This is a genomic window from Nocardioides sp. NPDC047086, from assembly GCF_040643685.1.
In the GTDB taxonomy this organism is placed as follows: domain Bacteria; phylum Actinomycetota; class Actinomycetes; order Propionibacteriales; family Nocardioidaceae; genus Nocardioides.
In genome coordinates this window covers 57,672-114,003 of sequence record NZ_JBEYUV010000014.1, presented here as the reverse complement: position 1 = coordinate 114,003, position 56,332 = coordinate 57,672, and the positions used below count along the sequence as shown (strand labels likewise).

At 70.3% G+C, this 56,332-nt stretch carries 56 protein-coding genes (1 of these 56 running past the window's edge); 43 read left to right on the top strand and 13 right to left on the bottom strand.

What is annotated here, in order from left to right; genetic code table 11:
* Positions 1 to 153: 153 nt before the first annotated feature.
* Together ABZ796_RS12795 and pknB are read right to left on the bottom strand one after the other, a co-directional pair.
* Positions 154 to 1,053 carry a deoxyribonuclease IV gene (locus ABZ796_RS12795; protein WP_357337287.1) on the bottom strand — a complete coding sequence of 300 codons (900 nt, stop codon included), beginning with the start codon at positions 1,051 to 1,053 and terminating at the stop codon, positions 154 to 156.
* Between the two features lie 2 nt (positions 1,054 to 1,055).
* Positions 1,056 to 3,191 (bottom strand): Stk1 family PASTA domain-containing Ser/Thr kinase, encoded by a 2,136-nt coding sequence (gene pknB, locus ABZ796_RS12790; RefSeq protein ID WP_357337286.1) that lies wholly within the window; start codon positions 3,189 to 3,191, stop codon positions 1,056 to 1,058.
* A 113-nt stretch (positions 3,192 to 3,304) separates the two neighbouring features.
* Here pknB and ABZ796_RS12785 point away from each other — a divergent pair, with 113 nt between their 5' ends.
* The 3 genes from ABZ796_RS12785 to ABZ796_RS12775 are packed head-to-tail and all read left to right on the top strand — an operon-like array spanning position 3,305 to position 4,556.
* Positions 3,305 to 3,676 (top strand): Rv2175c family DNA-binding protein, encoded by a 372-nt coding sequence (locus ABZ796_RS12785; protein ID WP_357337285.1) that lies wholly within the window; start codon positions 3,305 to 3,307, stop codon positions 3,674 to 3,676.
* Between the two features lie 32 nt (positions 3,677 to 3,708).
* Positions 3,709 to 4,137, top strand: a complete 429-nt coding sequence (locus ABZ796_RS12780; protein WP_357337284.1) for a ribonuclease domain-containing protein — start codon at positions 3,709 to 3,711, stop codon at positions 4,135 to 4,137.
* Positions 4,134 to 4,556, top strand: coding sequence for a barstar family protein (locus ABZ796_RS12775; protein ID WP_357337283.1), 423 nt, complete (start codon positions 4,134 to 4,136; stop codon positions 4,554 to 4,556). The genes ABZ796_RS12780 and ABZ796_RS12775 overlap by 4 nt, the downstream gene beginning before the upstream one ends.
* On the opposite strand, the gene ABZ796_RS12770 is transcribed toward ABZ796_RS12775, so the two are convergent.
* Positions 4,557 to 6,131, bottom strand: coding sequence for a molybdopterin-dependent oxidoreductase (locus ABZ796_RS12770; protein ID WP_357337282.1), 1,575 nt, complete (start codon positions 6,129 to 6,131; stop codon positions 4,557 to 4,559).
* 101 nt (positions 6,132 to 6,232) lie between these two features.
* On the opposite strand from ABZ796_RS12770, the gene sigK reads away from it, so the two are divergent.
* A complete protein-coding gene (gene sigK / locus ABZ796_RS12765; protein WP_357337280.1) occupies positions 6,233 to 6,835 on the top strand; it encodes an ECF RNA polymerase sigma factor SigK in 603 nt (200 codons plus the stop codon).
* On the top strand, positions 6,825 to 7,502 hold the full coding sequence (locus tag ABZ796_RS12760) for an anti-sigma factor (protein WP_357337278.1): 678 nt from the start codon (positions 6,825 to 6,827) through the stop codon (positions 7,500 to 7,502). The genes sigK and ABZ796_RS12760 overlap by 11 nt, the downstream gene beginning before the upstream one ends.
* A gap of 10 nt (positions 7,503 to 7,512) precedes the next feature.
* Here the strand turns inward: ABZ796_RS12760 and ABZ796_RS12755 are convergent, their stop codons facing one another.
* Positions 7,513 to 8,598: a polyprenyl synthetase family protein gene (locus ABZ796_RS12755; protein ID WP_357337276.1), complete on the bottom strand. Its 1,086-nt coding sequence runs from the start codon at positions 8,596 to 8,598 to the stop codon at positions 7,513 to 7,515.
* A gap of 34 nt (positions 8,599 to 8,632) precedes the next feature.
* Here ABZ796_RS12755 and metF point away from each other — a divergent pair, with 34 nt between their 5' ends.
* A complete protein-coding gene (gene metF, locus ABZ796_RS12750; protein ID WP_357337275.1) occupies positions 8,633 to 9,523 on the top strand; it encodes a methylenetetrahydrofolate reductase [NAD(P)H] in 891 nt (296 codons plus the stop codon).
* Between the two features lie 7 nt (positions 9,524 to 9,530).
* On the opposite strand, the gene ABZ796_RS12745 is transcribed toward metF, so the two are convergent.
* The gene (locus ABZ796_RS12745) at positions 9,531 to 10,856 is read right to left on the bottom strand and encodes an NAD(P)/FAD-dependent oxidoreductase (RefSeq protein ID WP_357337273.1); all 1,326 of its coding nucleotides are present in this window, start codon (positions 10,854 to 10,856) and stop codon (positions 9,531 to 9,533) included.
* Positions 10,853 to 11,488: a DUF4126 domain-containing protein gene (locus ABZ796_RS12740; RefSeq protein ID WP_357337271.1), complete on the bottom strand. Its 636-nt coding sequence runs from the start codon at positions 11,486 to 11,488 to the stop codon at positions 10,853 to 10,855. The genes ABZ796_RS12745 and ABZ796_RS12740 overlap by 4 nt, the downstream gene beginning before the upstream one ends.
* Positions 11,489 to 11,631: 143 nt before the next feature.
* Between ABZ796_RS12740 and ABZ796_RS12735 the strand changes: the two genes are divergently transcribed.
* The 5 genes from ABZ796_RS12735 (at position 11,632) to ABZ796_RS12715 (ending at position 15,390) form a co-directional block, all read left to right on the top strand.
* Positions 11,632 to 12,225: a hypothetical protein gene (locus ABZ796_RS12735; protein ID WP_357337269.1), complete on the top strand. Its 594-nt coding sequence runs from the start codon at positions 11,632 to 11,634 to the stop codon at positions 12,223 to 12,225.
* A 190-nt stretch (positions 12,226 to 12,415) separates the two neighbouring features.
* A complete protein-coding gene (locus ABZ796_RS12730; protein ID WP_357337268.1) occupies positions 12,416 to 12,853 on the top strand; it encodes an SAV_6107 family HEPN domain-containing protein in 438 nt (145 codons plus the stop codon).
* A 37-nt stretch (positions 12,854 to 12,890) separates the two neighbouring features.
* On the top strand, positions 12,891 to 13,619 hold the full coding sequence (locus tag ABZ796_RS12725; RefSeq protein WP_357337267.1) for a methyltransferase domain-containing protein: 729 nt from the start codon (positions 12,891 to 12,893) through the stop codon (positions 13,617 to 13,619).
* 51 nt (positions 13,620 to 13,670) lie between these two features.
* On the top strand, positions 13,671 to 14,876 hold the full coding sequence (gene dinB / locus ABZ796_RS12720) for a DNA polymerase IV (protein WP_357337266.1): 1,206 nt from the start codon (positions 13,671 to 13,673) through the stop codon (positions 14,874 to 14,876).
* A gap of 145 nt (positions 14,877 to 15,021) precedes the next feature.
* Complete coding sequence (locus tag ABZ796_RS12715) at positions 15,022 to 15,390, top strand: DUF3040 domain-containing protein (RefSeq protein ID WP_357337265.1); 369 nt, start codon at positions 15,022 to 15,024, stop codon at positions 15,388 to 15,390.
* 27 nt (positions 15,391 to 15,417) lie between these two features.
* Here the strand turns inward: ABZ796_RS12715 and ABZ796_RS12710 are convergent, their stop codons facing one another.
* From ABZ796_RS12710 to ABZ796_RS12700, 3 genes are read right to left on the bottom strand one after another with little or no spacing between them, the layout of a single operon-like run.
* Positions 15,418 to 17,706, bottom strand: coding sequence for a DUF3488 and transglutaminase-like domain-containing protein (locus tag ABZ796_RS12710; RefSeq protein WP_357337264.1), 2,289 nt, complete (start codon positions 17,704 to 17,706; stop codon positions 15,418 to 15,420).
* Complete coding sequence (locus ABZ796_RS12705) at positions 17,706 to 19,016, bottom strand: DUF58 domain-containing protein (protein WP_357337263.1); 1,311 nt, start codon at positions 19,014 to 19,016, stop codon at positions 17,706 to 17,708. The genes ABZ796_RS12710 and ABZ796_RS12705 overlap by 1 nt, the downstream gene beginning before the upstream one ends.
* Positions 19,017 to 19,044: 28 nt before the next feature.
* Positions 19,045 to 19,998, bottom strand: coding sequence for a MoxR family ATPase (locus ABZ796_RS12700; protein ID WP_357337302.1), 954 nt, complete (start codon positions 19,996 to 19,998; stop codon positions 19,045 to 19,047).
* Between the two features lie 299 nt (positions 19,999 to 20,297).
* On the opposite strand from ABZ796_RS12700, the gene mraZ reads away from it, so the two are divergent.
* The 22 genes from mraZ to ABZ796_RS12590 all read left to right on the top strand — a co-directional run bounded on the left by mraZ (position 20,298) and on the right by ABZ796_RS12590 (position 43,172).
* Positions 20,298 to 20,711 (top strand): division/cell wall cluster transcriptional repressor MraZ, encoded by a 414-nt coding sequence (gene mraZ / locus ABZ796_RS12695; RefSeq protein ID WP_231380332.1) that lies wholly within the window; start codon positions 20,298 to 20,300, stop codon positions 20,709 to 20,711.
* A gap of 251 nt (positions 20,712 to 20,962) precedes the next feature.
* Complete coding sequence (gene rsmH, locus ABZ796_RS12690) at positions 20,963 to 21,958, top strand: 16S rRNA (cytosine(1402)-N(4))-methyltransferase RsmH (RefSeq protein WP_357337262.1); 996 nt, start codon at positions 20,963 to 20,965, stop codon at positions 21,956 to 21,958.
* Positions 21,955 to 22,542, top strand: coding sequence for a hypothetical protein (locus ABZ796_RS12685; RefSeq protein ID WP_357337261.1), 588 nt, complete (start codon positions 21,955 to 21,957; stop codon positions 22,540 to 22,542). The genes rsmH and ABZ796_RS12685 overlap by 4 nt, the downstream gene beginning before the upstream one ends.
* Before the next feature lie 9 nt (positions 22,543 to 22,551).
* Positions 22,552 to 24,375, top strand: coding sequence for a penicillin-binding protein 2 (locus ABZ796_RS12680; RefSeq protein ID WP_357337260.1), 1,824 nt, complete (start codon positions 22,552 to 22,554; stop codon positions 24,373 to 24,375).
* A 69-nt stretch (positions 24,376 to 24,444) separates the two neighbouring features.
* Positions 24,445 to 24,867, top strand: coding sequence for a MarR family transcriptional regulator (locus ABZ796_RS12675; protein ID WP_357337258.1), 423 nt, complete (start codon positions 24,445 to 24,447; stop codon positions 24,865 to 24,867).
* A 55-nt stretch (positions 24,868 to 24,922) separates the two neighbouring features.
* The gene (locus ABZ796_RS12670; protein ID WP_357337256.1) at positions 24,923 to 26,638 is read left to right on the top strand and encodes an MFS transporter; all 1,716 of its coding nucleotides are present in this window, start codon (positions 24,923 to 24,925) and stop codon (positions 26,636 to 26,638) included.
* Positions 26,639 to 26,777: 139 nt separating this feature from the next.
* Complete coding sequence (locus tag ABZ796_RS12665) at positions 26,778 to 28,238, top strand: UDP-N-acetylmuramoyl-L-alanyl-D-glutamate--2,6-diaminopimelate ligase (RefSeq protein ID WP_357337301.1); 1,461 nt, start codon at positions 26,778 to 26,780, stop codon at positions 28,236 to 28,238.
* Positions 28,239 to 28,376: 138 nt separating this feature from the next.
* On the top strand, positions 28,377 to 29,495 hold the full coding sequence (gene mraY, locus ABZ796_RS12660; RefSeq protein ID WP_357337254.1) for a phospho-N-acetylmuramoyl-pentapeptide-transferase: 1,119 nt from the start codon (positions 28,377 to 28,379) through the stop codon (positions 29,493 to 29,495).
* Complete coding sequence (gene murD, locus ABZ796_RS12655) at positions 29,495 to 30,958, top strand: UDP-N-acetylmuramoyl-L-alanine--D-glutamate ligase (protein WP_357337253.1); 1,464 nt, start codon at positions 29,495 to 29,497, stop codon at positions 30,956 to 30,958. Before mraY ends, murD begins: the two co-directional genes overlap by 1 nt.
* Positions 30,959 to 31,111: 153 nt before the next feature.
* The gene (gene ftsW / locus ABZ796_RS12650) at positions 31,112 to 32,404 is read left to right on the top strand and encodes a putative lipid II flippase FtsW (protein WP_357337252.1); all 1,293 of its coding nucleotides are present in this window, start codon (positions 31,112 to 31,114) and stop codon (positions 32,402 to 32,404) included.
* A 13-nt stretch (positions 32,405 to 32,417) separates the two neighbouring features.
* The gene (gene murG, locus ABZ796_RS12645; protein WP_357337251.1) at positions 32,418 to 33,497 is read left to right on the top strand and encodes an undecaprenyldiphospho-muramoylpentapeptide beta-N-acetylglucosaminyltransferase; all 1,080 of its coding nucleotides are present in this window, start codon (positions 32,418 to 32,420) and stop codon (positions 33,495 to 33,497) included.
* A 79-nt stretch (positions 33,498 to 33,576) separates the two neighbouring features.
* The gene (gene murC, locus ABZ796_RS12640) at positions 33,577 to 34,995 is read left to right on the top strand and encodes a UDP-N-acetylmuramate--L-alanine ligase (RefSeq protein WP_357337250.1); all 1,419 of its coding nucleotides are present in this window, start codon (positions 33,577 to 33,579) and stop codon (positions 34,993 to 34,995) included.
* A gap of 17 nt (positions 34,996 to 35,012) precedes the next feature.
* Entirely contained in the window at positions 35,013 to 35,951 is a 939-nt protein-coding gene (locus ABZ796_RS12635) for an FtsQ-type POTRA domain-containing protein (protein ID WP_357337249.1), read from the top strand.
* Between the two features lie 224 nt (positions 35,952 to 36,175).
* Positions 36,176 to 37,423, top strand: coding sequence for a cell division protein FtsZ (gene ftsZ / locus ABZ796_RS12630; RefSeq protein WP_357337248.1), 1,248 nt, complete (start codon positions 36,176 to 36,178; stop codon positions 37,421 to 37,423).
* Between the two features lie 40 nt (positions 37,424 to 37,463).
* Positions 37,464 to 38,174 (top strand): peptidoglycan editing factor PgeF, encoded by a 711-nt coding sequence (gene pgeF / locus ABZ796_RS12625; RefSeq protein WP_357337247.1) that lies wholly within the window; start codon positions 37,464 to 37,466, stop codon positions 38,172 to 38,174.
* Positions 38,174 to 38,878 carry a YggS family pyridoxal phosphate-dependent enzyme gene (locus ABZ796_RS12620; RefSeq protein WP_357337246.1) on the top strand — a complete coding sequence of 235 codons (705 nt, stop codon included), beginning with the start codon at positions 38,174 to 38,176 and terminating at the stop codon, positions 38,876 to 38,878. Before pgeF ends, ABZ796_RS12620 begins: the two co-directional genes overlap by 1 nt.
* 36 nt (positions 38,879 to 38,914) lie before the next feature.
* Positions 38,915 to 39,400 carry a cell division protein SepF gene (gene sepF / locus ABZ796_RS12615; protein WP_357337245.1) on the top strand — a complete coding sequence of 162 codons (486 nt, stop codon included), beginning with the start codon at positions 38,915 to 38,917 and terminating at the stop codon, positions 39,398 to 39,400.
* Positions 39,401 to 39,552: 152 nt separating this feature from the next.
* Positions 39,553 to 40,320, top strand: coding sequence for a DivIVA domain-containing protein (locus ABZ796_RS12610; RefSeq protein ID WP_357337244.1), 768 nt, complete (start codon positions 39,553 to 39,555; stop codon positions 40,318 to 40,320).
* Positions 40,321 to 40,779: 459 nt separating this feature from the next.
* Positions 40,780 to 41,208 carry a TraR/DksA family transcriptional regulator gene (locus tag ABZ796_RS12605; RefSeq protein ID WP_091047579.1) on the top strand — a complete coding sequence of 143 codons (429 nt, stop codon included), beginning with the start codon at positions 40,780 to 40,782 and terminating at the stop codon, positions 41,206 to 41,208.
* A 29-nt stretch (positions 41,209 to 41,237) separates the two neighbouring features.
* Positions 41,238 to 41,789, top strand: coding sequence for a signal peptidase II (gene lspA, locus ABZ796_RS12600; protein ID WP_357337243.1), 552 nt, complete (start codon positions 41,238 to 41,240; stop codon positions 41,787 to 41,789).
* The gene (locus ABZ796_RS12595; protein WP_357337242.1) at positions 41,786 to 42,727 is read left to right on the top strand and encodes an RluA family pseudouridine synthase; all 942 of its coding nucleotides are present in this window, start codon (positions 41,786 to 41,788) and stop codon (positions 42,725 to 42,727) included. The genes lspA and ABZ796_RS12595 overlap by 4 nt, the downstream gene beginning before the upstream one ends.
* Positions 42,705 to 43,172: a GNAT family N-acetyltransferase gene (locus ABZ796_RS12590; protein ID WP_357337241.1), complete on the top strand. Its 468-nt coding sequence runs from the start codon at positions 42,705 to 42,707 to the stop codon at positions 43,170 to 43,172. The genes ABZ796_RS12595 and ABZ796_RS12590 overlap by 23 nt, the downstream gene beginning before the upstream one ends.
* 41 nt (positions 43,173 to 43,213) lie before the next feature.
* On the opposite strand, the gene mmuM is transcribed toward ABZ796_RS12590, so the two are convergent.
* Complete coding sequence (mmuM, locus tag ABZ796_RS12585) at positions 43,214 to 44,098, bottom strand: homocysteine S-methyltransferase (RefSeq protein WP_357337240.1); 885 nt, start codon at positions 44,096 to 44,098, stop codon at positions 43,214 to 43,216.
* 138 nt (positions 44,099 to 44,236) lie between these two features.
* On the opposite strand from mmuM, the gene dnaE reads away from it, so the two are divergent.
* The gene (gene dnaE / locus ABZ796_RS12580; RefSeq protein ID WP_357337300.1) at positions 44,237 to 47,821 is read left to right on the top strand and encodes a DNA polymerase III subunit alpha; all 3,585 of its coding nucleotides are present in this window, start codon (positions 44,237 to 44,239) and stop codon (positions 47,819 to 47,821) included.
* Complete coding sequence (locus ABZ796_RS12575) at positions 47,806 to 48,435, top strand: hypothetical protein (protein WP_357337239.1); 630 nt, start codon at positions 47,806 to 47,808, stop codon at positions 48,433 to 48,435. The genes dnaE and ABZ796_RS12575 overlap by 16 nt, the downstream gene beginning before the upstream one ends.
* A 12-nt stretch (positions 48,436 to 48,447) precedes the next feature.
* Here the strand turns inward: ABZ796_RS12575 and ybaK are convergent, their stop codons facing one another.
* The 3 genes from ybaK to ABZ796_RS12560 form a co-directional block, all read right to left on the bottom strand.
* Positions 48,448 to 48,948 carry a Cys-tRNA(Pro) deacylase gene (ybaK, locus tag ABZ796_RS12570; protein ID WP_357337238.1) on the bottom strand — a complete coding sequence of 167 codons (501 nt, stop codon included), beginning with the start codon at positions 48,946 to 48,948 and terminating at the stop codon, positions 48,448 to 48,450.
* On the bottom strand, positions 48,948 to 49,616 hold the full coding sequence (locus ABZ796_RS12565; RefSeq protein ID WP_357337237.1) for an LON peptidase substrate-binding domain-containing protein: 669 nt from the start codon (positions 49,614 to 49,616) through the stop codon (positions 48,948 to 48,950). Before ABZ796_RS12565 ends, ybaK begins: the two co-directional genes overlap by 1 nt.
* Before the next feature lie 78 nt (positions 49,617 to 49,694).
* Positions 49,695 to 50,462 (bottom strand): hypothetical protein, encoded by a 768-nt coding sequence (locus ABZ796_RS12560; RefSeq protein ID WP_357337236.1) that lies wholly within the window; start codon positions 50,460 to 50,462, stop codon positions 49,695 to 49,697.
* Positions 50,463 to 50,588: 126 nt separating this feature from the next.
* On the opposite strand from ABZ796_RS12560, the gene hisD reads away from it, so the two are divergent.
* The 8 genes from hisD to ABZ796_RS12520 form a co-directional block, all read left to right on the top strand.
* A complete protein-coding gene (gene hisD / locus ABZ796_RS12555) occupies positions 50,589 to 51,884 on the top strand; it encodes a histidinol dehydrogenase (protein ID WP_357337235.1) in 1,296 nt (431 codons plus the stop codon).
* The gene (locus ABZ796_RS12550; RefSeq protein WP_357337234.1) at positions 51,884 to 52,981 is read left to right on the top strand and encodes a histidinol-phosphate transaminase; all 1,098 of its coding nucleotides are present in this window, start codon (positions 51,884 to 51,886) and stop codon (positions 52,979 to 52,981) included. Before hisD ends, ABZ796_RS12550 begins: the two co-directional genes overlap by 1 nt.
* Positions 52,978 to 53,592, top strand: a complete 615-nt coding sequence (gene hisB, locus ABZ796_RS12545) for an imidazoleglycerol-phosphate dehydratase HisB (RefSeq protein ID WP_357337233.1) — start codon at positions 52,978 to 52,980, stop codon at positions 53,590 to 53,592. Before ABZ796_RS12550 ends, hisB begins: the two co-directional genes overlap by 4 nt.
* Complete coding sequence (hisH, locus tag ABZ796_RS12540) at positions 53,589 to 54,233, top strand: imidazole glycerol phosphate synthase subunit HisH (RefSeq protein ID WP_357337232.1); 645 nt, start codon at positions 53,589 to 53,591, stop codon at positions 54,231 to 54,233. The genes hisB and hisH overlap by 4 nt, the downstream gene beginning before the upstream one ends.
* Position 54,234: 1 nt before the next feature.
* Positions 54,235 to 54,567: a hypothetical protein gene (locus ABZ796_RS12535; protein WP_357337231.1), complete on the top strand. Its 333-nt coding sequence runs from the start codon at positions 54,235 to 54,237 to the stop codon at positions 54,565 to 54,567.
* Positions 54,568 to 54,576: 9 nt separating this feature from the next.
* Positions 54,577 to 55,011, top strand: a complete 435-nt coding sequence (locus tag ABZ796_RS12530) for a DUF1801 domain-containing protein (RefSeq protein WP_357337230.1) — start codon at positions 54,577 to 54,579, stop codon at positions 55,009 to 55,011.
* A 71-nt stretch (positions 55,012 to 55,082) separates the two neighbouring features.
* Positions 55,083 to 55,547: an SRPBCC family protein gene (locus ABZ796_RS12525; protein WP_357337229.1), complete on the top strand. Its 465-nt coding sequence runs from the start codon at positions 55,083 to 55,085 to the stop codon at positions 55,545 to 55,547.
* Between the two features lie 280 nt (positions 55,548 to 55,827).
* Positions 55,828 to 56,332: the 5' portion of a VOC family protein gene (locus ABZ796_RS12520; RefSeq protein WP_357337228.1), read on the top strand. Its footprint extends 215 nt past the window's final position; only the first 505 of its 720 coding nucleotides appear in the window; the start codon lies at positions 55,828 to 55,830; the stop codon falls past the right edge of the window.

Here is a 56,332-nt window from a genome sequence, read left to right as displayed (position 1 = left end):
TCAGCCTCGGCTGCTTGGTCGGGCTCCGTGGCGACCTCGAGGCCACACATCGGACAGGCCGGCTCATCGGACAGCCGGTGTCCACACTGTGCGCAGCTGGTCATGCCACCCCCATGGCGTCGAAGATCACTCCCGTGCGTGCCCAAGCCTAGGTCACACGCCTTGACGTCGGGCCGATGCCCGAAGATCGCGGAGCAGCGAGATATCGGGGTTGTCCGCGTCGCGAGACCCGGGAGTCTCCAGGATGAAGGGGACTCCGTCGGTCGCCGGATGCGCGAAGAGCTCCTCGAAAGCGGCGGTGCCGATGTGGCCCCGACCGATCTGCTCATGACGGTCCAGGTGCTTGCCGCGTACGTCCTTGGAGTCGTTGGCGTGGATCAGCCGGAGCCGTCCGGGGCCGCCGATCTCGACGATCCGGTCGACACAAGCGGTGGCACCGCCCGGCTCGTCCAGCGGGGCGCCGGCGGCGAAGACATGGCAGGTGTCCAGGCAGATCCCGGCCTTGGGGTGGAAGTCGACGGCCCCCAGGTAGGCCGGCAGGTCCTCCACCCCCGCGCACAGTGAGCGTCCCTGACCTGCGGTCGGCTCCAGCAGCAGCCAGGGAGCGTTCTCGGCGGAGATCTCCTCGAGCACCGGCAGCAGGGCCTCGCGCACCTGCTTCATCGCGGCGGCGTACCTCTCGCTCGCGTCCCCGTCGGGGGAGACGAAGGAGCCGGTGTGGACGACGACGCCTTCGGCGCCGATGTCCGCGGCACGGCGGAGGTTGTGGGCGACCACGGCCGCGGACCTCTCGTAGGTGGCCGGGGTGGGTGAGCCGAGGTTGACCAGGTAGGGGGCGTGGATGAAGGCGCGCATCCCGCGTCGTTCGAGCTCGGCCCGGAACGCCTTGTCCTCAGCGGGCTTCCCCGCCGAGAGCGCCCAGCCGCGCGGGTTGCCGACGAAGACCTGCAGGGTCTCACCGCCGACCGCGTCGGTGTTGGCGAGGGCGCCCGCGACGAGGCCCTTGCCGACCTGGACGTGGGTGCCGATCGGGTTGCGGTCTGTGGGAGTCAAGGTCAGTTCAGCCAGATCGTGATCTCGGAGCCGTACGGCGCCTCGCCCTCGGCGGGCTCCTGACGGGTCACGTAGCCGAAGCCGAGGTTGATGCCACCCTCCTGCTCCTCCTTGACCTTGAAGCCGGCGGCCTCCAAGGTCTGCCTGGCGGTGGCCTTGTCGTTGCCGACGACGTTGGGGACCGGAGCGGTGTCGGGGCCCTTGGAGACGACGAGCGTCACGGTCTCGCCACGGGGAAGGGTGCCGGAGTTGGGGCTCTGGCTGAGCACGGTGCCCGGCTGGATCTCCTGGCTCTCCTCCTCCTCGATCTCGACCTCGAGGCCGTCGGCTTCGAGGGACTTCTTGGCGCGGTCGGCGCTACGGCCGGTCCAGTCGACGATGGCGACGGGGGCCGGGCCCTTGCTGATCACGAGGACGATGGCCTTGCCGGGTCGCACCAGGGTGCCGGCGCGGGGCTGGGAGTTGATGACGTGTCCCTCGGGGACGTCGTCGTTGAACTTCTTGATCGGATCGCCGAGGTTGAGCCCGAGGTCCTGGATCTCGTCCTGGGCGTCGTCGGCGAGCATGCCCTTGACCTTGGGCACGGAGTATTCCTCGATGCCCCGGCTCACGCTGATCTCGACCGTCGAACCGGGCAGCGCCTTGTGGTCGCGGCCGGGGTCGGAGTCGATCACGACGCCCTTCTCGATGGTGTCGGAGAACTCGGTGTTCGCCGAGACCTCGAAGCCGGCCTTCTGCAGCTGTGTGGTCGCCGCGGCCTTGCTCAGACCGGCCACCGAGGGCACGCGCTCGTAGCGGCCGTCGATGAACCACCACATGCCGGTCGCCACCAGGGCCACGGCCACCACGGCGGCACCGATCGCGATCGGGCCCTTCCAGGTTGCCGGCATGCTCCAGCGCTGCTTCGGCTGCGTGGGCGTGGGGGCGATGCGTACGTTCTCCTCGGGCTCGCTCAGCGAGAGCCGGGCCCCTGCGGGCAGGCCGACGCCCGGAGGCGGCCCCGGCGGGCCCGGAGGACGACCCTGCGGAGGAGCTGAGGGCCCGGAGGACCCGGACGGCCCGGACGGCCCCAGGCCGAGCGCGGGCAGGACGGCGGTCGACTCGGCGGCGGACTCGTCGTGGCTCCGTGCCGGAGCCTCGGGGCCGTTGCCGGCCCTGTCGGGCGCGCCCGCCGTGGGGAGCGCCAGGTCGGCGGTGAGGTCGGGGTCGTCGAAGATGCCCGCGGACAGGGTGGCCATGACCCGGTTGACCATGCGCAGCAGCACGCCGGCGTCGGCCGGGCGCAGCTCGGGATCACGGGCGGTCGCGCGGGCGACCAGGGCATCGACGTACCGGGGGATGCCGGGCGCTGCCTTGGAGGGCGGCGGGACGTCCTCGTGGACGTGCTTGTAGGCGACCTCCACCGGGGAGGGCCCGCTGTGGGGCTTGCGGCCGGTGAGCAGCTCGTAGAGCACGACGCCGGCGGCGTAGACATCGGTGCGCGGCCCGGACCTGGACTCGGTGACCAGCTCGGGCGCGAGGTAGGAGACGGTGCCGACCAGGTTGCCGGTCGTGGCGTCGTTGGAGTTGTTGTTCATCACCCGGGCCAGGCCGAAGTCGGCGACCTTGACCCGCTGCGAGATCGAGGCGGCACCGGTGGTGATGAGCACGTTCTCGGGCTTGATGTCGCGGTGCACGATCCCGATCGCATGGGCCGCGGTCATCGCGCTCAGGATCGGCTCGATGTAGGCCAGCGCCTTCGCCGCGCCCAGCGGAGCCTGCGAGGCGATGGTGTCGCGCAGGGTGTGTCCCTCGATGTACTCCATCGCGAGGAAGGCGACGCCGTCGTCCTCGTCCTGGTCGTAGACGGCGACCACGTTGGGGTGGGAGAGCTTCGCGGCCGACCTGCCCTCGCGGACGAACCGCTCGGCGAAGTTGCCCTCCTCGTCGAGGTCCTGGTGCATGACCTTGACGGCGACGATGCGGTCCAGCCGCATGTCGTGGGCGACGTAGACCGTCGCCATGCCGCCCTTCGCGACCTTCTCGACGATCCGGTAACGCATCCCCAAGACCTGGCCCAGAAGGGGGTCGGATGCGGTAGCCGAGCCTCCGCCGTGGCGTCCGATGGCGCCGTCACGGGGGTCCGCCTCACTAGCCACGCGATACTCCTGTCTCCGGTTGGAGAAGTATTCCGGACCGGGCAATGGTACGGACCAGCGGGTCCCCCTCACGACTTTCCGGACCGGCTACCCCGGCCGGTAATGTGATTGTTATGAGCGAGATGCGGCTGGCGGAGCAGGATCTGGGTGTCCTGGTTGAAGAGTGGATCGACTGGGCCACGGCCGCGTCGCTGCTCGGAGTGACCGTGGGGAAGGTCCGCACGATGATCCGCGAGCACGAGCTCGCGGCGGCGGTGCCCCCGGGGGTGAAGGGCCAGCACATCCCGGCCCTGTTCATCCAGGACGGCCTGCCGGTCAAGGGGCTGGGTGGGCTGCTGCACGTGCTCCACGACGGGCGCTACGACGACCGCGAGATCATCGCCTGGCTCTTCCTCGACGACGATCTTCCCGGCCGCCCGATCGACGCACTTCGGGAGAACCGCGGGTCGGAGGTCAAGCGCCGGGCCCAGGCCATGGCACTCTAGGTCACTCGGTCCGTACGTCTCGGAGGAACCTCGTGAGGTCGAAGTCTGTCCTGGTCGGCCTGCTGCTCGCCGTCCTGATGGCGCTGGTCGCCGGCTGCGCAGGAAGCTCGGCCGGTGACCCCGGATCGGGCGGTGGTGGCAAGAGCGGCACCGACCCCGAGAGCGGGCTCGCCTGGATCGCCGAGTCCGACCTGCCGCCCGAAGGGGTGGAGACGCTCGATCTGATCGACGCCGGGGGTCCGTTCCCCTACCCGGGCAAGGACGGCAGCACCTTCGGCAACCGCGAGGGGATCCTTCCCGACGAGGCGTCGGGCTACTACGCGGAGTACACCGTGCCGACGCCGGGCTCCGACGACCGCGGCGCGCGGCGTATCGTCACAGGCGAGGGTGGGGAGTTCTACTTCACCGAGGACCACTACGAGTCGTTCTCACGGATCGACCGGGGGGTGATGGGTAGATGAGTGGACTGGCAGGACTTCTGGCCGGGAAGGTCGATCCCGGCGTCTACCGGTGGCACACCGAGCTGGCTGCGGCCGACCTCGCCGAGTCGGTGACCGGCGCCGGCTGGTCGCTCGCGCAGATCGCCGAGGTGGCCGAGACCAAGGACGAGGTGCTCGGCGCCATCGGCGCCGCGCTGGGGTTCCCGGCCCACTTCGGCCGCAACCTGGACGCGTTGTGGGACTCGCTGCGCGACCTCTCCGCGCCCACGGTGCTGCTGTGGGAGACGTGGGGGATCGCTGCGTACGCGGATCCTGCGGGGTTCGACAAGATCATCCGGGTGCTCCAGGACCGGGCCGCGGAGATCTCCGAGGACCGGCCGGCGTTCGCCGTGCTGCTGCGCGGGGACGGTCCCGACACGGACCTGGACGACCTGGACTGATCACCCGACGTTGACGGTGCGGGTGGGGTAGCCCGTGGCTCCGTCGGGAGCGGGTGGCACCTCGTTGCCGGTCTGCGGAGTGCCGGTGCGGTCGTACGCCCTCGCCTGGATCCGGTGCTCGCCCTCGGTCGCGTCCCAGCGGTAGGTCCACTGCCGCCAGGTGTCGATGCTGTCCTCGGCGGCGAGCGTGGCGGGCTGCCAGGGGCCGTCGTCGATGCGTACCTCGACCTTGCTCACGCCGCGGTGCTGGGCCCAGGCGACACCGGCGACCGTCACCTCGCCGGGCATCGTGTCCTCGCCCGGGAGGTCGATGCGGGACTCGGTCTTGATCGGGCCCTCTGCGGACCAGCCGCGGTCGGTCCAGTAGGCGCGGAAGTCGGCGAAGCGGGTGACCTCCAGCTCGGTGAGCCACTTGGTCGCCGAGACGTAGCCGTAGAGGCCGGGGACGACCATGCGTACCGGGAAGCCGTGGTCCTGGGTCAGCGGCTCGTCGTCCTGGGCGATCGCGAGCAGGGCGTCGCGACCGTCGGTGAGCGCTTCGAGCGGGGTGCCGATCGTGATGCCGTCGGCGCCGGTGGACTTCACCGCGTCGGCGTCGGGGGAGAGGCCGGCGCGCTTGAGGACGTCGCGGATGCGTACGCCGGTCCAGGTCGCGTTGCCGATCAGGTCGCCGCCGACCTCGTTGGAGACGCAGCAGATCGTGACGCGGCGCTCGTAGAGCGGCATCGCGAGCAGGTCGGCATAGGTCAGCTCGACCGGCTCGTCGACCAGACCGTGGATCTTGAGCCGGTAGTCGGCGACGTCGACGCGTGGGGTGAGCAGGGCGATGTCGATGCGGTAGAAGTCGTCGACCGGGGTCAGGTGGGGCGTCAGCCCGTCGATCCGGAGCTCCGCGCCCGCCGGAAGGGGCGCGGCGGGGGAGACCGCTGCGGGGATGGGCACCCTGGCCGCCGGGTGCCGGCGTCCGGTGACCACCTTGGCGCCGACCCCGCCGGCCGCACCCACCGCGGTCACGGCAGCCGCGGCGACCAGGAAGCGGCGACGGTCGAAGCCGTCGGGCGCCACCGCCTCGGTGGGGTCGTCATGGGCGTTGCGCAGCGGGCGGGTCAGGAGGAGCAGCGCCACGATGCCGACCGCCAGGCCGATCACCAGCGCGATGATCCCGATCTCCGGGCTCGTGGTCCCGCTGTCGGCACGGTCGGCCCGGAGGGCGGCGATGTCGACGGCCCCGAGGAGCACCAGCATGCCCGCGCCGAGGACGGGGCGGCGTACGGCCAGGGCGCCCGCGACCCCGAGCAGGACCAGCGTGACCAGCCCGACGCAGGTGAGCAGGATGGGCTTGTCGGCGGTGCCGAAGGTGGCGACCGCCGCCTCCTTGAGCCAGCGCGGGGTGAGGTCGATGACCCGGTCGCCGAGGGCGAGCAGGGGAGAGGCTCCGCCCGCGAGGGCGGCCACGAGCTCGGCGACGCCGAGGCCGAGCACGCCGGCGGCGATGCCCGCGACGGGGCCGTACGGGAGACGTGGCGCCGAAGCGGAGCCCGAAGCCTTCTGCTCGGCGAGGATGCGGGATGTCATGCTGTGGGTTCGTGGCCGATCGTTGGTCGGATGGGACCAATCCTCCCACTCTTCGGCTGCGAACCCGAGATGAGATCACTCAGGTGTCGGAAGGGGTGCGCATGCGGCGAGCGCTGCGGGTCGTGGGCGAGGAGTCGTCCCCGGACCCCGAGGACGACCTGGACCCGGCGGCGGTGCTCGCCGCGGTCGCGGGTGGTGACCTCGACGCCTTCGGTCGGCTCTACGACGACCTCGCTCCGCTCGTCTTCGGCGTCGCCCGGCGGGTCGTGCGCGACCCCTCGCGTGCGGAGGAGGTGACCCAGGAGGTGTTCGCCGAGCTGTGGCGCCAGGCTGCCCGGTTCGACCCGTCGCGCGGCTCTCTGCGGACCTGGGTGCTGACGATCGCCCACCGTCGCGCGGTCGACACCGTTCGCTCCGCGCAGGCCTCGCGGGCACGTGAGGAGCACGTCGCCCGGCGTGAGCCGGTCGACGTCGCCGGCCCGGAGGACGCTGTCGTCACGGCGGCGGAGCACGAGGGCGTACGCCGCTGCCTGGACTCCCTCACGCCGCTGCAGTCCCAGGCCGTGCGGCTGGCCTACTACCAGGGCTTCACCTATCCCGAGGTCGCCGAGCTGCTCGGTCGGCCGCTGCCGACGGTGAAGACGCGGATGCGCGACGGGCTGATCCGGTTGCGGGACTGTCTGGAGGGTCACGATGGCGCCTGAAGTGCACGGCCTGGTGGGGGCCTACCTCCTCAACGCGCTCGAGCCGGGGGAGCGGGCGGAGTTCCAGGCCCATCTTGGGGTCTGCCCCGAGTGTCGCGAGGAGGTCGACTCCCTACGGGCGGCGACCACGTCCCTCGCCGAAGAGGTCGCCGCGACACCGCCGGCATCGCTGCGCGGGCGGGTGGTGCGTACGGCCTCGGAGACTCCACAGCTCCCGCCCGTGGTCTCGGCGGGCCGGCGCCGTCGGCGCTGGCTCGCCGGCGTGGTCGCCGCGGCGGCCGCCCTGGTCATGGGTGTCGGCGTGACGGTCGGTGTGGTCGTACGCGACGACGACCCGCCCGCGACGACCGCCGCCGAGGTGATGTCGGCCCCGGACGCGCGGATGCACAAGGAGGACACCTCCGGCGGCGAGCTCATGGTCGCGATGTCCCACGAGATGCGCATGGTCGCCGTCGACACCGCCCACCTCGAACGCCCCGCCGGCATGACCTACCAGGTCTGGTGGCACACCGACACCGGCATGGAGTCCGCCGGCGTTCTCGACGAGGAGATGGCCGTCGCGGTGCCCGTCGAGGACGGCGACCTGATGGTCACCATGGAGCCCATGGGCGGTTCCGACGTACCGTCCGAGAAGGTCCTCTTCCAGATGCCCGCCGAGCGTCTCTGACGCCTCGGGGTCAGACGGTGCGCTGGGTGGCTGCGGTGGCGAGGGCGCGGAGGATCTCGGCGGCGTTCGCGTCGAGCACGCCTGCGGACTTGGCCTCGTCGAGGGCGGTGAGGCCCTGGTCGGCGAGCTCGGTGATGGTCTTCTCGACCTGCTGCTCGGCTCCGGAGGAGGCGATGATCGTACGCAGCTCGGCGACCTGGTCCTCGGTGAGCGGGCGGCCGAGGGAGCGGTCCAGGAGATCGGCGTCGGCGGGCGGCGAGGCGGCCAGGGCGAGGGCGACGAGGACGGTGCGCTTGCCCTCGACGAGGTCGTCGCCGGCGGGCTTGCCGGTGACCGAGGGGTCGCCGAAGACACCGAGGAGGTCGTCGCGCAGCTGGAAGGCCTCGCCGACGGGGAGGCCGTAGGCCGACAGCGCCTCGATCTGCTCCCGGGAGGCCCCGGCGAGGGCGGCGCCGACGTGGAGGGGACGCTCGACGGAGTACTTGGCCGCCTTGTAGCGCACCACCTTCATCGCCGCCTCGACGTCCGCCGCGCCGCGCGCTTGGACGGTGATGTCGAGGAACTGCCCGGCGATCACCTCGCTGCGGGTGTGGTCGAACACCGACAGGGCGGCGGCGGTCTCGGCACCCCCGAACCCAGAGGTACGCAGCAGCTCGTCCGACCAGGTCAGCAGCAGGTCTCCGAGGAGCACCGCCGCGGCATCGCCATAGGCACGGGACCGGCCCGGCCAGCCGGCGGCGGCGTGGTCGGCCTCGAACGCACGGTGCGCGGCCGGCGCACCGCGCCGGGTGTCGGAGTCGTCGATGACGTCGTCGTGGACGAGCGCCGAGGCCTGGAGCAGCTCGAGCGCCGCAGCTGCCCGTACGAGTGACTCCTCCTCGGCCGGCGAGGGGGAGGGGCGGACCGCGTGGAAGCCCCAGAAGCAGAACGCGGCTCGCAGCCGCTTGCCTCCGGACATCGACTCGCGGGCCCGGCGCAGCAGCGGTTCGACCTCGTCACCGAGCGGAGCCAGCCGCTGGGACTGCGTCTCGAGAAAGGTGTCCAGCGCTCCCTGGACCCGACTGCGGAATTCATCGGCGCCCCACGTTTCATTCACTCTCCGAGCCTAGGGCACTCACTACCATGGCCCGATGGTGACTGGACGTGGACGCTCTCTCGCGGAGCTGATCAACCAAGGCGAACGCTCGTTCTCCTTCGAGTTCTTCCCGCCGAAGGACGAGGCCGGTGAGGAGCAGCTGTGGAACGCCGTGCGCGCGCTCGAGCCCTACCGTCCGACCTTCGTGAGCGTCACCTACGGTGCCGGCGGCTCCACCCGTGACAAGACCGTCGCCATCACCGGCCGGATCGCCGCGGAGACCGAGCTGCTGCCGGTCGCTCACCTGACCTGCGTCGGCCACACCCGCGACGAGGTCGCCGCGATCCTGGACGCCTACGCCGCGAAGGGAGTCGCCCACGTGATGGCGCTGCGTGGCGACCCCGCCGAGGGCCCGCGCGCCGAGTGGACCCCGACCCCGGGCGGTCTCGACTACGCCATCGACGTGGTGCAGCTGGCCCGTGAGCGCGGCGACTTCCGCATCGGCGTCGCTGCCTTCCCGGAGGGCCACCCGAGTGCGGAGTCGCTCGAGGCCGACGCCGACGTGCTGGCCGCCAAGGCACGGGCCGGTGCGGAGTTCGCGGTCACCCAGATGTTCTTCCGTGCGGCCGACTACTTCGGTCTCGTCGACCGGGTCCGCGCCCGCGGCGTCGACATCCCGATCCTGCCCGGGATCATGCCGATCCTGAACCTCGCCGCCATCCGCCGGCAGAGCGAGCTGATCGGCGCCGAGGTCCCCGAGGAGATCGTGGAGCGGCTCAGCGCTGCCGGCCCCGAGCCCGCCGACATCCGAGCCGAGGGCATCGCGGTGGCCGCCGAGCTGTGCCAGGAGCTCCTCGACGGCGGCGCCCCCGGGCTGCACTTCTACACGCTGAACCGCTCCAGGGCGACGCTGGAGATCTTCGCCGAGCTCAACGTCACCGTCTAGGTCGCGCTCACTTCTCCGCAGGTCCGATCGACTGCGCGACCAGCGCGGAGGACAGCCCGGCGAACGGCAGCCCCGATCCCGGTGTGGCGTGGGCGCCGGCGGCGTAGACGTTCGGGAGCGGGGTGCGCGGCCCGAGGCGCTGGAACACTGTGCCGCGCCCGGCCCACTTCACGCCCAGCGGCGACCCGCGCCAGCGGCGTACGAGCTCGGCGGCGCCCAGGTCGACACGGTGCACGACGTGCTCGCGCAGGTCGATCTTGTGGCGTGCCAGTGCCAGCAGGACATCCTCCATCAGCTTGCCGTAGGAGTGGATCGTCCACGCGTGCTGCCCCTCGGGGGCGAGCCCGCGGGTGCGGACGACCAGGGTGGGGTCGCCGTGGAGCACCAGCTCGTCGGGGAGGCCGAGGAGATGCTCGGGCAGCGCGGAGAGCCCGAGGTGGAACGTCATCGGCGGGATCGCCGGCAACGTGCGGTCCACCAGCGGCCGCAGGGCCGGCAGCGAGCGCGGGTCGAAGGCGACCACGACCGCTCCGTCGGCGCCGAGGTCGATCTCCCCGGACGTGGTGCTGACCGCGACCGCCCTCCCGTCGCGCACGACGATGTCCTCCACGTGGGTCGCGGTCTCCACCGAGACCCGGCGCGTGGCCATCCGGGCGGCGAGCACCTCGGCCACCACTCCCATCCCGCCCTCGACCCGCCAGGCGCCGAACCGCTGCTCGAGATAGGCGGTCAGCCCCGCCCAGGCAGGTACGTCACGCAGCTCCTGCCCCGCCGCGACGAACGGGTGCGCCGCGACCAGCCGGAGCCGCTCGTCCTTGAACGTCTTGCGCAGCCGCTTGTGGAGGGTCTCGCGCGACCGGAACCGCTCCGCCACCGCCGAGGGGAGCGCCGAGGGCTCCCACGGGACCTCGAAGTAGTGCTGGCGCAGCACCTCCCAGTCCTCGCTGAACCGGGCGACGTAGTCGGTCCACTGCCGGCCCAAGCCCGGGCCGAGCGCGTCGAAGGCGGCCAGCTGGGCGCCACGGGTGCTGCCGGGCACCGAGACCGAGGTCTTGTCGGAGAACCGGTGCTCGCGGAGGACGTCCATCGGCACCAGCTCGAGCTCACGCTCCGCGGGCCGACCGGACTTGCGGAACAGGTCACGCATCACCGCAGGCAGCAGGGTCGAGGTCGCCGACGCGTCCCAGGTGAACCCCTCCTCGCGCACCGGCACCAGCGCGCCGCCGAGCTGACCGGAGGCCTCGAGAAGGGTCACCGAGTGACCGAGCTTGGCCAGCCGGGCGGCGCTGGCCATCCCGGCGTACCCGCCCCCGAGGACGACAACGTTCGTCACGAGACGGGGTAGGGCTTGGTGGTGCCGTCGGACGGTCCTTCCGGCGGTGGGGCGCCTCGTCTCCCTCGCCGGGTCAGCCTGCGCCAGCCTCCGCGAACGGTGCGGACGATGAGATACACCAGCACCAGGCCGGCGACGAGCAGGACCGCGGCGACACCGGCGGCGGCCAGCGGGTGCTCGGTCGCGAACCAGACCACGCCGAGGACGAGCCCGTCCTCGGCCAGGCTGACCACCGAGTTGGAGACCGGCTCGGGGGAGGAGTTGACCGCCAGCCGCTCGCTGGCCTTGACCAGGTGGGACATCAGCGCGGAGGTGCCGCCCACGACGCCGGCGACGGCAGCGTTGAGCGAGTCGGCCTCACCGGCGATCAGGACACCGATGATGGCGCCGATCGTGGGCCGGATCACCGTGGAGATCGAGTCCCACGTCGAGTCGATGTAGGGCACCTTGTCGGCGACGAACTCGATCGCGAACATCAACCCCGCGGCCGCCAGCACCGGCCAGGTGCCGAGCACGTCAGGGATCTCCTCGGCCCCTGTCGTACGCTGCACGACGCCGAGCACCAGCACGACCAGGTAGGCGTTGATGCCACTGGCCCACCCGCTGGAGAAGGTCAGCGCTAGAGATTCCATGGAGACATCTTGGCGTACGGCACCGACGGCCAGGACCCGGCCCGAGACCGAGCGCACGCGATCCCGTATTTACCTCCGTTGTGCCCCGTACGGCAGAATGGGCTGATCAACGCAGAGTTCCCCCCACGTCGCAAGGAGACCGGATGACCATGACGACACCCGACGAGAACGAAGGTGTGGTCGTGAGCGAGGACCCGGAAGCCACCGTCGAGGTGGCAGCCCTCGCTGCTGAGCCCGTGCCGCGGGAGATGACGTGGGCGGTTCGGCTGATCGTCGGTCTGATCGCGTTCAGCGCCGTCGTGGTCGTGGTGATGGTGCTGCGTTCCGACGACCTGGTGCGCGCGTGGGCGGAGGGCAACGCCTCGGCCAAGCGCATCTTGGAGACCGAGGGGCTCGAGGCCCTCATCAACCCGCCCAACGACAACCGGGTCAGCGCGCCGGCGTTCATCGCCCCTGCGATCACCCTGTTCGGCGTGATGGCCATCATGCTCGGCGTGCTCACGGTCTTCCTTCGCAACGGCTTCGAGTGGGCCCGCATCGTGATCACCTTCCTGGTCTTCATCTCCGCGGTGGCCAGCGTCGGTGGCATCCTGACCGGCCCGCCGGTGATCATCAGCGTGCTGACCGCGATCGCGATCGTCATCGCCGCGGGGCTGCTGGTGGTCATGTGGCTGCCGGCCAACACCCGCTACATCCACCCGCCGCACCGCATCCGCGGCGCCGTCGCCGACGACTGAGCGACCGCAGCACCGATCGACACGCCCCGCCACCGAAACGTCTTGTGACTGTCGGTGGCGGGGTGTAGTTTGATCTCGTGTTCGAACAAATGTTCGAACACCCAGGCTCTGGCGGGCGTCGTCCTCGACCCCCGACGCCCGCCGGAGCCGTCCACTGCGGGGTCGACCGTGAGCGAGTTAGGACGACCCGATGCATCTGTTGCCGGCGACGACGCACAACTACCTCTTCCGCGCCACCGAGACCCTCGCGGAGGCGATCGTGGCCGACGACGTGCCGAGCAGGTACGCCATCGCTCACGTCGCCGCACTCCAAGCCGCCGCCGCGCTGATCGCCGCCCGCACCGATCCCGTCGAGGCCGCGAGCGCCGGTCGCCGTCGTCCGTGGAACGCCTGGGTCCGCCTCAAGAAGGTCGCGCCCGAGCTCTCCGAGTGGGCCGACTACTTCGCCGCCGGGGCCGCCAAGCGCGCCGCCGCGGAGGCCGGCTCGATCCGGGCGGTCACCGCCGAGGAGGCCGACGAGCAGGTGCGTGACGCCGACCGGTTCCTCGCCGTCGTCGAGGAGTCGCTCGGGCTGATGGCCCACACCTCTGCGGCCACTCCACTCCGTCACGACCGCCTCGTGGGCTGATTCAGATGCCGTGGACACAGGGCCTACGCTTGGCCCCATGTCAGCTGGCTCCGCTTCCACCAGTCGTCGGGCAGGCGCCCGGACCGTCGCCGTCTGGGACGCGCTCGACCCGGTCCTGGCCGGAGGCCCGCTCGACGTCCTCGACATCGGCGGCGGCACCGGCACCTCTGCCGTACGCGTCGCCGGGCTCGGCCACCGGGTCACCGTCGTCGACCCCAGCCCCGACGCGCTGGCCGCGCTCGACCGTCGCGCCCGCGAGGCCGGTGTCTCCGTCGACGCACGCCAGGGTGACCTGGCCGCACTCTCCGACGTGGCCGATCCCGGCGGCGCCGACGTGGCGCTGTGCCACGGTGTCCTCGAGGTCGTTCCCGACCCTGCGGCGGCACTGGCGGGGATCCGCGAGGTGCTCCGTCCCGGCGGCACGCTCAGTTTGCTGGTCGCCCAGCGCACCGCCGCCGTCCTCTCCCGTGCCCTGGCCGGCCACTTCGCGCAGGCCGCCGAGCTCCTCGACGACACCGCTCCGCAGGGGCGCTCCGGTCGCCGCTTCGCTCTCGACGAGGTCACCGGGCTGCTCGAGGCGACCGGCTTCGAGGTCGGGGACGTTCGGGGCGTACGCGTCTTCGTGGATCACGTTCCGGGGTCGCTGCTCGATGTCGATCCTGCGGCGACCTCCGCTCTGGTCGATCTCGAGCAGCGGGCATCGACTCGCGCCGACTACTTGCCGTTCGCGACCCAGCTGCACGTGCTCGCTTCGCTTCGCGGTTAGCTCGCTTCGCTTCGCCGAGTCAGCGCTTGTCCGCGTCCTTGGAGGATCGGGGTGACCTCCTCCGCTAGCGCTCCGGAGGCCACCCCGATCCTCCATGTCGACATGGACGCCTTCTTCGTGTCTGTGGCGATCAGACATCAGCCCGAGCTCTGGGACCAGCCGGTGGTGGTCGGGGGACATGCACGTGGCGTGGTGACCTGCGCCAACTACCCGGCGCGCGCCTACGGGGTCCGTGCCGCGATGCCCGGCTCGATGGCGAGGAGGCTGTGTCCTCAGCTCGTCTCGGTCCGCCTCGACTTCGGTGAGGTCGCCGAGGTCTCCCATCAGGTTCGCGAGATCTTCCGCCGCGCCACCCCGCTGGTGGAGGTGGTCAGTGTCGACGAGGCGTTCCTCGACGTACAGGGAGCGACCAGGCTCTTCGGCAGCCCCGAACAGATCGCCCACCGGATCCGGGGTCAGATCGCCGAGGAGCTGAGCATCACCTGCTCGGTCGGTGTCGCGGCGACCCCGAGCGTGGCCAAGGTCGGCAGCCGCAAGGCGAAGCCCGACGGCGTCGTGGTCGTCCGGCCGGAGGAGATCCCGGAATTCCTGCATCCGCTCGACGTCGGTGAGCTCTACGGAGTCGGCCCGAGCACCCGGACGCGGCTGCGGCGGCTCGGCTTCGAGACGGTGGGCGACATCGCCCGCACCCCGGTGCCGACCCTCCACCAGATCCTCGGGCACCGCCTCGGCGGCCACCTGCACCGGCTCGCGACCGGCACCGACCGGCGCGAGCTGACCGGGCGGCTGGGTCCCGACCTGCCCGACCGCTCCACGGGCGCCCAGGAGACCTTCGGCCACGACCTCGGCGACCGCGAGGACATCGTCCGTGAGCTGCTGCGCCTCTCGGCCCGCGTCACCCGGCGGATGCGGCGAGCCGGCACGGTCGGCCGCACGATCGCGCTGACGGTTCGGTTCACCGACTTCAAGACCATCTCGCGCTCCCGCACGCTGCCCGATCCCACCGACGTCACCCAGGAGGTCCACGCCGCCGCGGTCCGCCTCTACGACGAGCTCGATCTCCGGGGCCGGGCACTGCGCCTGGTCGGGGTCCGGGTCGAGCACCTGGTCGCCCGGGAGGGCACCGACCGACAGTTGCTGCTCGGCGAGCGGGAGCGGGGCTGGTCCGAGGCCGACCGGGCCATCGACCAGGTCGCCGAACGCTTCGGATCCACCCTCGTCCGCCGCGCGAGCCTGCTCGATCAGGGCCGGGGTTGACGCAACTGCCTGTTCGCTTGACACAATCGGACCAGGTTGTGCCATGTGGCAGAACGTCAAGGGGCAAGAATTTTCTGGGCTTACTACCGCCTTCAGGGTGGCCAGCCTAGACTTGGAGATGCCCCAACAGGACATGGGAGGTACGGTGCCACTCTCGGAAGAGGAGCTTCGCCTGCTCGAGCAGATGGAGCGCGCGCTCTCGGCGGAGGACCCGAAGTTCGCCTCCGCCCTCCGAGGCACGGCCCTACGCCGTGCCCAACGTCGACACGCGGTCATCGCGGGCATCGTGCTCGCCGGTGGAGTCGCGTTGCTGATGACCGGTGTGATCTCACGGATGTGGATCGTCGGGGTGGTCGGCTTCCTGGTGATGCTGGCTTCGACCTCCGTGCTGCTCACCGCTCTTCGTGGTGCTGCCGCGGTCGAGGAGGAGGACGGGGAACACACTCCCCGCAGCTCGTTCTTCGACCGGGCCAGCGAGCGCTGGAAGCAGCGCCGCCGCGACAACGACCTCTGAGACAACGACCTCTGAGAGGTCCCGCCTCTAGGACGAGATCAGCTCCCGCTCGGACCGGGCAACCGGCCCGTCGGTGGCTGGTGCCGAGGGGCGGCGGAAGACCGACGCCGGCCACAGGCGTGCCCGGCGCCGGGCACGCCTGTCGGCATGCTCCCTGAGCGCGGCCGAGACCAGGCGTACGTCCTCCCTGACCGCCGCGGCCCCGCGATGCTCCGCGTAGCGGTTGCGCTCGACAGCGGCGACGATCCGCTGCAGTGCGAGCATCGGCTCGCGTCCCTGCAGATGCGGGGCCAGGCTGGTGGCCTCCTCCCGCGGCGAGCGGGTCCCGGACCAGGGCAGACCGAGGTCGATCGCGGTGTCACCCAGCTCGCGCCAGCCGGCCTCGGCGTCGCCTCCGAGCCGCGTCGCCCGCCGCCGGCGCCGGATCACGGCCGGGGCCGCCAGCGCGACCAGGCCGACCAGGCCGATGATCCCGAGACCGGTCCAGACGGCGCCGGCGTTGGACTCCTCGGTGCCGGTGTCGGCGACCTCGGGGGTGTCGGGCTCCTCGCGCTGCGGCCGGTTGGGCGCCGGCGCGACGCTCGTGCCGGCGCTCGGCACCGGAGCCTGGGGCTCGTTGCGGGCGTTGCTCAGCGCGCCGGTGGTGTAGCCGGGCTCGCTGGTGTCGGCGGCCGCCGGGGTCGGCTCGAAGCGGATCCAGCCGATGTCCTCGAACCACAGCTCGGGCCAGGCGTGCAGGTCGCGACCGCGGAACTGCCACACGCCGTCCTCGTCCTGGTCGCCACTGAGGAAGCCGAAGGCGACCCGGGCCGGGATGCCGAGCTCGCGGGCGAGCACGGCCATGGCCGTGGCGTACTGCTGGCAGTAGCCGACCTTGTTGTCGGTCAGGAAGTCCAGCAGCGCCGCGCTGTCGGTGCCGACGTCGCGCTCCAGGCTGTAGGTGAACTCGCCGCTGTGGCGGAACCAGTTCTGCAGAGCGACCGCCTTGGCGAACGGCCGGTCCTGGCCGGCGGTCCGCTCGAGGGCGATCTCCTCGATCCGGTCGGGGAGCAGCGGCAGGTCGGTCATGCCCGGTGGCGCACCGACGCCGGGCTCGCCGGCGGCGAGGAGGCGCTCCTGGGACGGCTCGACGGGAGCGGCCGTCATCCGCCAGCTCTGTCCGGCGACGGTCTGGTCCCTGCCCTCGGTGGACATGAAGTCGAGGGTGTCCTCGTCGTAGCGCCACGGCCCCCTGGCCGTGACCTCGAGCGGGTGGGTGAAGATCGGGAGCCAGGTCGACTGGAACTTCGCGCTCGCCCTGAGCTGGTAGGTCGTGGGATCGCCCAGCAGGCTCGCGTCGGACATCGGCGGCTCGAAGGTGGCCACGCCGCTGTGGTCGGAGGGCACGTCGCGGTTGCCGGAGGTCCACTCCGTGCCGGTGAACTTGGTCAGGGCTCCGACACGCAGATAGGACGGCGGCGTCTCGGTGTCGCCGTAGACGGGCGTCACCGACACCATCACCTGGTCGCTCTGGCGGCGAAGGTCGTCGTAGAGCCCGACGGTCGGGTTGATCACGCGCAGGGGGCCGTCGCCGTCGCCCGGGCCCAGGCCGGGAAGGGAGACGTTCGGGCTGGGCAGCCACGCCGGGGTGAGCAGGGCGATCACGACCGCGGAGACGCCGATGACCGCCGGCCCGGCGGCGGGCACCACCGGCAGGTCGTCGTCGAGGCGCCGGCCCCAGCGGCCGAGCTGCTGGGCACGGTCGAGGCGCAGCATCACCAGGAACGAGGTCGCGGTGAGCGCGAAGACGACCCAGGAGACCCCGCCCCAGCCGCCGGCGCCGATGATGCTGAACGGCACCGTGAAGATGCCCAGCGCCACGAGCCCCATCATCGGCGGCCGACGCAGCGAGATGGCCAGGACGTCGGCCAGCAGCACCGCCGCGACACCGCCGGGGATGAGGTAGGGCGCCACGTCCTGCCCGGACATCGGCAGGTCGAACGGGTTGAACGCGACGTACGCCTCGGTCATCTCGGCCACGACCCGTGCCCGGCCGCCGCCGGTGACGGGGAAGGGGTGCTGCACGACCAGGAGGCTGGTCGCGATCGTGCCGAGAAGCGCCTGCAGCAGGACCACGACCGAGCCGTGCACGCGCAGCAGCCGCGCGGAGACGCCGGTGCCGACCACGAGCAGGCCGGCGACCAGGATCGGGCCGAGGTAGGGGAACCGGGCGTCCGTGAACGAGCCCCAGGAGGAGAGCGCGAACAGGACGGTCGTGAAGCTGGCCAGCGGTACGGCCACGGCGGGCACGACGCCGCGGGCGTCTCGGGAGGTCATCATCGCGCTGCCCCCGCTCCCGCTGCCGCGCCCCGGGTGCCGAGCTCGCGCCAGCGCGTGGCCACCGAGTCACCGACCCGGAGCTCGACCGCCTTCCAGCCGTGCTGGATGAGCAGAGGTACGCCGCTGGGCCGCCGTTGCTCGGGCGCCAGCTGCACCGCGCTCCAGCCGTCGACGGCGAGGGAGAAGGCGAGTGCGGCCCCGGTGTGATGACGCACCCGGCGAAGGACGCCGGCGTCCTCCTCGTCGAGAGAGCCGAGCACCGCCACGGTGACGCCGCCCTGTCCGGCCTCGCCGAGCCAGGAGGCGTCGATGCGGTGGTGCTGGACGGTCTCGACCACGGCGAGCGCCTCCAGCAGGGCGGCCGCATCGGCCTGGCCCTCGCGGTCGTGCCAGCCGGCGTTGAGCGCACCGCCACCTGCCGGCGCGGAGCCCGCGGCGATCCCGCCCGCGGCGCCCCCGGAGGTCACCAGCCGCACGGAGTAGCCGGCCTCGACCAGGTGCACCGCTACCGAGGCGGCGACCACGACGGCGTGCTCGAAGGAGGAGCCCGCGCCCTGGCCGCGGTGGACCGAGCGCCGATTGTCGAGGAAGACGGTGGCCCGGGCCTGCCAGGGCTGCTCCTCGCGGCGCACCATCAGCTCGCCGAGGCGGGCCGAGCTGCGCCAGTGCACCCGGCGCAGCTCGTCACCGCGGCGGTACTCACGCACCGTGACGTCCTCCGCGCTGCCACCGAGGAACGCCCGCGGCCGAGAGTCACCCGACGAGGTGGCGTTGCCGGTCAAGGGCGTCGCGGGCAACGGCAGCACTCGCGGCGTGACCGTGAACGGGACCGTGGACTGGAAGGCGCGGTTGAGCTCGACCAGGCCGAACGGATCGGCCACCGTCACGCGCATCGGGCCGATGTCGAAGCGGCCCCGGATCTCGGAGCGGATCTGGTAGCCGAGCTTGTGGCGCCACCCGAAGCCGATCCGGTCGACCACGAAGCGCGGGCGCCCACCCAGCGCGTAGGGCACCGTCTCCTCCAGCAGCAGGGTCCCGGTGGGGATCCGGCCCTCGTTGGCGATGGTGAGCTCGACCTTGGCGGGTTGGCCGGCCTCGGTCAGGTGCGGCTCGATGTGGCGCACGAGCGCGAGCCGGTAGCGGCCCCACGCGGCGACCACCGCGGTGACCAGCGGCAGCGCGACCAGCAGCATCCCGATCCGGGACAGCGTCGACTGGTCCAGCAGGATCCCGCAGACGATGGCGGTGATCCCGGCGGCCAGGAAAGCCCGGCCCCGGACGGTCAGTCCGGACAGTGCCTCGCGCATCGCGCCCCTCCTAGCAGTCGGCCCGAGGTCAGGTTTGTGGCACCGGCACGGCGGACACGACCGACTCGAGGATGTCGGAGACCGACCGGCCGTGCATCGCCGCGGAGGCGCTGGAGAGGAGACGGTGGGCAAGGACCGGACCGGTCAGCCTGCGTACGTCGTCGGGGAGGACGAACTCGCGTCCGTGCAGGGCGGCATGAGCCTTGGCGGCCCGCAGCAGGTGGAGGCTCGCCCGCGGCGAGGCGCCGAGGGCGAGCTCGTTGTTGGTGCGGGTCGCCGCGGTCAGGGCCACGGTGTAGCGGCGGACCGCATCCGAGACGTAGACCTGGTTGACGACGCCGACGAGCTTGCGGATCTCCACGGCGTCGGTGACGGGGTCCAGGTCGTCGAGCGGGTTGGCCGCGCTGTGGTTGGCCAGCATCGCGATCTCGGAGCCGACCGGCGGATAGCCGACCGAGACCCGCGCCATGAACCGGTCGCGCTGCGCCTCGGGGAGGGCGTACGTCCCCTCCATCTCGATCGGGTTCTGGGTCGCGATCACCATGAACGGCGACTCCAGCTGGTAGGTCACGTTGTCGACGGTGACCTGGTGCTCCTCCATGCACTCCAGCAGCGCCGACTGGGTCTTGGGGGAGGCGCGGTTGATCTCGTCGCCGACCACGATGTTGGCGAAGATGCCACCCGGGCGGAACTCGAACTCCCGGGTGTTCTGGTTGAAGATCGACACCCCGGTGACATCGCTCGGGAGCAGGTCGGGCGTGAACTGGATGCGGCGCACCGAGCAGTCGATCGAGCGCGCCAGCGCCTTGGCGAGCTGGGTCTTGCCGACCCCGGGCACGTCCTCGATCAGGAGGTGTCCCTCGGCGAGCAGCACGGTGAGCGTGGAGTCGACGACGTCGGTCTTTCCTTCGATCACCTTCTCGATGCTGTCGCGAATGCGGCCCGCGACCCGCACCAATGTCTCGATCTCTGCCCCATGCACCGGTCCCGGTCCTGGGGCCTCCAACGGCGTCGTCACGTCGCGTCCTTCCGACTCACCCTGCTTATGGGAACACCGTACGGGGTAGCGCCTACGGGCGTCTGCGGCATTGACCCGACTGTGATCTGTGGGCGGGTCGCCGCCGGCCTCCGCAGCCCGCGACCAGGGGGAGCGGGTTGTGGTGGGAAATCGCCTCGTGGGGGAGGAAGGTGGTTTGAATGTGGGGGATTGTGGGGTACGGTGGGGCAAAGTGGAGGAACGATCCACGTTGAGCTGACCGCGGGGGCGAGCACATGTTCTTCATGGGCACGTACACGCCGAAGCTCGACGAGAAGGGCCGGATCTTCCTCCCCGCAAAGTTCCGAGATCGACTGGCGGAGGGGGTTGTCGTGACGCAAGGTCAGGAGAACTGCCTCGTGGTGTGGCCCGAGGACGTCTTCATGCAGGAGGCTCAGCGGGCCCAGCAGACGCCGCTCACCTCTCGGGACGCACGCGACTACGCCCGTGTCCTCTTTGCGGGGGCCGAGCAGACGACACCCGACAAGCAGGGCCGGATCGGCATCCCGCCGCTCCTGCGCGACTACGCCGGGATCGTCAAGGACGTGGTCGTGATCGGTGTGATGGACCGGATCGAGATCTGGGACCCGGCCAAGTGGGCGGAGTACTCCGCGGGTGCACAGGCCAAGTTCGCAGACCTCGACGAGTCGACGGACTGATAAAGGGACAGATCGACAAAGCGACAAGCAGCGATGAACTGATCAGAAGCACCACAAGTCAACAGCGGATCCGCAGGACGAGGTCTCAGTCCCGCTCCAACCCTCCAGCCATCCGGGGCACCTTCCCCGGCTCCGGACGGCACTCGGCGGTGACGGAGCGGGCATGAGACCTGGCTCTGCGGATCCGTGGCGTTGTCAGCCCGTGGCTCTGCCAGAGGCGGGGGAGAACACACACCAGACGAAGCCGTGCGATGGGGGTCGAGGCGGTGACGAACCAGAAGCACGTGCCGGTGATGCTCGACCGCATCGTCGACCTGCTCGCGCCGGCGCTCGCCGATGGTGGCGTGCTCGTCGACTGCACGACCGGTCACGGCGGTCACACCGAGGCCGTCCTCGAGCGGGTCCCCGGATCGCGCGTGATCGGCATCGACCGCGACACCTACGCGCTCGGCATCGCCGGCGAGCGGCTGGCCCGCTTCGGCGACCGGTGGACGGGTGTCCACGCGGTCTACGACGAGATCCTCGACGTCGTCGCCGGGCAGGGCCTGGACGAGGTCCAGGCGGTGCTCTTCGACCTCGGTGTCTCCTCGATGCAGCTCGACCAGCGTGAGCGCGGCTTCGCCTACGCGGAGGACGCACCGCTCGACATGCGGATGGACGCCACCCAGGGTCAGACCGCGGCGGACGTCCTCAACAACTACTCCGCGGCGGACCTGACCCGGATCCTGCGGGACTACGGCGAGGAGAAGTTCGCCAAGAAGATCGCCTACGCCATCGTCAACCGTCGCGAGAAGGTGCCGTTCACGACGAGCGGGCCGCTGGTGGAGCTCCTCTACGCCGAGATCCCCGCACCTGCCCGTCGCACCGGCGGACATCCGGCCAAGCGCACCTTCCAGGCGCTGCGGATGGAGGTCAACGACGAGCTCGGGGCGCTGCGCCAGGCGCTGCCGGACTCGCTGGAGGCCGTCGGCCTCGGTGGCCGGGTGGTGGTCGAGTCCTACCACTCGCTCGAGGACCGGCTCACCAAGCGGGCCTTCGCCGAGGCGACCAAGCTGGACGTACCTCCCGACATGCCGGTGGTGCCGCCCGAGGCCGAGCCGTCGTTCCGCCTGCTGACCCGTGGTGCCGAGCAGGCCAATGCAGAAGAGATCGAGGAGAACCCGCGCGCTGCCTCGGTGCGACTGCGCGCGGTGGAGCGCACCAAGCCCCGAACCAACCGTCCCAAGACCACTGGAGCAACCAGATGAGCATCGCCGCCGCGCCACAGGCGCCCGGGCGTAGCCCGGACCGGGCCACCGAGACCCAGACCCGGCTCACCGCCGTCCCGGCGCCGCTGCCTGCCCCGATGGCGCCGCGGCTGCCGTTCGTCGTGCTCGTCTCCATGCTGCTCGTCGGTGGCGTCGTGGGTCTGCTCGTCTTCAACACCTCCATGCAGCAGTCGGCCTTCCAGGAGCAGCGGCTCCAGGAGCAGGCGACCACGCTGGCCGCCCGGGAGCAGGCGCTCGACGGTGAGCTGAAGAAGATGGAGGACCCGCACAAGATCGCCGCCAAGGCGAAGGATCTCGGCATGGTCGTCCCGCAGAACGCGGCCATGCTGCGGGTCCCCGAGGCGAAGATCGAGGGCGAGGCGGCCCCGGCCGACCGCTCCGCGACACCGCCGCTGCACCCGAAGGTCGCCAAGCCCTACAGCGTGCTGGTCGCCGAGCAGAAGGCGGCCGAGGCCGCCGCCGCGAAGAAGAAGGCCGAGCTCGCCGAGAAGAAGCGCGCCCAGGAGAAGGCGGAGAAGCAGGCCGCCGAGGAGCAGCGTACGTCTTCGGGCGAGGCTCGGTAGGGGATCGCGATGGCCCAGCGACAGGTCAAGCGGCAGGTCCGCCGGCCGGCGCGGCGTCCTAGCCCGCGGTCCACGCCGAAGGCGACGCAGCGACGCGGGCCGGTGCACATCCGGCTCCGCGTCGGCTTCATCCTGGTGGCGATGGTGCTCTCGGTCTTCGGTGGCCGGCTGGTGCAGCTGCAGGGCATCGACCCGCACTCGTACGCCGCGATGGCGGCCGCCGAGAACGTCGTCGATGTCGTGCTGCCGGCCGAGCGCGGCGAGATCCTCGACCGCGACGGCGAGGCGCTGGCCGACTCCTCCGACGGGCTGATGGTGCTGGCCGACCCGAAGCAGACGAAGAAGGACGCCCCGGCGATCGCCGCGTTCCTGGCCAAGGAGCTCGGGGTCGACTACGCCTCGGCGCTGGCCAAGCTCCGCAAGGACGGAAGCCGGTTCCAGTACATCAAGCGTCAGGTGCCCGCGACCCAGGCGACCGCCGCGGTGGAGAAGGCGAAGAAGGAGGGCTACCAGGGGCTGTGGACCAGCCGTGACCCGTTGCGCAACTATCCCAACGGCGACGTGGCGGCCAACCTGGTCGGCTTCCTCGGCAACGACGGCCCCCTCGCCGGCCTCGAGGCCGCCTTCGACAAGCACCTGGCCGGCAAGGACGGCCACGCCGAGTACGACGCGACCAGCCCGGTCAGCGGCACCCGGATGCCGCTGGGCACCAACAACCGCGTCGACCCCGTCGACGGCAACGACCTGACCCTCACCATCGACCGCGACCTGCAGTACTACGTGCAGCAGACCCTGATGGACGCCGTGCAGAAGTCGCGTGCGGAGTCGGGGATGGCGGTGGTCATGGACACCCAGACCGGTGAGATCCTGAGCCTGGCCGACTACCCGACCTTCGATGCCCGCGACCCGGCGGCCTCGCCGAAGTCGCTGCGCGGGAGCAACGCGCTGTCCAACGTCTACGAGCCGGGCTCGGTGCAGAAGGTGCTCACGGTCGCCGGCCTGCTCGACCAGGGGCTCGTCTCGCCCTCGACCCGGCTCAAGGTGCCGGGCTCCTACCGCTCGGGCGACGCCGACATCCACGACTGGTACGAGCACGGCATGGAGAAGCTCACCCTGGCCGGGGTGATCGCGAAGTCCTCCAACATCGGCACCGTGATGGCCGCGGACAAGTACTCCGACGGTCAGTTGCGCGACTACCTGACCGCCTTCGGCCAGGGCCGGCGTACCGGCCTCGGTCTCGACACCGAGTCGGCCGGTCTGCTCGCCTCGCCGGAGACCTGGAACCCGGCCGACGAGGACCGCATCGACTTCGGCCAGTCGATCTCGGTCAACGCCGTGCAGATGACCGCCGCCCTCAACACGATCGCCAACGGCGGCGTACGCATCGACCCCAGCCTGATCGCCGGTAGCGCCACCAACAACTCCGGCGCCGAGGTCGGCACCGACACCGCGCAGCGCACTCGCGTGGTCTCCGAGGAGGCCGCCTCCCAGACCGGGGAGATGATGGAGCGGGTCATCAACGACCCGGTCAACGGCACCGCCAAGCAGGCCGCCGTCCCCGGCTACCGCGTCTCCGGCAAGACCGGAACCGCACAGCGGGTCAACTCCGAGTGCAAGTGCTACGACGGCACCACCACCGTCTCCTTCGGCGGTTTCGCCCCCACCGACGACCCGCGGTTCACGGTCTACGTGGCCATCCACAACCCGGGCAACGGCGGTGGCGGTGGCACCGTCACCGGCCCGGTCTTCTCTCAGATCATGTCCTTCGCCCTGCGCCGCTACGGCGTCCCGCCGACCGGCACCGAGCCTTCGAAGATGCCCACTGGTTGGTGAGCCCCGGGGGTAACCGTGTTACCCGACTCGCGATGCATAACATAGGTATGTTATGTTTTACCTGTGAGTATGGCTTCCGGACGTGATCTCTCGCTCGCCCTCGAGAAGGTGGTGCGACTGGTGCGGGAGGTGTCGACCGCGGGCGACATCTCGCCGACCGCGGCGACGGTACTCGGTGTGCTGGCCCGGACCGGGACGCAGCGGGTCACCGATCTGGCCAGGATCGCCGGAGTGTCCCAGCCCGCGATGACGCAGCTGGTCAACCGGCTCACCCAGCAGGAGCTGCTCGCCCGGGTCGCCGATGACGCCGACCGGCGGGCGGTCCTGGTCGAGATCACCGACGCCGGGCGAGAGGTCCTCGAGACCAGGCGCGGGCAGCGAGCCGGTGTGCTCGACGCCGCCCTGGCCCGGGTCTCCGCCGAGGACCGCGCCGCCATCGCGGCGGCGCTGCCCGCCCTCGACCGGCTCGTCGACGCCGTGCTCGATTCCTGACGCGCCGGCCTGCCGGCGCCGCGTACGAAACCAACGTCTGAGAAGAGGCAAGAGAATGAGCTCCCACCAAGGGGCAGCTGCCGCAAGCCCGTTCAAGCAACCACGTGCCGTGTGGGCGGTCGCGTTCGCGTGCGTGGTGTCGTTCATGGGCATCGGGCTCGTCGACCCGATCCTGCCGGTGCTCGCCGAGGAGCTGGAGGCGACGCCCGCGCAGGTGTCGCTGCTGTTCACCAGCTACCTCGTGGTGACCGCCGTGGCGATGATCGGCGTCGGCTGGGTCTCCAGCCGGATCGGGGCCAAGTGGACGCTGATCCTCGGCCTGGTGCTGATCGTCGTGTTCGCCGGGATGGCCGGGACCGTCGACGGGGTCGACGGCATCGTCGGTTTCCGGGCCGGCTGGGGCCTGGGCAACGCGCTGTTCATCTCCACCAGCCTCGCCGTCATCGTCGGCTCGGCGACCGGAGGGTTCGCGGGAGCGATCATCCTCTACGAGACCGCGCTCGGTCTCGGCATCGCGGTCGGCCCGCTCCTCGGCGGCGTCCTCGGTGGCATCTCCTGGCGCGGCCCGTTCTTCGGTGTCTCCGCGCTGATGGCGATCGCGCTGGTCGCGACCCTGGTCTTCCTGCCGCCGACGCCCAAGCCGGAGAAGAAGGTCACCCTGCTCGCACCGCTCGCCGCGCTGCGCCACCGCGGGCTGCTGACCATGGGCATCATGGCGCTGCTCTACAACTGGGGCTTCTTCACCCTGCTCGGCTACGCGCCCTACCCGATGGGGCTGCACGACCCGCTGCAGCTCGGCTGGGTCTTCTTCGGCTGGGGCATCCTGGTCGCCGTCTTCGCCGTGTGGGGCGCGCCGTGGGCGCAGCGCCGCTTCGGCACCGCGCCGACCCTCTACGTCAACCTGCTCGGCCTCGGCGTCCTGCTCGCCGTCATCGGCCTGGGCGTCTCCACGCCGACCGTCGTCATCGTGGCCGTGATCCTCTCCGGCATCTTCGTCGGTCTCAACAACACGCTGACCACCCAGGCGGTCATGCTGGTCTCGCCGGTGGAGCGGCCGATCGCGTCCTCGGCCTACGGGTTCGTACGCTTCATCGGCGGCGGCCTCGCGCCGTTCGCCGCGGGCAAGATCGCCGAGGCGACCGACCAGTCGGTGGCCTTCTACGTCGGTGCCGCCGCGTTCCTGATCGCGATCCCCGTCCTGGCCAGCGGCCACCGGCTGATCGCGGCCGCCGAGTCGGCCGAGACCGCCGAGCTGGTCGCCCCGACGCTCGAGCCCGTCGGGCCGGTGCGCGGTGAGGGCCGGCCGGTGCTGGTCGCCGTCGGCGCCACCCTCGACGCCGATGCGGTCGTCGACCGGGCCGCCGAGATCGCCGCCGCCGACGGAGCGCCGCTCGAGATCGTCCACGTCCGCGAGACCGAGGTCGTCGAGGAGCTGGCGATCGACGCGGAGGACCCGGAGACGGCCGCCGCGACCGTACGCGCCCACCTGGACCGCCTCGCCGCCCGCGGTGTGACCGCGACCGGCCTGGTGCTGCACAGCGTCGGCGACCACGCCAGCGCAGGGATGGAGCTGGCCAGGTACGCCACCGAGGCCCGGGTCCGGACGATCGCGCTCGGCTCCTCGCCCCGTGGCCGTGCCGCGCAGCTCGCCGACGGTTCGATCACCTCCGCGGTCGTGCGGAACGCCGGCGTACCCGTCGTGCTGGTCGTTCCCGGCCAGGAGCCGCACGAGCTCAGCGCCGCGGCGCTGACCCAGCTGCGCCACGCCTGAGCGCCACGCCTGATGTCGGCCCGGCGGGACCTGGTCCCGCCGGGCGGATAACCTTCGGCAGGTGAGCAGTGCGTACGAGACGGCGGATCCTCAGAGCCCGACCCGCCCGCGAGTGACCGAGCCGGTGTCGCTGGCCGACCTGGCCGGCGAGTTCGGCCTGGAGGTGCGCGGCGAGGCCCGGGTCACCGGGGTCACGCTGAGCTCCCAACGGGTGCTGCCCGGTGACCTCTACGCCGCGCTCCCCGGCAGCCGGGCACACGGTGCCGGCTACGCCGCGGGGGCCGTCGAGGCAGGCGCGGTCGCCGTGCTCACCGATGCCGCGGGCGCCGCCCAGCTGGAGGCCCAGGGTCTCGCCGAGGTGCCGGTGCTGCTCGTCGAGCAGCCGCGCAAGGTGCTCGGCGCGCTCTCGGCCCGCGTCTACGGCAACCCGTCGGGCAGGCTGCGGCTGATCGGCGTGACCGGCACCCAGGGCAAGACCACGACCACCCGGCTGGCCGAGAGTGCGCTGCTCGACGCCGGCCACCGCGCCGGTGTCATCGGCACCGTCGGCACCCGGATCGGTGGACGCGACGTCAAGACGCCGCTGACCACGCCCGAGGCTCCCGACCTGCACGGTCTCTTCGCCCGGATGGTCGAGGAGGGGACCGAGGCGTGCGCCATGGAGGTCTCCTCGCACGCTCTGGTGATGGGCCGCGTCGACGGCGTCGTCTTCGACGTCGCCGTCTTCCTCAACCTGGGCCGCGACCACCTCGACTTCCACGAGACGGTGGAGGACTACTACGCCGCGAAGGCCGACCTCTTCACCCCGGAGCGGGCGATGTTGGGCATCGTCAACATCGACGACGAGCACGGCCGTCGCCTCGCCGCCGAGGCGACCATCCCGATCCTCACCTACGCCCTGCACGACGCCGCCGCCGACTGGCGCGCCACCGACGTCGAGCTGCGCCCCGACGGCTCCAGCTTCACCGTCCACGGCCCCGACGACCTGGAGTTCCCGGGCGCCAGCCCGCTGGCCGGCGACTACAACGTCAGCAACACCCTCGCCGCCCTGGCCGCCATCCACCACGCGTATGGCCAGGAGAGCGTGGTGCGTGAGGTCGCCACCGCCCTCGCGAAGGGCTCCGGTGTCCCGGGACGCCTCGAGCGGATCGACGAGGGCCAGCCGTTCACCGTGGTGGTCGACTACGCGCACAAGCCGGACGCGGTCGAGGCCGCGCTCGGCACGCTGCGGCCGCTGACCGAGTCCCGGCTGATCGTGGTGATCGGTGCCGGGGGAGACCGCGACACCGGCAAGCGGCCGATCATGGGGGAGATCAGCGCACGTCTGGCCGACCACGTGATCGTCACCGACGACAACCCCCGCACCGAGGACCCGGCGAGCATCCGGCGCCAGGTGCTGGAGGGCACCACCGGCGGGCGCGCGAGCGTCGAGGAGATCGGTGACAGGCGGGCCGCGATCGTCCGTGCGATCAGCCTCGCCGAGCCGGGCGATATCGTCGTCGTCGCAGGTAAGGGGCATGAGACGGGCCAGGAGATCAACGGCGTCACCCACCCGTTCGACGACCGCGAGGTCGTACGTACGGCGCTGGCGTCACAGTGATCGATGTGCTGATACGGCGGGGTGCCGCAGAGCCGGCGAAGCCGTAGGGAAGAATGCCCGGGGCCGGTGTCTTCGCTATGCACACCGGCCCGGGGGCAAGGACCAGGAACGGCATGGCAAGGAAGGCACCCGGCTGACATGAGAGCGATCTTGCTGAGCGGAGCGATTGCGCTTCTGTTCTCGCTGCTCGGCACCCGATTTGCGATCGTACAGTTCACGAAGTTGGGCTATGGCCAGGAGATCCGCGAGGACGGGCCGACGACCCACCGCACCAAGCGCGGCACCCCGACCATGGGTGGCGTCGCGATCGTGATCTCGGTTGTCGTGGGCTACTTCGCGGCCAAGCTGCTGACCGGCGACGCCCCGAGCGCGACGGCCTACCTGCTGCTGTTCCTGCTGGTGGGTATGGCCGCGGTCGGCTTCGTCGACGACTTCATCAAGGTCTTCATGCAGCGCAACCTCGGTCTGCGCGCGTGGTCCAAGATGGTCGGGCAGACGCTGGTGGCAGTCGGCTTCGGCGCGGTGGCGATCCACCCGGGCCTGGCCAACGCCGACGGCATCACCCCCGCGGCCGACCAGCTCTCCTTCATCCGAGACTTCGGGCCCCACTTCCTCGGCGGCGACGGGATCCTCTACTGGCTCGGTGGCGCGCTGCTGCTGGTCATCTTCTGGATCATGGTCACCGGCACGTCCAACGCCACCAACCTCACCGATGGTCTCGACGGCCTGCTGGCGGCTTCCTCGGCGATCGTCTTCGCCGCCTACACGATCATCTCGATCTGGCAGAACAACCAGCGCTGCGGCCGCCCGAGCGTGGAGATCGGCACCTGCTACGAGGTCCGCGACCCGCTCGACATGGCGATCCTCGGCGCCGCGATCAGCGGCGCGTGCATCGGCTTCCTGTGGTGGAACGCGAGCCCCGCGAAGATCTTCATGGGCGACACCGGCTCGCTCGCGCTCGGCTCGGTGCTGGCCGGCTTCGCGATCCTGTCGCACACCGAGTTCCTGCTGATCATCCTCGGCGGCCTCTTCGTCACCGAGACGGTCTCGGTGATCCTGCAGACGGGCTGGTTCAAGATCACCCGCAAGGTGACCGGCACCCCGAAGCGCATCTTCCGGATGACACCGATCCATCACCACTTCGAGATGCTCGGCTGGGAACAGGTCACCGTGGTGATCCGGTTCTGGATCATCACCGGCCTCTGCGTCGCGGCGGGCCTGGGAATCTTCTACGCCGAATGGGTGGCGACCATCTGATGACTGAGCCCGACGACATGGCTGAAAAGCTCGACAAGCTCGGTCGCAACGACTCCTGGGAGGGCGTGAAGGCGGTCGTGGCCGGCTTCGGTGTCTCCGGTTTCGCGGCCGCCGACAACCTGACCCACCTCGGTGCGAGCGTGATCGCTCTGGACGAGTCGCCGGGGGACGAGGAGCGCCAGGAGAAGGCCAAGCTCCTCGGCATCCTGGGTGCCGACGTACGCCTCGGCGAGGGCGCCACCCACGTGCTGCCCGACGACGTCGACGTCGTGGTCACCTCGCCCGGCTGGCGGCCGACGGCTCCGCTGCTCGCCCAGGCGCGTGAGCGCGGGATCCCGATCTGGGGAGAGGTCGAGCTCGCCTGGCGGCTGCGCGACCCCGACAACGCCGCGCCCTGGCTGGCGGTCACCGGCACCAACGGCAAGACCACGACCGTGCAGATGCTCGACAACATCCTGCGTACGGCTGGGCTCCGGTCCGTCGCCGTCGGCAACGTCGGCCTGCCGATCGTCGAGGCCGTGATGGACCCCGAGCCCTACGACGTCTTCGCCGTCGAGCTCTCCTCCTTCCAGCTCCACTACACCTCCTCGATGGGCGCCGAGGCGGCCGTCGTCCTCAACATCGCCGAGGACCACCTCGACTGGTACCCCTCGATGAAGGAGTACGCCGCCGACAAGGGCCGCGTCTACGAGGGCGTCGAGCTGGCCTGTGTCTACAACGTCGCCGACGAGGCCACGATGCACCTCGTCGAGGAGGCCGACGTCGTCGAGGGCGCCCGGGCGATCGGCTTCACCCTCGGCACCCCGGCGGTGGGTCAGCTCGGGATCGTCGAGGACATCCTGGTCGACCGGGCCTTCATCGAGGAGCGTCAGACCTCCGCCGCGGAGCTGTGCCAGATCTCCGACCTCGCCTCCTCCGCACCCCACTACCTCCAGAACGCGCTGGCCGCCGCCGCGCTCGCCCGGGCGCACGGGGTCTCCCAGGCCGCCGTACGCGACGGCCTGAAGTCGTTCCGCCCCGACGGCCACCGCATCGAGGTCGTGGCCGAGTCCGGCGGCGTCACCTGGGTCGATGACTCCAAGGCGACCAACCCGCACGCCGCCCAGGCCTCGCTGCAGGCCTACGACCCGGTGATCTGGATTGCCGGCGGCCTGGCCAAGGGAGCCCGCTTCGAGGACCTGGTCGCCTCCATCCACGACCGGCTCCGCGCCGTCATCCTGATCGGCCAGGACCGCGACGTCATCGCCTCCGCCCTCTCCGCCCATGCCGGCGACCTGGAGATCGTCGAGCTCGACGACCCGAACGGCCAGGCCGCTCTCGAAGAGGCCGTCGAGATCGCCGCCGCCCTGGCCAAGCCCGGTGACACCGTGCTTCTGGCCCCCGGCTGCGCCAGCCAGGACCAGTTCCGCGACTACAAGGCCCGCGGCGACGCCTTCGCCGAGGCCGTACGCCGCCAGCTGTAATTCGCCCGCTGGTCGAGCCGCCGGAGACGCTCGCTGGCGCTCGCGGCTCGACCAGCGGAGGGACGACGACACGCGGGGGAGATGCACCGCGAACGCGGAGACGGCGGCGAGAATGTAATGGACGTACGTCGCACCGCAACTGGGAGGTAGGCCGTGACGACCACCAGCCCCGACCAGACCGGTCCCGGCCCGGCGGAGCCGGACAAGGCGTACCCGAAGTCGGTTCTGGGCTATCTCAAGGCCTGGTTCCACGCGCTGCGGGTGGCCCTGAACCGGCCGCTGGCCGCCTACTACCTGCTGCTCACCAGCACCGCGCTGCTGCTCACCATCGGGCTGATCATGGTGCTGAGCGCCTCGAGCGTGTGGTCCTACCAGTACATGGGCAACTCCTACGCGATCGTCGGCCGGCAGGTGCTCTGGGTGATCATCGGTATCCCGTGTGCGTTCATCGCCTCCAAGATCAGGCCGAAGCACCTGCGCCGGCTGGCGTGGCCCGGCTACGTCGTCGCCTGCGTGCTGCTCTTCCTGACCATCTTCTTGGGCCACGACGTCAACGGACAGCAGAACTGGATCGGCGCCGGCCCCATCAAGATCCAGCCGTCCGAGATCGCCAAGCTGGCGATCGTGCTGTGGTCCTCCCACGTCTACGCGCTCAAGGACCGCCGGCTCGACAGTCTCCACGAGGTGCTGATGCCGGTCCTGCCGGGCATCGCGGTGGCCACCGGGCTCGTCCTCGCCGGCAAGGACCTCGGCACCGCCCTGGTCTTCTTTGCGATCGTGCTCGGGATGCTGTGGGTGGTCGGAGCGCCCGGGCGGCTGTTCGGGATCGCGATCTCGATCATCGGTGTCTCGGTGCTGTTCCTGATCAGCACCGACACCGAGCGGCTCGCCCGGCTGACCAGCTTCGTGGACCCGTTCAAGGACTACCACGGGCAGGGCTGGCAGCCCTCCCACGGTCTCTACGCGCTCAGCTCGGGCGGTGTCCTGGGGCAGGGGATCGGGGCCTCGCAGCAGAAGTGGGGCGACCTGCCCGAGGCCCACACGGACTACATCTTCGCGGTGCTCGGCGAGGAGCTCGGCCTGGTCGGCACCCTGCTCGTCGTCGGCCTCTTCCTGACCCTCGCCTTCGCGCTGGTCAAGGTCGCGCGCCAGACCGACCGGCCGTTCGTACGCTACTTCAGCTTCGGCGTGCTGGTCTGGCTGCTCGGTCAGATGATCATCAACGTCGGCATGGTGCTCGCGCTGCTGCCGGTCATCGGCATCCCGCTGCCGTTGGTCTCCTACGGCGGCTCGGCGCTGATCCCCTCGATGGTGGCGCTGGGCGTCGTGATCGGCTTCGCCCGTCGTGAACCCGCGGCGGCGGCAGCGCTGAAGCACCGTAAAGCCTTGGCAAAGGATCGCGCACGCCAGGCAGCCGCCTACCGATCCGCTCAACGCACCAGATAAGTTCTGACGCATCATGAAGGCCCTCCTCGCCGGCGGTGGCACCGCTGGACACACATCCCCTCTGCTCGCCACGGCTGACGCCCTGCGCCGTCTCGACCCCAGCGTGGAGGTGACCTGCCTCGGTACGCCTCGCGGCCTGGAGAACCAGGTGGTCCCCGCGGCGGGCTACCCGCTCGAGCTGATCCCGCCGGTCCCGATGCCGCGCCAGCTCAGCAGCGACCTGCTGAAGGTGCCGGCCAACCTCAAGGGCGCGGTCGACGCGACCTACGAGGTGCTCGACCGGATCCGGCCCGACGTGGTCGTCGGCTACGGCGGGTACGTCTCGATGCCCGCCTATCTCGCCGCGAAGCGGCGCCACATCCCGATCGTCGTGCACGAGGGCAACGCGATGCCGGGTCTCGCCAACAAGGCGGGTGCCCGGGTCGCCGACCGGGTCGCGGTGAGCTTCCCGGACACCAAGCTGCCCAAGGCCGAGTACATCGGGCTGCCGATCCGCCGGATGATCTCCACGTTGGACCGCTGGGCGCTGCGCGCCGAGGCGCGCAGCTTCTTCGGGCTCGACCAGCAGCGCCCCACGATCGTGGTCACCGGCGGCTCGCAGGGCGCCCGGACGATCAACGAGTCGGTCTCCGGCGCCTACCCGGCCCTGGCCAGCAACGGGATCCAGGTGCTCCACGTGATCGGCCCGAAGAACGAGTTGGCCTCGCCCGGCCCTGGCTACCACGTCCTCAACTACGTCGACCGGATGGACCTCGCGCTGGCCGCGGCCGACCTGATGATCTGCCGCTCCGGCGCCAACTCGGTGATCGAGGCGAGCGCCGTGGGGGTCCCGGCCGTCTACGTACCTCTCCCGATCGGCAACGGCGAGCAGTCGCTCAACGCACGCGCCGTCGTCGACGCCGGTGGCGCCGTACTCGTCTCCGACGCCGAGATGAGCGCCGCGTGGGTCACCAGCCACGTACCCCCGATCGTCACCGACCGCGCCCGGCTCGAGGCGATGTCCAAGGCCGCCAGCGACCTGGTCCCGCGTGACGCCGACGAGCGGCTGGCGCGGATCGTGATGGAGACCGCGCAAGGAGGAGGTTCGCGATGAGCGAGCGCAAGCGAGTGACAATTCAGGGCAACATGCCGCCGCGTCCGTATCCTCGCTTCTTCTCGACGGAGGTGGCGGCATGAGGGTCCCGGTTCCTGAGCACATCCTTCCGGCCGAACAGCTGGGCAGGGTCCACTTCATCGGCATCGGTGGGGCAGGCCTGTCCGCGATCGCCCGGGTCATGCTGGCCCGCGGGATCGAGGTCTCCGGCAGCGACGGTGCCGACTCCTCGATGGTCGCGGCGCTGCGCGAGGAGGGCGCGACCGTCTACGTGGGTCACGAGGCCTCCCAGGTCGAGGGCGTCGACACGCTGATCGTCTCCACCGCCATCCGCGAGGACAACCCGGAGTACGTCGCCGCGGTCGAGAAGGGGCTGCGGATCTACCCGCGCTCGGCCGGCCTGGCCTCGGTGATGGAGGGCCGCCGCGTCCTCGCCGTCGCCGGCACCCACGGCAAGACCACCACCACCTCGCTGCTGACCGTCTCCCTGCAGGCGGCGGGCGCCGCGCCGACCTACACCGTCGGTGGGGAGCTGGCCGCCTCGGGCACCAACGCGGCCGAGGGGTCGGGCGACCTGTTCGTCGCCGAGGCCGACGAGTCCGACGGCGCGTTCCTGGTCTACAAGCCCTACGCCGCGGTCGTCACCAACGTCGAGGCCGACCACCTCGACCAGTGGGGCACCGAGGAGGCCTACCGCGAAGGTTTCGCCCAGTTCGTGGGGCGCCTGGCCCCCGACGGCTTCCTGGTCGCGGTCATCGACGACCCCGGCGCCGCCGACCTGCGCCACGTCGCCCACTCGCTCGGTCGCCGTTTCATCGGCGTCGGCGAGTCGGAGCTGGCCGACGTACGCGCCGTCGACGTCGTCCTGGAGGGCACCACCTCCTCCTTCACCGTCGTCGACGGGCTCGACGAGCTGGGCCGGATCACCCTGCAGATCCCGGGGCGCCACTACGTCGCCGACGCGTTGGCCGCACTCACCGTGGGCCTGCGTCTGGGTCACTCCTTCGACCTGCTCAAGGCGGGGCTGGAGTCCTTCACCGGCACCCGGCGGAGGATGGAGCGCAAGGGAGAGGCCGCAGGCGTACGCGTCTACGACTCCTACGCCCACCACCCCTCCGAGATCGCCGGCGACCTCGTCTCCGGCCGGTCCGTGGCGGGGCAGGGGCGGCTCATCGTCGCCTTCCAGCCGCACATGGTCTCGCGCACCCGGATCTTCGGTGAGGCGATGGGCCGCGTGCTCGGCGCCGCCGACGAGGTCGTCGTCCTCGACGTCTACCTCGCCCGCGAGGACTACGACCCCGAGGTCACCGGCAAGCTGGTCGCCGACGCGGTGCCGCTGCCGCCCGACCGCGTCGCCGCCGTCGCCGGGCTCGAGGAGGCCGCCGCGGAGCTGGCCCGCCGCGCCCGTCCGGGTGACCTGGTTCTGACCCTCGGGGCAGGTACCGTGACCGAGGTGGGCCCGATGGTGCTCGCCAGGCTACGTACGGCTGAGCAGTAACGCTGGGGGAGACGGGTATGCCGGAGAAGGGGTCGGGCGTCGAGACCGAGATCGCCGAGGCCCTGGAGATCGCCCGGTCGGCGTCCGGGGAGCACGAGATCGATCTCGATTCGGAGGAGGCCGCGGCCGAAGCCGGTTCGAGCACCGGGGCGAGTTCCGAGGCGAGCACCGACGCGGAGTCGGACGAGCCTGAGGCGGAGCGTCCGGCAGTCGATCCGGCGACCCTGAAGAGCCGTAAGGCCTTCGCCCGGCGCCAGTGGCGCCGGCGCTGGCTGGCCTGGCGCTATCTCATCGTCGGCACCCTGGTCATCGCGCTCCTGCTCGGCGGGATCTGGGCGGTCTACTTCTCCACCTGGCTGCAGGTCAAGGGCACCTCGGTGCACGGCTCGATGAAGATGACCAGCGCCAAGCAGGTCGTCGAGTTCGCCGCGGTCCCTGTCGGGGAGCCGCTGGCCACCGCCGACCTCGAGGCGGTGCAGGTGCGCGTGCTCAACGGCCTGCCGATGGTGCGCTCGGTCAACGTCTCGCGCGAGTGGCCCGACAAGATCCGGGTCGACGTCACCGAACGTACGCCGGTGGCTGTCGTCTCCATCGGCGGCCGGCTCCGCGCGCTCGACGAGACCGGCACCGTCTTCTGGGACTACAAGAAGGCGCCGTCCAGCCTGCCGATGGTGAACACCGTGACCGGCACCAACTCCGACGCGCTCCGCGAGGCCGCCGCCGTGGCCTCGGCGCTCCCGGCGGATCTGGCCAAGAGGGTCGACCACGTCGAGGTCACCACCGTCGACTCGATCTCGCTGGAGCTGCGCAACGACAAGCGGGTGGTGTGGGGGAGCAGCGCCCAGTCCGACACCAAGGCCGACGTGCTGGTCGCGTTGATGAAGGCGGAGCCCGACGTGGCCCACTACGACGTCTCGGTGCCCGGCCAGCCGGTCACCAGCAAGAGCATCGATTGATCCTCTGCGGCTCTTCCCTACCGGACGGCTCTGCCACATTGCCCCTACCGGACGGCACGAGATCGGCACAACTGATCCGCGTCCGCGTGTCGCGCCAGTTTGAGGACGTACGTCTGCCTACTGTTCTGAGAACGGCGAGGTTGACATAACTATAACCCTCAGGTTGAGGGTAAGGGTTGAGGACCCGCCGTAAGGACCAACCAGCGATCGAAGGGGCGACCACCGTGGGAGCTGCACAGAACTATCTGGCGATCATCAAGGTCGTCGGCATCGGTGGCGGCGGCGTCAACGCTGTCAACCGGATGATCGAGGTCGGCCTCAAGGGGGTCGAGTTCATCGCCATCAACACCGACGCCCAGGCCCTGCTGATGAGCGATGCCGACGTCAAGCTCGACATCGGTCGCGAGCTGACCCGCGGCCTCGGTGCCGGCGCCAACCCGAGCGTGGGAGAGAGCGCCGCCGAGGACCACGCCGACGAGATCGAAGAGGTCATCAAGGGCGCCGACATGGTCTTCGTGACCGCCGGTGAGGGTGGCGGCACCGGCACCGGCGGCGCCCCCGTCGTGGCCCGCATCGCCCGCTCCCTCGGTGCCCTGACCATCGGTGTGGTGACCCGCCCGTTCGCCTTCGAGGGCCGTCGTCGCGCCAACTCCGCCGAGGAGGGGATCAGCAAGCTCCGCGAGGAGGTCGACACCCTCATCGTCATCCCCAACGACCGGCTGCTGTCGATCTCGGACCGCAACGTGTCGGTGATGGACGCCTTCCGCCAGGCCGACCAGGTGCTGCTGCAGGGTGTCTCCGGCATCACCGACCTGATCACCACGCCCGGCCTGATCAACCTCGACTTCGCCGACGTGAAGTCGGTCATGTCCAACGCCGGCTCGGCGCTGATGGGCATCGGCTCGGCCCGCGGCGACAACCGCAGCGTCGAGGCCGCCGAGATGGCCGTCTCCTCGCCGCTGCTGGAGGCCTCGATCGACGGCGCCCACGGGGTCCTGCTCTCGATCGCGGGCGGCTCCGACCTCGGCCTCTTCGAGATCAACGAGGCCGCCGCGCTGGTCGCCGACGCGGTCCACCAGGAGGCCAACATCATCTTCGGCGCGACCATCGACGACGCGCTCGGCGACGAGGTCCGGGTCACGGTGATCGCGGCCGGCTTCGACGGTGGCATGCCGAAGCGTCGTGAGGGTGCCTCCGCGCTCGGCAGCGTGCAGGGCCGTGCCAGCGGCTCGCAGTCCGCCAACAACGGTGAGACCGCCGCGGTGGCCACCGCGGTCGCCAGCCGTCGCGCCGAGGAGCCGGAGGAGACCCCGGCCGCGCCGGCCCAGCCCGCCAAGCCGGCCCCGGCCCCGGCCCCGGCCACGCCTCCGCCCGCGGCTCCGCCGGCCGAGCCCGCCCCGGTCGCCAAGAAGCCGGCTCCGAGCGTCCAGTTCAGCGATGATGAGCTCGACGTTCCCGACTTCCTGAAGTAAGCACAGCCTCAAGTAAGCACAGCTCGAAGTAGGTCCCTTCTTGTATTCGTTCCGAGCCTCAGCAGGCCTCGTCGACCTGGCGTTCACCGACAGGTACGGCGGGGTCAGTCCTGCTCCGTACGCCGAGCTCAACCTGGCGGTCAACGGCTCGGACTCGACCGACGCGAAGGCCGAGAACCATCGGCTGCTGCTGGCCGACTTCGCCGACGGTGCGCCCTATGCCGACCTCTACCAGGTCCACGGCAACGCGGTCGTCGACGCGGAGTGCGGCACCCGCCCCGAGGCGGACGGCATCGTCACCACGGAGCGTGACCTGGTGCTGCTGGTCCGCGCCGCCGACTGCGTACCCGTGCTGTTCGCGGACGAGGCGGCCGGGGTCATCGGTGCGGCGCACGCCGGACGCAAGGGGATGGCGGTCGGGGTCGTGCCCGAGACCGTCGCCCGGATGCGCGCGCTCGGCGCGACCCGGATCACCGCCTGGGTCGGACCGCACGTGTGCGGCAAGTGCTACGAGGTGCCTGCCGAGATGCAGGCGGAGATCGCCGCGGTCGAGCCCGCCACGCGTGCCACCACGAGCTGGGGCACCCCGAGTCTCGACGTCGGCGCCGGAGTGCTCGCCCAGCTGGCCCGCGAGGGCGTCGAGACGGTCGACGCCAGCCGCTGCACCCGCGAGTCCGAAGACCTCTACTCCTACCGCCGTGACGGCGCCGGCATGTCGCTGGGCGCCCTGATTCGGCTGCGTGGTGCCTGATGGCGACCGATCGCGCCGATGAGATCGCCGCGGGCCTCGCCGAGACCCGCGAGCGGATCGCGGTGGCGGCCAAGGCCGCCGGACGCCCCGCCGACGACGTCCACCTGGTGGTGGTCACCAAGTTCTTCCCCGCCTCCGACGTACGCATCCTGGCCGGCCTCGGCGTCACCGACGTCGGCGAGAACCGCCACCAGGAGGCGGCGGCCAAGGCGGCCGAGTGTGCCGACCTCGGGCTGCGCTGGCACTACATCGGCGGTCTGCAGTCCAACAAGGCGGCCGCCGTGGCCGGCTACGCCGACGTGGTCGAGTCCGTCGACCGCTCCTCGCTGCTGCCGCGGCTCAGCCGCGGTGCGGGAGAGCGCGGCCAGATCCTCGACGTGCTCCTGCAGGTCTCCCTCGACCCGCCCGGACGCGAGGGTCGTGCCGGGACGGATCCCGGTGACGTACGGGACCTGGCGGCTGAGGTGGTGGCGACCGACGGGCTCCGGCTGCGGGGTCTGATGGCAGTGGCGCCTCTCGGTGAGGATCCGGAGCAGGCTTTCGTCCGGCTGGCGCGGATCCGAGAGGACTTTCTGGTCGAGTATCCCGAGGCGACGGTGCTGTCGGCGGGGATGAGCGGAGACCTGGAACAGGCGATTGCCCATGGCGCGACACACGTACGTGTCGGGTCTGCGGTCCTCGGAGAGAGGCCAACTGTCAAGTAATGTCTCGGTCAGCAATACTTTGGGGAAGGTGGCAGCATGAGCGGCGCGATGCGCAGGTTCGGTGAATACCTCGGCCTGCTGGAGGACACCGGGTATGACGACGATGTCTACGAAGGTGACGACGACGAGACCCGTTCCCACGAGCCCGTCAAGGCTTCGGCGCGGTCGAAGCAGTCACGCCCGGCCCCGGTCGCTGATCTTTCCGAGCGGCGACGAGCAACGGTGGTGCCTGCAGTGACAGAGCTTTCCAAGATCATCACGCTGACCCCGACGTCCTACAACGAAGCGCGTCAGATCGGCGAGAACTACCGCGACGGTACGCCGGTGATCATGAACCTCACCGAGATGAACGATCCGGACGCAAAACGGCTCGTCGACTTTGCGGCCGGCCTGATCTTTGCTACCTATGGGAACATCGAGAGGGTCACCAACAAGGTGTTTCTTATCTCACCTGCGAACGTTTCGGTCACGGCTGAGGCCAAGCAGAGGATCGTTGAGGGCGGCTTCTTCAACCAGAGCTGAGGCCTTCGACACCTGCTCGTAGGTGCCTGGATGCGGTCCGCGTCTGGCATGTCTACGGACAGGCGCTAGAGTTTCGACAGCATTACCTGATGCCGCCCCCCGGCGGTGCAGTCCGTACGTCTGAGTCAACCGAGTAATGAATGGGTGAGGTCATGCCGCTGACGCCAGAGGACGTGAGCAACAAGCGCTTTACTCCCGTCCGGCTCCGCGAGGGCTACGACATGGGCGAGGTGGACCAGTTCCTCGACGAGGTCGAGGCCGAACTGGCACGTCTCACCCGGGAGAACGACGACCTTCGCGGGAAGTTGGCATCTGCGCAGTCGGGTGGGGGTCCGTCCTTCCCGATGGCTCCCGAGCCGCCTGCTCCTGAGCCGATGCCGGCACCTGAGCCGGTCTCGCACCAGGTGCCGATGTACCAGGAGGCACCGCAGACCGGCGGCATCGAGACGATCCGGGTCGAGACCGTGCCGGAGGCGTCCAACGCCGCCGCGCGCCTGCTCGAGCTGGCCACGCGCAACCACGACGCGCTCATCGACACGGCCAAGAACGACGCCGACAAGATCGTCGGCGAGGCCCGCACCAAGGCCGAGCGCCTCGAGGCCGAGTCGAAGTCGAAGGCCGACCGCATGGAGGCTGACGCGCGCACCCGTGCGCAGATGCTCGACAGCGAGACCGCCGAGCGTCGCCAGCAGCTCTTCGGCGAGCTGGAGCGCGAGAAGGACAACCTGACCACCGAGGTCGACACCCTGCGCAACTTCGAGCGGGAGTACCGTTCCCGCCTGAAGAGCTACTTCACGCAGCAGCTCGACGCGCTCAACAACTCGGCTGAGTCACAGGCGCCCGTGATGGCGGCCGCCGTCAACGAGTCGGGCCCGGCGCCCAAGCGTCTGCGCTCCATCCTGGGGGAGGACGAGGGCTGAGGCCCTCGTAGTCAGACTTCCATCGGCCGGTCCCGCGTCGCGGGGCCGGCCGATGCGCATGTCCGCGCCCGGCAACGGGTACGGCGCAGAGAACGCGTTGTAGCAGGTGAGGTGGGTCCTGTACGTGGATTGTGCGGTTTTTCCGCGCTACGGACCAATATCCGTGGAGTTTCGGTGTGTTAGTTGAGCGGAGCCGAATCCCGGGCTACATTCCGGGCACGCACTCCGCACCGACTCGGCGGCGCGAAGTGACGGCAGGAGAAAGGGGACTCCATGTCTGTACCGATGAGGTGTCGCGCCAGCGCGGCCGTCGGGCGCGTCCAGGTGACGACGCCCGAGCTTTCTGGGAATACCAGCTCCTACGTCACGGCTTCCACGTCGGTGGCCGCGGCGAGCGCCTAGCCAAACCTGACCACCGTGCGGCCCGGGGGCCGTGTCTCACACCAGAAAGCGAGTGCCGTGCCTAAGAAAGCAACCAAGACCGTCGTCTCTCCTGACCAGCTGAAGGTCAAGGATGGTGAGGACCCATGGACGAAGGATGAGCTCAACGAGGTCATCGACGAGCTTCACGAGATGAGGGCTCACAGCCTCGAGGTGCTCACCGCCCTCGAGACCGAGCTCTCCGGCCTGATGAAGGACTCCGGCGACGGCGCAGGCCAGGACCAGGCCGACATGGGGGCGACCAGCTTCGAGCGTGACCACGAGCTGACCGTGGTCAACAGTGAGAAGGACAAGCTGGCCCAGATCGAGCGTGTCCTGGGATACCTCGAGGACGGCTCGTACGGCATCTGTGAGTCGTGTGGGGAGCCGATCGGCAAGATGCGGCTCATGGCGTTCCCGCGTGCCACACTGTGCATGACATGCAAGCAGCGCGAGGAGCGTCGCTGAGCGACGCACATACCGGTCCTGAGTCCGACGTGCGCCCTGTTCGATGGGCCGAGTTCGCGACCGTCGCAGTGTTTCTGCTGGTCATCGACCAGATCACGAAGCTCTGGGCGGTCGCGACGCTCGTTCCGGGGCAGCCGCAGGAGCTGGTCGGCTCGGTGCTCCAGCTCAACATCATCCGCAACCCGGGCGCGGCCTTCTCGACGGGGACCGGCTACACCTGGGTCTTCACGACGCTCTCGATCGCGGCCACGATCGGTGTGCTCTGGTTCGCGCGCCGGGTGCGCCACCGGGGCTGGGCCTTCGCGCTCGGCATCCTGGTCGCCGGCATCAGCGGCAACCTGATCGACCGGCTGCTGCGTGAGCCCGGCTTCTACGTCGGGCACGTGGTCGACTTCCTGCAGCTGCCCAACTGGCCGATCTTCAACGTCGCCGACATGTGCATCAACGTGGCCGCGGTGCTGATCGTCATCCTCTCGTTCAAGGGGATCGGGCTCGACGGGTCGGTCGACGGTGGTGCCGCGGACGAGGCGGACGAGCCGGCCGAGGCGTCGAAGGACGAGTCCGAGGGCGAGTCGAAGTGAACTTCGGTCACGCCGACCAGCGCACGCTGCACGTTCCCGACGGTCTGGAGGGGGAGCGGGTCGATGCCGCCATGGCGCGGCTCTTCGGCCTGTCCCGCACCCGTGCGGCGGAGCTGATCTCCGAGGGGCTGGTGACCGTGGACGGCTCGGTCGTGGCCAAGAGCGACCGGGTCAGTGCCGGATCGATGCTCGACGCGACGATCCCGTCACAGGCCGACCCGCTGGAGATCAAGCCCGAGATCGTCGAGGGCATCAAGATCATCTACGACGACGACGCCTTCGTGGTGATCGACAAGCCCGTCGGCGTGGCCGTCCATCCCTCGCCGGGCTGGCAGGGGCAGACCGTCGTCGGCCACCTCGCCGCGGCCGGGTTCCGGATCTCCACCTCGGGGGCCAAGGAGCGCGAGGGCATCGTCCAGCGCCTCGATGTCGGCACCTCGGGCGTGATGGTGATCGCCAAGTCCGAGCACGCCTACTCCGTCCTCAAGAACGCGTTCCGGCAGCGTACGGTCGACAAGACCTACCACGCGCTGGTCCAGGGCCACCCCGACCCGCTCGAGGGGACGATCGACGCCCCGATCGGGCGCAACCCGAAGTACGACTACAAGTTCGCGGTCCGCGCGGACGGACGTCAGTCGGTGACCCACTACGAGACGCTCGAGGCGCACCGGTTCGCCTCGCTGCTCAAGATCCACCTCGAGACCGGGCGCACCCATCAGATCCGCGTCCACATGTCGGCGCTGAAGCACCCGTGCGTCGGCGACCTCACCTACGGTGCCGATCCCGCCCTGGCGCGGCGCGTCGGGGTCGAGCGGCAGTGGCTGCACGCGGTGCAGCTCGGCTTCGAGCATCCGGAGACCGGTGAGTACGTCACCTTCGAGTCGACCTACCCCGACGATCTCCAGCACGCGCTCGATGTCATCCGCGACTCCCACTGAGGCGGTGCTCCGTCCCGCGGAGGCCGAGGACATCGCCGAGATCGTCCGCACCTACGTCGAGGCCCGTGCCGCCGCGCCGATGCCGGCGCCGATCTACCCGGAGTCGGACATCCGGGAGTGGCTCGCCGTCAAGGTCCTGGCGCCCCAGAAGGGGTCGCAGGTGTGGGTCGCGGAGGTCGCCGGAGTCGTGGCGGCCTTCGTCGCCTTCACCCCGACCTGGCTTGACGACCTCTTCGTCCACCCCCGAGCCCAGGGCACCGGCCTCGGCAGCATGCTGCTCGACCTGGTGAAGTCGCTGGCCCCCGACGGCTTCGGTCTGTGGGTCTTCGAGATGAACACCCCCGCGCGAGCCTTCTACGCCCGCCACGGGCTGGGTGAGGTCGAGCGCACCGATGGCTCCGCCAACCAGGAGAAGACCCCCGACGTACGCATGGCCTGGCCCTAGCCGAGGCGTCACCCGCGTCGGCCGAGGCGGCACCCCGATGCCTACTCGGCCGACGTACCTGACGCCTCGGCCTGCAGAACTGACGTCTCGGCGGCGATGAGAGCGATCTCGGCGGGGCCGACGCGGCAGCAGCCGCCGACGTACGCGGCGCCGGAACGCACCCAGGAGAGGGCCTCGCCGGGGCGGAAGTGAGGGGTGCCGGTCCAGGCGCCGTCGGCGTAGGTCTCGCCGGTGTTGGGGTAGACGACGGCGGGCTCGCCGGTGGCGGTGGCCAGCTGGACGGCGGCGGGGACGTCGGCCGGGTCGCAGCAGTTGACGCCGACGGCGACTAGGGAGCGGATGCCGGCGGCCAGCGACAGCGCGTCGGCCAGGGGCTGGCCGGCACGGGTTCGGGTGCCGGCACACGAGTAGGAGAACCAGACCGGGAGGCCGATGTCGTCGAGGAGGTCGACGAGCACCTCGGCCTCCTCGATGTCGGGGATGGTCTCGACCGCGATCAGGTCGGGATCCTCGGTCTCGAGCAGCGCCAGCCGGGGCGCGTGGAAGTCACGCAGCACGCTCGCCGAGACTCCGTAGCGGCCGCGGTACTCCGACCCGTCGGCCAGGTAGGCGCCATAGGGTCCGATAGAGGCCGCGACCAGGCGCCCGGGGGCCTCTTGGGCGACCTCACGCGCGACCCGGACGCTGCGGCGCAGCAGCTCGGTGGCGTACGTCTGGGTCATCCCGGCCTCCACGAAACCGGGCACGCTGGCCTGGTAGCTGGCGGTAGTGGCGACGTCGGCGCCGGCGGCGAAGTAGGCGCGATGGACCGCGGCGATCTCGGCGGGCGACTCGTCCAGCAGCCGGGCCGTCCAGAGAGCGCCGGAGACGTCGTGACCGCGTGCTTCCAGCGCGTTGGACAGGCCGCCGTCGAGGATCGTCACCACAACTCAAGACTGTACGGCCAGCCGCCCGAAAAACTGTCGGTGGCGCCAGATAGTCTGTAGTCCTTCCCCCAGGTCGTCCGTTTGCGCGGGCTCCTGCGCCCGCTCCATCCGTTCGACCTCGAGGAGGGCTCCACGCCAATGGCGGCCGGCTCCAAGGACTCTTTCGTCCACCTGCACGTCCACACCGAATACTCGATGCTGGACGGTGCCTCGCTTCTCGATGGTCTCTTCAAGCGGACCAGCGAGCTCGAGATGCCGGCGATCGCGATGACCGACCACGGCAACATGCACGGGGCCTACGACTTCTGGAAGAAGGCGAAGGCCCACGACGTCAAGCCGATCATCGGCATCGAGGCCTACATCACCCCGAACACCCCGCGCTCGGAGCGCAAGCGGGTGCGGTGGGGCAAGGGCGATGCGGCCCAGGAGGGCGGCGACGACGTCTCGGGCGGTGGCGCCTACACCCACATGACGATGTGGGCGGAGAACACCGAGGGGATGCACAACCTCTTCCGGCTCTCCAGCCGTTCCAGCCTGGAGGGCTACTACTTCAAGCCGCGGATGGACAAGGAGATCCTCGCCGAGCACTCCAAGGGGATCATCGTCTCCACCGGCTGCCCCTCGGGCGCGATCCAGACCCGGCTCCGGCTGGGCCAGTGGGACGAGGCGCTCAAGGAGGCCGGTGAGCTGCAGGACATCTTCGGGAAGGACAACGTCTTCCTCGAGCTGATGGACCACGGCATCTCCATCGAGAAGCGGGTCCGCGACGACCTGCTCAAGCTCGGCAAGGCCATGAACATCCGTCCGGTCGCGACCAACGACTCCCACTACAACAACCCCGAGGACGCCGGCGCCCACGAGGCGCTGCTGTGCGTCCAGTCGGGCAGCCGGATGACCGAGCCGCCCTACTCCAAGGGCGGCAAGCGGTTCGCGTTCGAAGGCAGCGGCTACTACATCAAGACCGCCGCCGAGATGCGCGAGCTGTGGGGCCAGCAGGACCTCATCGAGGCCTGCGACAACACCCTGCTGATCGCCGAGCGCTGCGATGTGCAGTTCACCGAGTCGACCGGTGGCTACATGGCGCTCGCCGACATCCCCGAGGGCGAGACCGAGGAGTCGTGGCTGCGCAAGGAGACCTGGCGCGGCATCGAGCTACGCTACCCGGGCGAGAAGACGACCCAGGAGGTCCGCGACCGCGTCGAGTTCGAGATCGACGTCATCCTGCAGAAGGGCTACCCGGGCTACTTCCTGGTGGTCGCCGACTTCATCCAGTGGTCCAAGGACAACGGCATCCGGATCGGACCGGGCCGTGGTTCCGGTGCCGGCTCGATCGTGGCGTACGCCTTGCGGATCACCGATCTCGACCCGCTCGAGCACGGACTCTTCTTCGAGCGGTTCCTCAACCCCGAGCGTCCCTCGATGCCCGACTTCGACATCGACTTCGACGACCATCGACGCGGCGAGACGATCAAGTACGTCACGGAGAAGTACGGCGCGGAGAAGGTCGCCCAGATCGCCACCTTCGGGCGGATCAAGGCCAAGCAGGCGATCAAGGACGCCGCTCGCATCCTCGACCACGGCTTCGCGATCGGCGACCGGATCACCAAGGCGCTGCCGCCCGACGTGATGGGCAAGGGAGTGCCGCTCAAGGAGCTGTTCAACCCCGACCACAAGCGCTACGGCGAGGGCGGCGACTTCCGGGCCCTGCACGACACCGACCCCGACGTCCGCAAGATCTATGAGACGGCGCTCGGCCTCGAGGGCCAGATCCGGCAGACCGGCATCCACGCGGCCGGCGTGATCATGGCCTCCGAGCCGATCATCGACATCGTCCCGCTGATGGAGCCCAAGCAGGACGGCCAGGTGGTCACGCAGTTCGAGTATCCGACCTGCGAGGCGCTCGGCCTGGTCAAGATGGACTTCCTGGGCCTCTCCAACCTGCACACCCTCGAGGACGCGCTCGGCAACATCCGCGCCAACCGCGACATCGACCTGGTGCTCGAGGACGTCCCCTTCGACGACAAGGCGACCTACGAGCTGATGCAGCGTGGCGACACGCTCGGCGTCTTCCAGCTCGATGGTGGTGGCATGCGGGCGCTGCTGCGCTCGATGCTGCCCGACCGGTTCGCCGACATCACCGCGGTCTCCGCGCTCTACCGGCCCGGCCCGATGGGTGCCGACTCCCACAACAAGTACGCCCACCGCAAGAACGGCCGCGAGCCGATCGTGCCGATCCACCCCGAGCTCGAGAAGCCGCTCGCAGAGGTGCTGGGGGAGACGTACGGCCTGATCGTCTATCAGGAGCAGGTGATGTCGATCGCCCAGGTCCTGGCCGGCTTCTCGCTCGGACAGGCCGACAACCTGCGTCGCGCGATGGGCAAGAAGAAGAAGGCCGAGCTCGACAAGCAGTACGCCGGCTTCCAGGCCGGCATGCTGGAGCGTGGCTACTCCCAGAAGGCGATCGACACGATCTGGGAGATCCTGCTGCCGTTCTCCGACTACGCCTTCAACAAGTCGCACTCGGCGGCCTACGGCGTGGTCACCTACTGGACGGCCTACCTGAAGGCCAACTACCCGACGGAGTACATGGCCGCGCTCTTGACCTCGGTCAAGAACGACAAGGACAAGATGGCGATCTACCTCAACGAGTGTCGCCGGATGAAGATCGCGGTGCTGCCGCCCGACGTCAACGAGTCCGCCCACGACTTCACCGCGGTCGGCACCGACATCCGCTTCGGCCTGACCGCGGTCCGCAACGTCGGCGCCCAGGTCGTCGACGGGATCGTCGAGGCACGCACCTCCAAGGGCCGCTTCGAGGACTTCAACGACTTCCTCGCCAAGGTGCCCGACCGGGTCTGCAACAAGCGCGTGATCGAGTCGCTGATCAAGGCCGGCGCCTTCGACGACATGAAGCACCTGCGCCGCTCGCTGGTGGCGATCCACGAGACCGCGGTGGACCAGTACATCGACATCAAGCGCAACGAGGCGATCGGCCAGGACTCGCTCTTCGGCGGGCTCGACGAGGCCGACGGCGGTGACTTCGGGATCTCGGTGACCATCCCCGAGATGGACGAGTGGGACAAGATGACCCTGCTCGGACACGAGCGAGAGATGCTCGGCCTCTACGTCTCCGACCATCCGCTGATGGGCCTGGAGCATGTCCTCGCCAACGGCACCGACTGCACCATCGGTCAGCTGATGACCGATGAGTCACGGCCTCACAACACCACCGTCACGGTCTCCGGGCTGGTCACCAACGTCAACCGGCGCATCACCAAGAAGGGCGACGCCTGGGCGACGGTGACCCTGGAGGACCTCGAGGGCTCGGTTGAGGTGCTGCTCTTCCCGTCCTCCTACCAGCTCGCCGCGCCGCACCTGGTCGAGGACTCGATCATCCGCGTCAAGGGCCAGCTCTCCCGCGACAAGGACCAGCCCGAGCTGCGTGGCCAGGAGGTCACCGTCCCCGATCTGACCGGCGGCCCGGGTGCCGCTGGTGGACCGGTGGTGATCTCGCTGCCGTCGACGCGGTGCACGCCGCAGGTGATCGCGGGGCTGCGCGACGTACTGACCACCTATCCCGGAGTAGCCGAGGTCAGGCTACGGTTGATGACACGGGACGCGACCCGGGTCATGAAGCTCGATGACCGGCTGCGGGTGGCACCGACTCCCGAGCTGTTCGCCGACCTCAAACACCTCCTCGGACCAGGATGCCTGACAATCTGATCGTGCCGCCGCCGCCCAGTCTCTACGCGACCAGCCGCCGCTCCACCCGCCCCGATCTGTCCCGCCCGGTGCTGGTCCAGGTGGCCATCATCGTGGCCGCCTTCATCGTCGGCGGCCTCGCCGCGGGTCTCGCCGCCGCGACGCTGTGGACCCCGCCGACCGGGATGGTGCTCGAGGACAAGTGGTATCGGGGGCTCATCTCTATCGACCCGCCCGCCATCGGGCAGAACATCGATCAGGCCGTCTTCGCCGCGACCGCCTGGTTCTCGGTCTGCGCGATCGTGCTCGGCCTGCTGGTCGGCATCGCCGCCGCGGTCTGGCTCAACCGCTCCGAGCTGGTCACCCTCGCCGCCCTGGTGGTCGGCGGTGCGATCGGTGGCGGTCTGATGCTGCTGGTCACCTCGCTGCTCTCCCCTGAGGACCCGAACGCTCTCGCCAAGGGTGCCGCCGACGGCACCGTGCTCCAGGACAGCTTCCAGCTGGCCTCGCCGTGGCTGGTCCTGCTCGTCCCGGGCTCGGCGATGCTGGCGCTGATGGTGATCTTCTTGATGTGGGCGCCGCACCCTCAAGAGGACCATGAGCTCGACGGACAGCAGGCCCGGACCGAACGGTGAGTTCGGCGGGGGTCACCTGGCGATGGGGGCCGTGGTGGCGTTCGTGATCTCGATCAGGTCGGTGGGAGAGAGCTCGATGTCCAGGCCGCGCCGCCCGCCGGAGACGTAGACCGAGTCGTACGTCGTCGCGGACTCGTCCACGACCGTCGGATGGGCACGCTTCTGGCCGACGGGGGAGATCCCGCCGGCGACGTAGCCGGTCGCGCGCTCGGCTGCGCTCACCTCGGCCATCTGCGCCTTCGAGCCGCCCAGTGCACGGGCCAGCGCCTTGAGGTCGAGCTGGCCGGTGACGGGGACGATGCCGACGACGAGCTTCCCGTCCAGGGAGGCCATCAGCGTCTTGAAGACCCGCCTCGGCTCGACGCCGAGGGCCTCGGCGGCCTCCAGCCCGTAGGACTCGGTGCGCGGATCGTGCTCGTAGGGGTGCAGGGTGTAGTCGATGCCGGCCCGAGTGAGGGCGAGGGTCGCCGGAGTGCCTCCGCCGGCCCGTTTCCCGGCTTGCTTCTTCGGCATCAGTTGGGGGACCACTTCGTGCGGGCGACCTCGGTCGCGGGTAGCGAGGGGATGACGTTCATCGCCTTGAGCTCGGAGCGGAGCAGGTCGGTGGCCATGCCGAGGCGTACGCTGGCGTCGGGTGCCTCCAGGAGCGCCTGCCGGTCGGGCATCGGCAGGGGAGTGGTGGCCGAGATGGTCCAGGAGAGGAACTCCGGGTCCTTGGGGAGCGAGCCGGTGAACGGGTCCTCGCGGAACTCCAGCAGCGCCGCCCGGTAGGCGGTGAAGGTCGCTCGCGCGGTGTCGACGATGGCGCTCGGGACCGCGACGTGATCCTCGGGGAGGTCCTCGACATCGGCGACGGGGAAGTCGCCCGAGCTGACCAGGCTGTCCATCCGGATCCGGTCGACCGCGAGCACCTCGAGGTCGAAGGAGCCGTCGTCGTGCCTCTCCACCTCGGTGATCAGCAGCTTCACCCCGACGCGGTAGAGCGACTGGGCGCCGGTCTCACCGACCTCATAGCCCTCGCGGATCGCCACCGAGCCGAAGTGGCGGTCCTCCTCCTCCTGGCGGAGCAGGTGGTGCACCATCGCGCGGTAGCGGTCCTCGAAGACCCGCAGCGGGAGCGTCACGCCGGGAAACAGGACCGCGTTGAGCGGGAACATGGGTAGTCGCTGGCGCTCGTTCACGGGCACCAACCTATGGGGGCCGCGGGCGTGTCCGCCCGCGAACCCCACAGTGTGTCCTCCCGCGACCGGCCCGAGCGGTCAGTCGTCGTACGCCGCCCGGTCGATCTTGGTGTGGTAGCGCTGTCCGGTCGCGGCGCCGAGGAGCGCCCCGGCGAGCATCACGACCAGGAGCACGATGCCGGCGATCAGCGCGCCCCAGCCGAGCTGGTCGGTGCTCACGCTCATGTTGGGCAGGTCGACCTGCTGCATGATGTCGTAGCTCGAGCCGAACAGCGCGCCCACGACGGCCGCGATGATCATCACCGCGATGGCCACGATCCACACGCCCAGGCCCTGACGACGGGCGTCGAAGCGGGACATCCGGGCAGCGACGTACCCGCCGGCGAAGTAGCCGATGAACATCACCACGGCGAGCGTGATCGCGGCCGCGAGGCCAGCGGAGTCGGCCATCGACTCCAGGTCGGCCTGGGTCCAGTTCTGATCGGCGCCGACCGCGGAGGCGACGGCGCTGATGACCGCACCGAGCAGGACGATGACGCCGATTGTGACGAGCCAGCCGAAGAAGCAGGCGCCCCAGTTGATGCCGCCATAGGTGTCGTGCAGAGCGGCACGGCGCCCGTCCTCGGTGTGGCGGTGGTGCACGACGTCGGTGGCGGCACGGTCGCCGGCGTGCAGAGGGCCGACCGCGTCGCTGGCCCGGTACGGGCGCTCGACGCTGTCGTCGTGGCCGACGACGGCGGGCCCGCCGGGATAGGGATCACGCGCCTCGGCGTGGTTCACGTCGGTCTCGGGGTAGCTCTTGTCGGCATGCTTGTCCTCGCGGTGGAAAAGTCCAGGGCGTGCCATGGCGATCCTCCTTCGGTGGGTCAGTCCTCCGGGTACCCGGATCGGGGCGCCGTATGCGCTTCCTGGCCGCGTCCACGTGGCGTCGGCAGATCGGCTCCGGGGCCCGCCGACTCGTAGACTGGAGGCATGATTCGCCGCATCGACCTCAGGGGCGCCGACCCCACTGTTGACTACCGCGCCGCCGTCCCGCGCGCCGAGTTCGACATCGAGGCGGCCACTCATGCGGTGCAGCCGATCATCGACGCCGTCCGCGAGCGCGGCCAGGAGGCGATCGCCGAGTTCTCCGAGAAGTTCGACGGCGTGCGTGTCGAGGACATCCGGGTCCCGGCCGCCGCGCTGACCAAGGCCCTCGACGAGCTGGACCCGGCGATCCGGGCCGGCCTCGAGGAGTCGATCGCCCGTCTGCGTACGACCTGTGCCGCCGAGCTCGAGGAGGACGCGGTCACCGATCTGGCGCCCGGCGCCCGGGTGACGCACCGCAAGGTGCCGGTGGGGCGCGTGGGGCTCTACGTGCCTGGTGGGCTGGCCCCGCTGGTCTCCTCGGTGCTGATGAACGTCGTCCCGGCCCAGGTCGCCGGAGTGCCCTCGATCGCGCTGGCCTCGCCGCCGCAGAAGGAGTTCGGCGGGTTGCCGCAGCCCACCATCCTGGCCGCGTGCGCGCTGCTCGGCGTGGACGAGGTCTACGCCGTCGGTGGCGCTCAGGCGATCGCGATGTTCGCCTACGGGGTCGACCCCTGCGAGCGCGTCGACATGGTCACCGGTCCCGGCAACATCTACGTCGTCACCGCCAAGCGCCTGCTCAAAGGGCAGGTCGGGATCGACTCCGAGGCCGGTCCCACCGAGATCGCGATCCTCGCCGACGACACCGCCGAGGCGGCCTACGTCGCCGCCGACCTGATCTCCCAGGCCGAGCACGACCCGCTGGCTGCCTCGGTGCTGGTCACCGACTCCGAGACCCTGGCCGCCGACGTCGAGGCCGAGCTCGAGAAGCAGGTCGCCGCGACCAAGCACGTCGAGCGGATCCGTACGTCGCTGACCGGTGCCCAGTCGGGCATCGTGCTCGTCGACGACGTCGACCAGGGCGTCGACGTCGTCAACGCCTACGCCGCCGAGCACCTCGAGATCCACACCGCCGATGCCGCCCGGGTCGCCGGCCGGATCCGCAACGCCGGCGCGATCTTCGTCGGCTCCTACGCCCCGGTGTCGCTGGGTGACTACTGCGCCGGGTCCAACCACGTGCTGCCGACCGGTGGCTGCGCCTGCCACTCCTCGGGTCTCTCGGTGCGGGCCTTCACCAAGTCGATCCACGTCGTCGACTACTCCCGCGAGGGGCTCGCAGCGGTCAAGGACCACGTGGTCACGCTTGCCGAGGCCGAGGACCTGCCCGGTCACGGCGCGGCCGTGTCGGTGAGGTTCTCCTGATGAGCTGGCCGCCGATCCGCGCCGAGCTCGCCGGGATCGAGCCCTACGGCGCCCCGCAGCTGGACGTCCCGGTCCAGCTCAATGTCAACGAGAACCCCTACCAGCCGTCCGCGGAGACGGTCGCCGACATCGCGGCCAGTGTCGGCGAGGCGGCGCGCACGCTGAACCGCTACCCGGACCGCGAGTTCGTCGCGCTGCGGGAGGGGCTGGCTGCGTACCTCCGCTCCGATGTCCCGAACGCGGAGATCACGCCCGAGCAGGTGTGGGCGGCCAACGGGTCCAACGAGGTGATGCTGCAGCTGCTGCAGGCCTTCGGTGGTCCGGGCCGCACCGCGATCAGCTTCGCGCCGACGTACTCGATGTATCCGGAGTACGCCCGCGACACCAACACCGAGTGGACCGTGGGACACCGCGAGAGCGACTTCGCGATCGATCTGGAGAAGGCGCGGGCGCTGGTCGAGGAGACCCGGCCCCACGTCGTGCTGCTGCCGAGCCCCAACAACCCCACCGGCACCGCGCTGCCACCGGAGGCGGTCACCGCGCTGTGCGAGGCGGTCGGAGACGGCGGCATCGTCGTGGTCGACGAGGCCTACGGCGAGTTCCGGCGGACCGGGGTGCCCTCGGCGCTCGAGCTGCTCGCCGAGCACCGCAACCTCGTGGTCACCCGCACGATGTCGAAGGCGTTCGCCGGAGCCGGGCTGCGGCTCGGCTACCTGGCGGCCGACCCGGCGATCTGTGACGCGATCCGTGTCGTACGTCTGCCCTACCACCTCTCGGCGGTCACCCAGGCGGCGGCGAGCGCGGCGCTCCGGCACGCGCCGGAACTGCTCGGCTACGTCGCCTCGCTGCGCGAGGAGCGCGACGCGCTCGTGACCTGGCTGCGCGGAGAGAGTCTCGAGGTGGCCGACTCGGACGCCAACTTCGTCCTCTTCGGGCGCTACGCCGACCGGCACGCGGTCTGGCAGGGGCTGCTCGACCGCGGCGTGCTGATCCGCGAGACCGGGCCCGACGGATGGCTGCGGGTCTCGGTGGGCACCCCGCAGGAGATGGACGCCTTCAAGCAAGCTTTGACCGATGTGAACGGAGCACGCGCATGAGTTCGGCAAGGACCGCCCGGATCGAGCGGGAGACCTCGGAGTCGAAGGTCGTCGTCGAGGTGAACCTCGACGGCACCGGACGGGTGGACGTCTCGACGGGTGTGGGGTTCTACGACCACATGCTGACCGCCTTCGGGCGGCACTCCCTCCTCGACCTGACCGTGCACTCCGAGGGTGACGTGCACATCGACGCCCACCACACCGTCGAGGACACCGCGATCGTGCTCGGCCAGGCGCTGCGCCAGGCGCTGGGTGACAAGAAGGGCATCCGCCGCTTCGGCGACGCGACCCTCCCGCTCGACGAGGCCCTGGTGCGGTGCGTCGTGGACGTCTCCGGGCGGCCCTACTCGGTCCACACCGGTGAGCCGGAGGGTCAGCAGTACGTGCTGCTCGGCGGCTCCGGGGTGCCCTACCTCGGTTCCCTGACCCAGCACGTCTTCGACTCCATCGCCCACCACGCCCACCTGACGCTACACGTCAACGTGCTCGCCGGGCGCGAGCCGCACCACATCGTGGAGACGCAGTTCAAGGCCTTCGCGCGGGCGTTCCGCGACGCGATCGCCTACGACCCGCGCGAGACCGGGATCCCGTCGACGAAGGGTGCGCTGTGAGCGCGCCTTCCGTCGTCGTCCTGGACTACGGGTCCGGAAACGTACGCTCCGCCGTCCGTGCCGTCGAGCGCGCCGGCGCATCCGTCGAGTTGACCGGTGACCTCGACGCCGCGATGGCGGCCGACGGGCTGCTGGTGCCCGGCGTGGGTGCGTTCGAGGCCTGCATGAAGGGGCTGCGCGCGATCCGCGGCGAGCGGATCATCGCCCGGCGGCTCGCCGGTGGCCGTCCGGTCATGGGGATCTGCGTCGGCATGCAGATCCTCTTCGAGACCGGCATCGAGCACGGCGTCGAGACCGAGGGCTGCGGCGAGTGGCCCGGCGTCGTGGAGCGTCTCCAGGCGCCGATCGTGCCCCACATGGGCTGGAACACGGTGGACGTCCCGTCCGGGACGAGCCTGTTCGCCGGCATCGAGAAGGAGCGGTTCTACTTCGTGCACTCCTACGGTGTGCGCGACTGGACCCTGGTCACCAACGACCGCACCGTCGCGCCGCTGGTCACCTGGGCCGAGCACGGTGGCGACCGGTTCGTCGCGGCCGTCGAGAACGGGCCGCTGAGCGCCACCCAGTTCCACCCGGAGAAGTCCGGCGACGCCGGCGCAGCGGTGCTGCGCAACTGGGTGCAGTCGCTCAAGGCCGCCTGAGGTGGCCCAGACCGGAGCCCGGGCGAAGGCCCGTGCCGAGCGCGAGCGGTTGGCGGCGGAGGCGGCCGAGAAGCGGACCGCCTCCGCAGCCAGGTCCGCTGAACGCCGCGCGCGGCGTGAGCGGTTCCTCGGCTGGGTTCCGGCTCGCCGGTCCCGGCCGGCCAGTGCGCTCGCGGAGCGCCGGCGGCGCAACGTACGGATCCTGATCGTCGTCCTGCTCCTGCTCAACGCGCTGGTCTACCTCGTCACCGAGGACGTCGGCACGGTGGTCTTCACGGCCATCGCGTCGGTGCTGGTCGCGCCAGTGGTCTACACGCTGCTCTTCCGCCGCTAAAGTGGCCGGATGGCAGCCAAGACGACCTGGACCGGCGCCGATCCCGTGGGTTTCGTCGAGGCCGTCTCGTCTCCCGCTCGCCGGCGGGACGCGCTCACGCTGCTGGAGCTGATGCGGCGCGTCACCGGCACGGAGCCACGGATGTTCGGCTCTGCCATCGTGGGCTTCGGCGACTACCACTACAAGTACGCCAGTGGGGCCGAGGGCGACGCCCCGGCCGCCGCCTTCTCGCCGCGCAAGGCTGCTTCGGTCATCTACCTCAACGACGGCATCGCCGCCCATGAGGAGCTTCTCTCCCGCCTCGGCCCACACACCACCGGCGTCGGCTGCCTCTACCTCAAGGACGTTGCCGCGGTCGATCCGAATGTTCTCGAGGAGATCGTCCGGCGCTCGTACGCCACCTTGACCGGCGGCACCTACGGCAAACGTGCCGCTGAGGGCTGAGCATCGCGTCGCTCGGGCAGCGAGTGACTGAGTGCGGCCCGGCTCGTCGCCGCCGGATGTATTGTCATGACATGACCGACTACGAGGTCTCCAGGTCCGCGGTGCTGCCGGGCGACATCGGCCGCGTTCACGCGCTGCTCGACGATTTCCACGAGTGGCCGTCCTGGTCGCCGTGGGAGGAGCTCGACCCGGACATGACGCGCACCTACTCCGGGGCCGACTCGGGTGTCGGCGCGCGGTATGCGTGGTCGGGCAACAAGCGCGCGGGCGCAGGCTCGATGGAGATCACCGAGTCGAGGCCCGAGCACATCGAGGTCGCGCTGGAGTTCCTCAAGCCGTTCAAGAGCCGGAGCACGGTGAGCTTCGACCTGGCCGGCGTCGCCGACGGTACGCAGCTGACCTGGACCCACACCGGCTCGGTGAGCGGCGTGATGGCGTTGATGCTCAGGTTCTACTCGATGGAGAAGGCGATCGCGCCCGATATGGAGAAGGGCTTGGCCAAGCTGGCGGCCGTCTCTGCGACGCGCGCGGACTGATCCGCGCTCCGAGGTCCCAGCTACCCGTTGACGGTCCCACCACGGTCGTCCGGGTCGATCGAGCCGGTGACCCGGCGGCTGAGTCCGGTGAGCGCGGCCTGCTCGGCCAGCTCCTCGTTGCCGTCCCACTCAAGCGGGATCTTGGCACAGGCATCAACCTAACCCCGCGTCGCGGCCTTTCCCGGCAGGCACCTGCCCATGTCGCTGCGGACGTGGAGTGACCGGAGCGGCCCCGGAATCCGGTTGTGCAGGCGGCAGACCATCTCTTACGTTGCCGGGCATGAAACCTCGGCGGTTCGGGATCTGCATCGATGCCAACGACCCGGAACGGGTCGCGGAGTTCTGGGCGGCGGTGCTGGGTCGGGAGATCGAGATCAGGGACGAGGAGATCAGGCTGCTGCCACGGGCCGACGAGGACCTCTGGATCCGGTTCGTGCCCACGGATGCGCCGAAGAGGCTGGCGAACCCGCATCATCTGCATCTGACCAGCACGCTGCCGGATGACCAGCAGCGGACCGTGGACCGGCTGATCGGTCTCGGTGCCACGCATCTGGACGTGGGGCGGCTGCCGGACGAGGACCACATCGTGCTGGGTGACCCGGAGCGTAACGAGCTGTGCGTGATCCCGGCCGGCAACAGCTGGCTCGCCGGGACCGGGTTCCTCGGCGAGGTCGCCGCGGACGGGTCGCGGGAGACCGGGATCTTCTGGAGCGCCGCGCTCGGCTGGCCGCTGGTCTGGGACCAGGACGGCGAGACCGCGGTCGCGACCCCGTCGGGCAGTGCCA

Coding starts and splice junctions, on each gene's coding strand:
- ABZ796_RS12785 (WP_357337285.1), top strand. CDS start 3,305: ATGAGCGAGATGCGGCTGGCGGAGCAGGATCTGGGTGTCCTGGTTGAA.
- ABZ796_RS12775 (WP_357337283.1), top strand. CDS start 4,134: ATGAGTGGACTGGCAGGACTTCTGGCCGGGAAGGTCGATCCCGGCGTC.
- ABZ796_RS12770 (WP_357337282.1), bottom strand. CDS start 6,131: ATGACATCCCGCATCCTCGCCGAGCAGAAGGCTTCGGGCTCCGCTTCG.
- sigK (WP_357337280.1), top strand. CDS start 6,233: ATGCGGCGAGCGCTGCGGGTCGTGGGCGAGGAGTCGTCCCCGGACCCC.
- ABZ796_RS12760 (WP_357337278.1), top strand. CDS start 6,825: ATGGCGCCTGAAGTGCACGGCCTGGTGGGGGCCTACCTCCTCAACGCG.
- metF (WP_357337275.1), top strand. CDS start 8,633: ATGGTGACTGGACGTGGACGCTCTCTCGCGGAGCTGATCAACCAAGGC.
- ABZ796_RS12740 (WP_357337271.1), bottom strand. CDS start 11,488: ATGGAATCTCTAGCGCTGACCTTCTCCAGCGGGTGGGCCAGTGGCATC.
- ABZ796_RS12735 (WP_357337269.1), top strand. CDS start 11,632: ATGACCATGACGACACCCGACGAGAACGAAGGTGTGGTCGTGAGCGAG.
- ABZ796_RS12730 (WP_357337268.1), top strand. CDS start 12,416: ATGCATCTGTTGCCGGCGACGACGCACAACTACCTCTTCCGCGCCACC.
- ABZ796_RS12725 (WP_357337267.1), top strand. CDS start 12,891: ATGTCAGCTGGCTCCGCTTCCACCAGTCGTCGGGCAGGCGCCCGGACC.
- ABZ796_RS12710 (WP_357337264.1), bottom strand. CDS start 17,706: ATGACCTCCCGAGACGCCCGCGGCGTCGTGCCCGCCGTGGCCGTACCG.
- ABZ796_RS12705 (WP_357337263.1), bottom strand. CDS start 19,016: ATGCGCGAGGCACTGTCCGGACTGACCGTCCGGGGCCGGGCTTTCCTG.
- mraZ (WP_231380332.1), top strand. CDS start 20,298: ATGGGCACGTACACGCCGAAGCTCGACGAGAAGGGCCGGATCTTCCTC.
- rsmH (WP_357337262.1), top strand. CDS start 20,963: ATGGGGGTCGAGGCGGTGACGAACCAGAAGCACGTGCCGGTGATGCTC.
- ABZ796_RS12685 (WP_357337261.1), top strand. CDS start 21,955: ATGAGCATCGCCGCCGCGCCACAGGCGCCCGGGCGTAGCCCGGACCGG.
- ABZ796_RS12680 (WP_357337260.1), top strand. CDS start 22,552: ATGGCCCAGCGACAGGTCAAGCGGCAGGTCCGCCGGCCGGCGCGGCGT.
- ABZ796_RS12675 (WP_357337258.1), top strand. CDS start 24,445: ATGGCTTCCGGACGTGATCTCTCGCTCGCCCTCGAGAAGGTGGTGCGA.
- ABZ796_RS12670 (WP_357337256.1), top strand. CDS start 24,923: ATGAGCTCCCACCAAGGGGCAGCTGCCGCAAGCCCGTTCAAGCAACCA.
- mraY (WP_357337254.1), top strand. CDS start 28,377: ATGAGAGCGATCTTGCTGAGCGGAGCGATTGCGCTTCTGTTCTCGCTG.
- murD (WP_357337253.1), top strand. CDS start 29,495: ATGACTGAGCCCGACGACATGGCTGAAAAGCTCGACAAGCTCGGTCGC.
- murG (WP_357337251.1), top strand. CDS start 32,418: ATGAAGGCCCTCCTCGCCGGCGGTGGCACCGCTGGACACACATCCCCT.
- murC (WP_357337250.1), top strand. CDS start 33,577: ATGAGGGTCCCGGTTCCTGAGCACATCCTTCCGGCCGAACAGCTGGGC.
- ABZ796_RS12635 (WP_357337249.1), top strand. CDS start 35,013: ATGCCGGAGAAGGGGTCGGGCGTCGAGACCGAGATCGCCGAGGCCCTG.
- ABZ796_RS12620 (WP_357337246.1), top strand. CDS start 38,174: ATGGCGACCGATCGCGCCGATGAGATCGCCGCGGGCCTCGCCGAGACC.
- sepF (WP_357337245.1), top strand. CDS start 38,915: ATGAGCGGCGCGATGCGCAGGTTCGGTGAATACCTCGGCCTGCTGGAG.
- ABZ796_RS12610 (WP_357337244.1), top strand. CDS start 39,553: ATGCCGCTGACGCCAGAGGACGTGAGCAACAAGCGCTTTACTCCCGTC.
- ABZ796_RS12590 (WP_357337241.1), top strand. CDS start 42,705: ATGTCATCCGCGACTCCCACTGAGGCGGTGCTCCGTCCCGCGGAGGCC.
- dnaE (WP_357337300.1), top strand. CDS start 44,237: ATGGCGGCCGGCTCCAAGGACTCTTTCGTCCACCTGCACGTCCACACC.
- ABZ796_RS12575 (WP_357337239.1), top strand. CDS start 47,806: ATGCCTGACAATCTGATCGTGCCGCCGCCGCCCAGTCTCTACGCGACC.
- ybaK (WP_357337238.1), bottom strand. CDS start 48,948: ATGCCGAAGAAGCAAGCCGGGAAACGGGCCGGCGGAGGCACTCCGGCG.
- ABZ796_RS12560 (WP_357337236.1), bottom strand. CDS start 50,462: ATGGCACGCCCTGGACTTTTCCACCGCGAGGACAAGCATGCCGACAAG.
- hisD (WP_357337235.1), top strand. CDS start 50,589: ATGATTCGCCGCATCGACCTCAGGGGCGCCGACCCCACTGTTGACTAC.
- ABZ796_RS12550 (WP_357337234.1), top strand. CDS start 51,884: ATGAGCTGGCCGCCGATCCGCGCCGAGCTCGCCGGGATCGAGCCCTAC.
- hisB (WP_357337233.1), top strand. CDS start 52,978: ATGAGTTCGGCAAGGACCGCCCGGATCGAGCGGGAGACCTCGGAGTCG.
- ABZ796_RS12530 (WP_357337230.1), top strand. CDS start 54,577: ATGGCAGCCAAGACGACCTGGACCGGCGCCGATCCCGTGGGTTTCGTC.
- ABZ796_RS12525 (WP_357337229.1), top strand. CDS start 55,083: ATGACCGACTACGAGGTCTCCAGGTCCGCGGTGCTGCCGGGCGACATC.